The organism is Micromonospora sp. C28ISP2-4, assembly GCF_030519385.1.
GTDB classification, from domain to species: Bacteria; Actinomycetota; Actinomycetes; order Mycobacteriales; family Micromonosporaceae; genus Micromonospora; species Micromonospora tulbaghiae.
This window is the reverse complement of the sequence record NZ_JAUMKG010000005.1, coordinates 339,215-396,885: the sequence shown is the minus strand read 5'-3', so window position 1 is coordinate 396,885 and position 57,671 is coordinate 339,215. Positions and strand designations below refer to the sequence as shown.

The following is a 57,671-nucleotide window of genomic DNA, read 5'->3' as shown; positions in this document are numbered from 1 at the left end:
CCTGGTCGCGGTAGAGCATGGCGGTGGTCAGCGCCGCGCCGGCCCGGGCGGCGAACGCGCGGACCAGGTCCACGTCGGCCTCGTCGTACCAGCGGTCGGCCCGCCGGACCACCAGCAACGCCCCGGCCGGCGCCTCCCGACCGGGCAGCGGCACCACCCGGGCGCTCGCACCGGAGGCGTCGAGGCCGGGCAGCCAGCCCGCCTCGGCGGCCTGTTCGACCAGCCAGTCCAGCTCGTGCGGCTCGGCACCGTCCAGGCCCGCCCCGATGGCCGCCGGGAGTGCTGCGGCGGACAGCACTCCGCTGTCCACCACCGGCGACCGGTCGTCCGCGCGTACCGCCCGCCACCAGCGGGCGCGGCCGGAGCGGGGGGCGAGGACCAGGACCGCCACGTCGGCCGCCGTGGGCACGGCCAGGCGGACCACGGCGGCCGCGGCCCGGTCCGGGTGCAGCGGGTTGCCGAGCTTCTCGCCGGCCACGGCGAGGAACGCCGAGCGGGCCCGCTCGGCGAGCAGCGCGTCGGCCCGGCTGACGCTCTCGGTGACGTCGTCGACGTACCAGCAGCGCCGGCGGTGGGACAACGCGACCGGGCGTACGCGCAGCCGCCGCCCGTGATGGGTGAACTCGGCCGGGCGGTCGCCGCCCAGCGGGGCCGGGCCGGCGGCGGCCAGCAGCTCGCCGGGCGTCACCTCGGGGATCAGCCGCTCCGCGACCGGGCTCACGTGCTGGACGACGCCGTCGGCGTCGCAGACGACCAGGCCCTCGCGGAAGTGCTCGACCACCTCGGACCAGTTCGGCACGGGGAGGTCGCGGTCGGCTGCCAGCGGCGGCAGGGCGGACGGCGCCGGCGCGGCGGCGGACCACGCCCGAGCCCGTGCGGCACTCGGCGTGGAGATCCGTCCGTCGCCCGGGTCGGCACCCCTGACGTCGGCAGCAGTCACCAGCTGAGCCCCACTCTCCTCGTCGGCACCCGGGGGCGCCGGACCTGGCGCCTGTGGTCACGTCTCATCGCCCACCCTACGCCGGTATGCCGGGACCGCCACCTCACGGCGCTCCCGGCCCGCTCACGCGCCCAGCGAGGTGATGCCGCTGTTGTTACGATCCTGTCATCCCGGTTCCCGGCCGGCAGCCCCGCGGAAAGGCGTGACGTGGTTCCTCAACGGAGAAGGCCCGAGGCGAGCCCGCTGAGCATCTCCGTGGATCGATCCGACCCGGCCGTTCCGGTGGTCGTCGTCGGCGGCGACCTGGCGTACGCCACGGCCGCCCCGCTGCGCGCCGCGATCGACCGGCTGCTCACCGCGCGTCCGACGACGCTGGTGTTCGACTTCGGCGACCTGCAGTTCATGGACAGCACCGGCCTGTCCGTGATCGTGCACGCCTGGCGGGAGGGCCAGCAGGCCGGCACCGCCATCGAGTTGCGCGCGGTCCCGCGCTTCCTGGAGACGATCCTCGACCTGACCGGGGTCACCGGCCTGCTCGACCGCTCGCCGGTCGACGACGCGCCCGTCCGCCCGCTACCGGGTACGGCCGCGTCCGCGTGACCCCGGGGGTTTCCCGGCCGTGCCCGGCTGGGAACATGGCTACGTGCCCTCCGAGATGTTGACCATCGAGGTGGACCGGCTCGGCGCCGGCTCCGCCCGGATGCGGCTGGCCGGGGAGCTGGACTTCGACACCGCGCCGGAGCTCGTCGAGGCCGTGGCGGAGCTGCGCCGCGACGGCCACCAGGAGCTGGAACTCGACTTCGCCGGGGTGCACCTCTGCGACTCCTCCGGCCTGAGCGCGCTCGTGGTGATCCACCGGGCCGGCACCGGAGCGATCCGCCTGCTGAACCTGAACCCGCAGGTGCGGCACCTGCTGGACCGCACCGGCCTGGCCGAACTGCTCGCCGCGCCGCCGCGCGACCTGGCCGGCGGGGCCCGCGAGGTGGGCTGACCCGCACCCGCGAGGCGGCTGAGCGGCCGGCGGACAGGGGTGGCCCCCGACCCTGGGACCAGGGGCCGGGGGCCGGGGAGGATGGCTCAGGCGGCGGGCGCGGCCTGCCGGTGCGGCGCCCCGCCGCGCGACTGCCCCGCGGGCGGAGGCTCGACGTCCTCCGGCGCGCCGGAATCGGGCGTCTGGAACAGATAACGGACGAAGTCCCCGCTCATGTCGTCGTCGTCCGCCCCGGGCCACTGCCCGACACAGTCGACGCCGACCACCTCGCGTCCGCTGCCGTCGTGGTGCTCCAGCAGCGCCCAGAGGGTCACCGGGTAGGAACGGGTGTCGTCCGGGCCGATCCGCCAACGGGCGTACCAGCCCGGACGGGCGGGGACGATCTCCACGATCCGCTTCATGTCGACCTGCCCTTCCGCGTGCGTCGGAAGTTGTCCGGTCCGTCCGAGCCTGCCGCCCGCCGGGGTGAGCGCTCCTCACCCGCAGCGAATGAAGCGTCCGCCGGGCGGCCCGCCGTTACCTTCCCGGCAGCGCCGGGAACGCGGTCGGCGCAAGCGCAACCGACCCAGGAACGAGGTGCGACGATGCGCAAGCAGATGGAGGGCGACAACCAGCGCCGCCGGGCCCTGGCCCGCGAGGCCCGCGAGCGAGGGCTGCGGCCGAGCCAGATCGGCGCCAGCCTGAGCGCGTCCAAGCAGGTCACCTCGCTGGACCAGCACGACCGGTCCGGCCCGCCGCCGGCCGGACAACGCAAGCCGGACAGCACCCGGGGTGGGCCCGCGCCGCCGCCGGTCGCCGTCGCGGAGCGTCCGCGTCCGCTGCCGGACCCGGCGCCGTCCCCCGGGGTCTCGATGGGCTATCGGGATCTCGTCGACGACGTGAGCCGGCGTGCCGGGGTGGACTTCTCCGCGGCCAAGGTCGCGGCGGAGGCCACCGTGCTGGCCCTGGCCCGGGCGCTGGACGAGGCGGAACGGGAGCGGCTGCTGGAGGCGGTGCCGCTGACCCTGCACGACGTGGTGCCGGTGCACGGCCTGGAACGCCGCCGCGACCTGCCCGGCTTCCTGGCCGAGGTCGGCCGGTACAGCCGCCTCACCCCGGAGCAGGCGCGCTACCAGGCCGAGGCGACGCTCGCCGCGCTCGCCGCGGCCGACGCGGATCTGGTCGAGTCGCTGCGCGTACCGGACGAGTTGCGTGACCTGCTCGGACCGGCCGACTTCGGCGGCGGCCTGGTGGGCGCGTCCTCGGCCACCGCGCCGCTGACCGAGGCGGAGCTGCGCGACGCGCTCGCGACGCTGCCCTACTGGTCCAGCGACAGGCGGTCGCTCGTGCGCACGATCGAGCTGCCCGGCGGCAACCTGGACCGGGTCCTCGACCGGCTGGACCGGCTCAAGTCCGACGTCGGACGGTCGCCGCAGATCGGGCGGCCGGACCCGGACAACGCCGTGCTGACGGTCCGGACCCAGCAGGCCGACGGCGTGACGGCGGCGGACGTGGACCTCGCGCACCGGGTGGACGCGGCAGTCGACGAGGCCGGCGCCGGAATGGCGGCCGGCTGAGCCAGCGGCGGGACGGCTCCGGTCCCCCGCGGGCCGGGGCCACCCGTGGCCGCGCGGTACCGTGTGCCGCCGTGGATCACGACGACGCCGAGACCCTGGAGATCGTGGTGGACCCGGCCCGCCCGTCCGGGCGCACGCTGCTGGCCGACGGGGTCGAGCAGTCGTACGTGGACGTGGCCGACGCCCGGTACCTGCACTTCGAGTACGTGCGGCGGATCGCCGCCGCGATCGACGTGGCCGCCCCGCGCGGCGCGGCGCTGACCGCGCTGCACCTCGGCGGGGGCGCGCTCACGCTGCCGCGCTGGCTCGCGCGCACCCGGCCCGGTTCGGCGCAGCGGGTGGTGGAGCGCGATCCGGCCGTGGTCGAGCTGGTCCGGCGGAAGCTGCCGCCGCTGCCGCCGGAGGTGGTGGTGGCGCTCGGCGACGCCCGGGAGGCGGTCGCCGGGGAGCCGTCCGGGGCGTACGACGTGGTGGTGGCCGACGTGTACCGGGCGGCCCGGATGCCGCCCCAGGTGGCGGCGCTCGAGTTCGCGGCACAGGCGGCGCGGGTGCTGCGCCCGGACGGCCTCTATCTGATCAACCTCACCGACCTGCCGCCGCTGGCGCACACCCGGGCGCAGGTGGCCACGCTGCGCGCGGTCTTCGCGGACGTGTGCCTGGTCGCCGACCGGCGGATGCTGCGCGGCCGCCGGTACGGCAACGTGGTGCTGGCCGCTTCGCCCGCCGCCGGGCGGCTGCCGGTGGGCCGGCTCGTCACCCGCGTCGCCGCCGACCCGGTGCCCGGCACCCTGCTGCACGCCGCGACGCTCGACGCGTTCGCCGCCGGCGCTCTCCCGGTCACCGACGCCGACCTGGCCTGAGCCGGTTTCCTCGGCGGCGTCGCGGGTAGCCGCGCCGGATGAGCGCCGCCGAGGACCGGTCCACCGCGCGCCGGACGCTGATCGTGATCGGTCTGGTCCTCGCCACTCTGGTCGGACTGGCGTTGGTCTGGGCCACCCGGCGCGTGCTGGTGTGGGGGCTGGTGGCGGTGTTCTTCGCGGTCGCCCTCAAACCGCTCGTGGACCGTCTCGAACGTCGGGTACGCCGCCGCGCGCTCGCCACGCTGCTGGTCTTCCTGGCCGCGTTCGCACTGTTCGCCGCCGTCGGCGCGCTGATCGTGGTGCCGCTTGTGGACGAGGTGGGCCGGTTCGCCGACCGGGCGCCGGAGCTGGTGCGCGAGGCGCAGGCCGGGCAGGGACCGCTCGGGCGGCTGCTGGAGCGCTTCCACCTGCTCCGGTACGCCGAACCCGGCCAGCTCCGCCGGTTCGGCGCCCGGCTCGGTGACCCGACGGTCGGGGTGGTCCGGGGCGTGGCGGAGGCCGTCACCGGCCTGGTCACCGTCGTGGTGCTGGCGTACCTGATGGTCCTGGAGGCGCCGAGGATCGTGGCCGCCACGCTGCGGCTGACCGGCGACGGCCCGGCGGCGCGGCTGCGGCGCATCGGGCGCGACTCGTCCCGGATCGTCACCGGCTACCTGAGCGGCAACCTGCTGATCAGCGTGATCTGCGGCGGCCTGACGTTCGTCGTGCTGTTCCTGCTCGGTGTGCCGTTCGCTGCGGTGATCGCGCTGACGGTCGCCGTGTTCGACCTGATCCCGCTCGTCGGCGCCACGCTCGGTGCGATCGCCGCGACCGGCGCGGGGTTCCTGCACTCCCCCACCGCCGGCATCGTGGTGCTGGTCTTCTTCGTCGTCTACCAGCAGGTGGAGAACCATCTGCTGCAACCGGTCATCATGGCCCGCGCGGTCCGGCTGAACCCGTTGACGGTGCTGGTCAGCGTGCTGCTGTCGGTCGAGCTGGCCGGGCTGGTGGGTGCGCTGCTGGCGATCCCCGCGGCCGGCGTCGTGCAGGTGCTGCTGCGCGAGTTCGTACCGGCCGGCCGGCTGGCCCTGCCGCGGCCCGCCGACGGCGAACCGGCGGAACGGCCGCCGGCCGGCGGGTGAGAGCCGGCCGGCGGGTGCGCGTCGCTCAGCGGCGGCGGGCCAACTCCGGTGACTCGCTCTCCAGCGGCACCGCGTTGGCCGGGACCAGGCCGAGCTGCACGGCGGGCCGGGGCAGCGTCGCGTCCAGTGCCCAGTCCGCCGCGACCCGGGGACGGTTACCGGGCATGGCCAGCAGGTGGTAGCCCCGCGTGACGGCCTTGGCGGGCAGCCCGGCCAGCGGCACCTTCAGCGGGTTCGCCGCCGCGTCCTTGCCGCCCAGGTCCACCACCCAGCCCAGGTCGTGGTGCTTGTACGACTTGCGCACGCCCTGCCTGTACGAGGCGGCGATGTTGTGCGCGGCCAGCTTGCCCTGCCGCTGGGCGTGCTGCGCGGTCATCGCGCACACCTGCCCGGGGCGGGTCGGGTCGGGCACGGCGGCGGCGTCGCCGCAGGCGAAGACCTCGGGGTAGCCGGGGACGTTGAGGAACTCGTCGACCACCAGGCGGCCCTTCTCGGTCCGCAGGCCCAGTTCCGCCACGAACGGGTCGGGACGCACGCCGACGCACCAGACGAGGCTGCACGTCGGGACGTACTCGCCGTCGGTGAGCATCACCCCGTCCGGGGTGGCCTCGGCGACCGACGTGCCCATCCGCACGTCCACGCCGCGTTTGCGCAGCACCCGGTCGGCGGTGACCGACATCCGCCGGTCCAGTTCGGGCAGCACCCGGGGCGCCACGTCCAGCAGCATCCAGCGCGGCCGGACCTTCAGGTGCGGGCGCTGGGCCATCAGCCGGTCGGTGAACAGCTGCCCGTGCGCGGCCACCTCGGTGCCGGTGTAGCCGGCGCCGACCACGACGAACGTGGAGCGGGCGCGCTGCTCGGCCGGGTCCTCGGTCAGCTCGGCCAGCTCGATCTGCCGGACCACGTGGTCGTGCAGGAACAGCGCCTCGGGCAGGCCGCGGAAGCCGTGGGCGTACTCGGTCACGCCGGGGATCGGCAGCAGCTTGTTGACGCTGCCGACGCTGAGCACCAGCCGGTCGTACGCGAGCTGCCCGTGTTCGCCCTCGATGGAGCGGTAGCCGACCCACCGGTTCTGCAGGTCGACCCGGTCGGCCTCACCGACCACCACGCGCACACCGTCGAGCGTGCCGGCGAGCGGCACCGCGATCCGGGTCGGCTCCACCACACCGGCCGCCACCTCGGGCAGCAGCGGCAGATACAGGAAGTAGTCAGTCGTGTTCAGCAGGACGATCTCGGCCCGGCCGCGGGCCAGCCGGCGCAACGTCTTGGCCGCGTGGTACCCGGCGAACCCGGCCCCCACGATCACCACCCGTGGTTTCGTCATGCCTTCTGCCGTTCCCGGGCAGACCTACGACAAACGTGGCCATGATCCATCCATCACCAGCTATATGGACATTCCTCGTGATCGGCGCGAGGATGCCGGGATGGGAAACCACGAGACCGCCGAGGGTCGACCCACGAGGTCCAGCCGGCGTACCTTCCTCACCGCCTCCGCGGCGGCCGTCGCCACCCCGCTCACCGCCGCCCCGGCCGCCGCCGCGACCGGCGCTCCCCCGGGCCCGGGCCGTCCGGCCCGGCCGCAGCGGCCCGACCGGGAGCTGACCGCGCTGCTGCGCGAGATCGACAGCCGCCGGATCGAGGCCGTCGTGCGCCGGCTCGCCGCGTTCGGCACCCGCCACACCCTGTCCAGCCAGACCGATCCGGTACGCGGCATCGGCGCCGCCCGCGACTGGATCCACGCCCAGCTCTCCGGGTACGCGGCCGCGTCCGGCGGCCGGATGAGCGTCGAACTGCAGTCGTACGTGCAGCAGCCCGCCTCCCGCATCCCCGTCCCGACGACCATCACCAACGTGGTGGCGACCCTGCGCGGCGACGTCACGCCCGAGCGGGTGTACGTCATCACCGGCCACTACGACTCCCGGGCGACCGACGTGATGGACGCGGTCAGCGACGCGCCCGGCGCCGACGACGACGCCTCCGGCGTGGCGGTGGTGATGGAGCTGGCCCGGGTGCTGTCCACCCGCCGCACCGAGGCCACCATCGTGCTCGCCGCCGTCGCAGCCGAGGAGCAGGGACTGTACGGCTCGGCGTACCTCGCGGCGCAGTTGAAGGCGGCCGGCGCCGACGTCCAGGCGATGTTCAGCAACGACATCGTCGGGTCCAGCACCGCCGACGACGGCACCCGCGACCCGCGTACGGTGCGGTTGTTCGCCGAGGGCGTGCCGACCGCCGAGACCCCGGCCGAGGCGAGCGTGCGGCAGTCAGTCGGCGGCGAGAACGACTCGCCGTCGCGGCAGCTCGCCCGGTTCGTCACCGACGTGGCCGAGAACTCCGCCACCGGCATGGACGTGCGCGTCATCTACCGGCGGGACCGCTACCTGCGCGGCAGCGACCACATCTCGTTCCTGCGCGAGGGCTGGCCGGCCGGCCGGTTCACCGAGCCCAACGAGGACTTCGCCCACCAGCACCAGGACGTCCGGGTCGTCGACGGGGTGCAGTACGGCGACCTGCCGGAGTTCTGCGACTTCGGCTACATCACCCGGGTGGCGCGGGTGAACGCCGCGACGCTGTGGTCGCTGGCCCAGGCCCCGGGCACGCCCAAGGGCGTCACCGTGGTGACCACGAACCTGACCAACGACACCACGCTGCGATGGCAGCGCGGGCCCGAGCCGGACCTGGCCGGGTACGAGGTGGTGTGGCGGGAGACCACCGCCGACCGGTGGCAGAAGGTGCTGCCGGTCGGCGACGTCACCGAGGTGACGATCGACCTGTCGAAGGACAACGTGTTCTTCGGCGTACGGGCGGTGGACCGGGACGGGCACCGCAGCCCGGTCGCGTTCCCGAAGCCCGGCAGCTGAGGCCGCCCGGTCACCGCTCCGGCACCGGGTCCGCCCGGTCCGGGGCGGTGATCGCCCAGCGTTCGTGGTCGCGCCACGCGCCGTCGATGAACAGGTAGTCCGGGGAGAACCCCTCCAGCCAGAAGCCGAGCCGGCGCGCCAGCCGCTTCGACGGCTCGTTGCCGGGCTGGATGTTCGCCTCCAGCCGGTGCAGACCGAGCGGCCCGAACGCGTACTCGATCACCAGCCGCACCCCGGCCGAGGCGTGCCCGGTGCCCGCGTACGGGCGGAACGCGGCGTATCCGAGGTAACCGCCACGCAGCGCGCCCAGCACGATGCCGCTGATGTTCGCGTATCCGGCGATCTCGCCGGTTTCCCGGTCGCAGAGCAGGAACCCGGAGCTGTCCCGCGCCCGGATCTTGCGCAGGTACGCCGCGTACCGCTGCGCGTCATCGGGCGCGGACAGCCACGGATGGTGCAGGTCGCGGCTGCGGCGGGCGGCGGCGACGAACTCCGCCTCGTCGGCCGGACGGGGACGGCGGATGGCGACGCGTCCGTCACTGCGCAGATATCGCACCGCACCACTCTCGGACACCACCCCCACTCCGCCGCACCCGGGGTGCACTGCCCCGCCGCGAAACGAACGCCCCGCACGCCCGCGGCCGACATCCGACGCTCCCGCGATCTTGCACTTGACGCCCGCGAGATGTCCGTTTTGCGGGGTCTCGTCGGGGCCCAAAGTGCAAGATCGCGCAGTGGTGCAGTCCGCCCGGGCGACGGCGCGACGGTTTGGTGCGCGGTGTCCGGTTCGCTGGTGGGTCGGGGCTGTGGTCGGTGCCATCGTGAGCGCGGAATCGGGGGCGGGCGCGGGGCGTTGTACATGGCTGACCGCCCAGGCACCAGGGCCGAGCGCCCGACCGGGAATGGCCCCGGTGCGCACGTCGTTACATCCCCGAGCCGCGGAGCAGGCCCCCTCGGGTCGCCCGCGCCACAGCCCTTTTCGACGGGCACCCCAAGACTTTCCCCCTCGCGTGGCATCCCCCGCCGCGCTTTTCCCCCACTTCAGGGAGGCAACCATCATGGCTACCACTCTGCTGCGCAAGACCGTTCTGACCGCTGCCGGTATCGCCGCCACCGCCGGAGGTATCGCCGGCCCCGCGATCGCCGCCCACGCCGCCCCCACCACCGGCACCACCACCGCCGTGGCGGATCGTAAGGGTCACGGTGAGCGGGAGCTGGACGTGCGCTACGAGGCCCAGCCCAACTTCTACTTCTGCGGCCCCGCCGCCGCCCGCAACGCCCTGTCCGTGCAGGGCAAGAACATCGACGTGCATGCCATGGCCGCCGAGATGGGCACCACCGAGGCCGGCACCAACAGCATCAACGACATCACCCCCGTGCTGAACAAGGAGACCGGCACCAAGGACGCCTACAAGTCCGTCGAGATCAGCACCCCCAAGGCCGACGACAAGCAGACCGACAAGCTCCGCGCCGACGTGGTGAAGACCGTCGACGCCGGCCGGGCCGTGGTCGCCAACATCGCCGGCACCGCCACCGACACCGACGGCACCACCCACTCCTTCGAAGGCGGCCACTACATCAGCGTCATCGGCTACCGCGACGACGGCCACACCGTCACCATCGCCGACAGCGCCGACCCCAACACCGCCACCTACCGCATGAGCATCGACAACCTCGCCGACTGGATCGCCACCCGCGGCTACAGCACCAGCTAAGACCCACCGCACCCACGGCTGCAGAGCAAGAAAACACCAGCCAAGCGCGAGGCCATGCACCGGAAGGGCCCGACCCCCACCACAGGGGCCGGGCCCTTTCGCGCGTATCCAACGGCTGCCTTCCGGTCACCTCGCCGTCACGCCGGTGTCGTCGCCCCGACGAGTCGCTCCACCACTCTGGGTCGCGCCGGATCGTCCGGGCGACCGCGAAGGAGCAGCTGTGGCAGCCGAGGAGGCGACGCACCGCCCACCGACCGCGCACCGCCCACCGACCGCGCACCGCCCACCCGCGACGAGCCGCCCCGACGTGAGCGTCGTCGTGCCGGTCTACGACACGCTGCGCTACCTGCGGTCCTGCCTCGACTCCGTGCTGCGGCAGACCATCGGGCCGGACCGGATGGAGATCGTGGCGGTGGACGACGGGTCCACCGACGGCAGCGGCCGCCTGCTCGACCGGTACGCCGCGAAGCACCCCGGCACGGTGCGGGTGGTCCACCAGGCCAACTCCGGTGGCCCGGCGGCGCCCTGCAACCGGGGACTGGACCTGGCCACCGGCCGGTACGTCTTCTTCCTCGGCTCGGACGACCGGCTCGGCCCGGAGGCGCTCGAACGTCTGGTCGCCGCCGCCGACCGGTACGGCTCGGACGTGGTGCTCGGCCGGGCGGTCGGTGTCAACGGTCGGCACGTCTTCTCCGACGTGTTCGCCGGCGGCAACGCGGTGGACGTGAGCCTGTTCGACTCGGCGCTGCCGTGGTCGCTGGCGAACACGAAACTGTTCCGGCGCGACCTGGTGGACCGGCTCGGGCTGCGGTTCCCGGAGGACATGCCGGTGCTCAGCGACCAGCCGTTCACGCTCGCCGCCTGCTACCACGCCCGGCGGATCTCGGTGCTCGCCGACTACGACTACTACCACGCGGTACGCCGGTTGGACGCCCGCAACATCACGTACCACAGCCGGATCGAGCAGCGCCTGGTCAGCGTGGAGCGGCTGTTCGCGTACGTGGCCGACCTGATCCCCGCCGGGGAGCGCCGGGACGCGGTGCTGCGCCGCCACGTCGCGCTGGAGCTGGCCAACCTGGTCGGCGACGACTTCCGGCACCTGGACCGGGCCGCGCAGGAGCGGGTGCACGCGACGGTCGGCCGGCTGGTGCGGCGGCACGTCACCGACGGCTTGCGGGACGGGCTCGGCATCGAGGCCCGGCTGCGCCTGGGCGCGGTGACCGCGGGCGGCGTCGACGACCTGCTGGCGGTCATCGAGCAGGACAGCGGCCGGGGCGTACCGGCGACGCTGTTCGCCGGTGGCCGGTGGCACGCGGGCTATCCCGGCGCCCCGGCGCGGTGGACCGACGTCACCGACGTGCGTGCCGACTGGCTGGCGCGGCTGGACGCCGTCGACGTGAGCTGGGCCGACGGGCACACGCTGACGGTGACCACGCGCAGCCCGTACCCCCGGTTCGCCACGGAGGCCGGGCCGGTGCGGATGCTGGCCGGTCCGGTCGTGGGCGCCACCCGGATGGACGCCGGCGATCCGGCCGGGCGCACGCTCCGCACGGACTTCGCGCTCGACCGGCTCCTGGCCGCCGGCGGGCAGCGCCACCCGGTGCGCGCCGAGGTGGACGGCGGGCACGGGCGCGGCGGGGCCGCGGTGCGCGCGCCACGGCTCGCCGCCGGGCGGCCCCGGCTGCTGCGGCACGGCGCCCGGCTGTACGGGGTGGCGGCGACCGTCGACCCCCGCAACGGTCAGCTCGTGCTCTCCGTGGTGCCGGTGACTGTGCGGCAGCTGGTCGGGCGGCTGCGCCGGCGCGGTTCAGCCGCGGCGCCGACGCCGGGGCGCGGCCCGGCCGGGGTGCAGGTGTCAGGGGGCGGCGCGGAAGCCCTGCTCGGCCGCCATGGGCACCTGGAGGTACGTGGTGCCGCGCAGGTCCAGCCAGGCCCGCTGCGGCGCGCGGACCAGCCGCACCATCACCCCGGAGCAGGCAGGGCAGCGCCCGACCAGGCCCGGGGCGTGCGAGTAGACGTGTAGCCCGGCCATCGGGCCGGTCGTCCCGCAGGTGTCGCAGCGCCCGGTGGTGGCGCTCAGGTCGACGGCGAGCAACTCGCGCAGCGGCCCGTCGAGCATGTTGCCGTCCAGGTACGACAGGTCGGTCATACGCCCTCCTCGGGTCTCAGCCGGTCGGGCCGAACCGTTCGGTCCGCACGCGCCGGGTCGGGTGACCCAGCCCCACCAGCAGGTCGGCCACGGTCTCCACGAACCCGGTGGGGCCGCACACGTAACACAGCGGCTCGAGGTCGGGCGGCCAGCCGTGGCTGTTCACGTCGGCCAGGCCGATCCGGTGCGGCTCGCCGCGCCAGCCCTCGGGCGCGGACCGGGTGTAGACGTACGCGACGTCGAGGCCCTGGTCGTCGCGGGCGCGGCGGCGCAGCTCGTCGGCGTAGATGACGTCGTCGGGGGTGCGCACCGAGTAGACGAGCCGGAACGGTGTGCGGCTGCCCGCGGCCCGGCGTGCGCGGATCATCGCCATCAGCGGCACCACGCCGGATCCGCCGCCGACCAGCAGCACCGGCGCGGTGTCGTCGGTACGCCAGACGAACCAGCCGCCGACCGGTCCGCGTACCTCCAGCGGGTCGCCCTCGGCGTAGGTGTCGGTCAGGTACGGCGACACCTCCCCGTCGGGCACCCGCTGCACCGTCACCTCGATCCGCTCGCCGTCGGCGGGGCCGGCCAGCGAGTACGACCGGGCGGCCTGGTAGCCGTCCTCGGCGGTCAGGCGCAGGTCGACGTGCTGCCCGGGCAGGTGCCCGGGCCAGCCGGGCACGTCCAGCACCAGCGTCTGCGCGGTGGGCGTCTCGATCCGCCGTTCGACCAGCCGGGCGACCCGCCACATCAGCGGCGCGACGCGGCGGCCCTCGGTCTGCGCCGTCACCTCAGTCGCCCTGGTAGCGCTGCTCGCGCCACGGGTCGCCGTAGTCGTGGTAGCCGGCGGTCTCCCAGAAGCCGGGCCGGTCGTCGACGAGCAGCCGGATGCCGTGCACCCACTTCGCCGACTTCCACAGGTACAGGTGCGGTACGAGCAGCCGCGCCGGGCCGCCGTGCTCGGCCGGCAGCGGCCCCCCGTCGTACGTGTGCACCACCCAGGCCCGCCCGCCGCGCAGGTCGTCCAGCGGCAGGTTCGTGGTGTAGCCGCCGTACGAGTGGGCCAGCGCGTACCGGGCGCCGGTGTCGACGCCGTCGAGCAGCGTGTCCAGGGAGACGCCCTGCCAGGTGGTGCCGAGCTTGGACCAGCGGGTGACGCAGTGCAGGTCCACCGTCGGGGTGTCCTGCGGCAGGCCCATCAGCTCGTCCCAGGACCAGCGGTACTCCGCGCCGGTCTCGCTGGTCAGCACGAACTCCCAGGTGTCGAGGGAGACGCGCGGCGTCGGGCCGGCGGAGAGCACCGGGAAGTCCTCGGTGAGGTACTGCCCCGGCGGCAGGTCGGGCGCTGACGAACGGGGCCGGCCCTGGAAGCCCGGCGAGACGATTCCCACCCGTCAGTCGTACCACCGCCGGTCGCGCCGGGGCAGGGGTTCCCACCGAGTCAGGCGGAGCCTCCGCCCTGCACCTCGTGCACGACGGTGCGCTTGCCGTCGCCGCTGTTGCGGGTGGCCCGCAGGCTGGTGATGGTCACGATCACCAGGACGCCGATGATCACGCCGAGCGAGGCGAGCGTCGGGATCTCCGGTACGCCCTTCCAGATGCCGTGCGCCCAGTGCAGGCCGAGCTTGACGCCGATGAACGCCAGGATGGCGGCCAGGCCGTAGCTGAGGTGCACGAGGCGGCTCAGCGCGGCGTGCAGCACGAAGTAGAGCGCCCGCAGTCCCAGCAGCGCGAAGGCGTTGGTGGCGAAGACCAGGTACGGGTCCTCGGTGATGCCGTAGACGGCGGGCACCGAGTCGACGGCGAACACGATGTCCGTGGCCAGCACGGCGACCACGACCAGCGCGAACGGGGTGAGCGCGCGGCGGCCGCCCTGCCGGATCGTCATCCGGGTGCCGTGGTAGTCGTCGACCACCGGCATGATCTTGCGGAGCAGCCGTACCGACCGCATCTTGTTGATGTCGACCTCCTGCTCGTGCCCGGACAGGGCGTCACGCAGCAGCTTGACCGCGGTGGCGATCAGGATGAGCGCGAACAGCAGGAAGGCGAAGTCGAGCGTCTGGAGCGCGGCGGCGCCGAGCGCGATGAACACACCGCGCAGCACCAGGGCGCCCGCGATGCCGTAGAGCAGCACTCGCTGGGCGAGCACGGCGGGTACCGCGAACGCGGCCAGCAGCAGCATGAAGACGAACAGGTTGTCGACCGAGAGGGACTTCTCGACCAGGTAACCGGTGAGGTACTCGATGCCCTGCTGGCTGCCGTACCGGGACCAGATCCAGGCACCGAACGCCAGCGGCAGGGCGATGTAGAAGGCCGACCAGCCCAGCGCCTCACGGATCGATACCTCGTGCGGCTTTCTGGTCACCAGGAAGTCGAGCACCAGCAGGACGAGCACGCCGACGATCGTCACGGCCCACAGCGTGGGCGTGCCGACAGACGACAACCCGGCCGCGGCCAGGGGCGACAATTCGGGCATGGAGCCTCCTCGAACACCGTGTCATGTTCGAGGTCTCCTTCACCCACGTTTCCGTGGGCAACCACCCGGGGCTCGCCTCGGCGGCTTGCCGTACTGACCGGAATGATTCGTGGGAAGTACTCCCCTCGCCCGGACAAGGCTAGGTCACGGCCGGACCGGACGCCAAGTCGGGACACGGTTGATTGCCCTGGTCAACCGCTGTGCGGCGGCGGAGGGCATGGCGCCGGTCACCCCGGGCCCCTATGGTGACGCGGGTGACAAACCAGGGACCACTGACCGGCGTACGGGTGATCGAGCTGGCCGGCATCGGCCCCGGTCCGTTCGCGGCGATGATGCTGGCCGACCTCGGCGCCGACGTGGTGCGCGTCGACCGGCCCAGCGGCGGTGGATTCGGCGCCTTCCCCGGCGACCTGCTGAACCGCAACCGCCGCTCGATCGCGGTGGACCTGAAGCAGCCCGAGGGGCGGGACCTGGTGCTCGCCCTGATCGCCGGCGCGGACGTGCTGGTCGAGGGCTTCCGGCCCGGGGTGACCGAACGACTCGGCCTCGGCCCGGACGACTGCCTCGCCGCCAACCCCCGACTGGTGTACGGGCGGATGACCGGCTGGGGACAGGACGGTCCACTGGCACACAGCGCCGGGCACGACATCGACTACCTGGCGCTGACCGGCGCGCTGCACGGCGTGGGCCGGGCCGGGGAACGCCCGGTGCCGCCGATGAACCTGCTCGGCGACTACGGCGGCGGGGGCATGATGCTGGCGCTCGGCGTGGTCGCGGCGCTGTACGCGGTGCGCGGCGGCGCGCCCGGCCAGGTGGTCGACGCGGCCATCGTGGACGGCGTGTCGGTGCTGGCCACCCAGATCCACGCGCTGCGCGGCATCGGCCTGTGGCAGGACCCGCGCGGGGTGAACCTGCTCGACGGCGGCGCGCCGTTCTACGACACGTACGAGTGCGCCGACGGGCGGTACGTCGCGGTGGGCGCGCTGGAGCCGCAGTTCTACGCCGAACTGGTCCGCCTCACCGGCTTCCCGCTCGACGGCGGCGACGGCCCGGCGGACGGCGGCGCCGCGGACGACGCGCTGGACCGGGACGACCCGGCGAACTGGCCGGCGCTGCGGGCGGCCTGGGCGCGGCTGTTCCGCACCCGGACCCGGGACGAGTGGACGGAGCTGCTGGCCGGCACCGACGCCTGCGTGGCGCCGGTGCTCGACTGGGCCGAGGCGCCGGAGCACCCGCACCTGCGGGCACGGGAGGTCTTCGTGGCGCCGGACGGCGTCACCCAGCCCGCTCCCGCGCCGCGCTTCTCGGCCACTCCGACGTCGGTCCGGCGCCCGCCGCCGTCGCCGGGCGAGCACACCGACGAGGTGCTGGCCGGCGCCGGGATCGACGCCGGCCGGATCGCCGCGCTGCGCGCCGCCGGTGTGATCGGCTGACCGCCCGCGACCGGCTCAGCGGCGGTTCGCGGCGGCCGGGGCCAGCGCCGGTTCGACCATGTCCCGGTAGTCGCGCGGGAACTGGACCACGACCTCCTGGAACTCCCCGCCCCGGATCGCCTCGCGCATCGTGACGAACACGGCGCGTACCGCGTCCCGGGCGGTGTTCTCGTCGCAGTCCGCCCGGCGGGCGACCCGGGCGACGAACTCCGCCGCGCCGAAGCGTTCGGCCGCCTCGTCCCGCGGATACGGGCTGAGCAGTCCCTGCAGTGGCTTCGGCAGCTGCGCGGCGAGGTCCAGCACCTCGCCGCCGGTCAGCCGCTCGGCGAACGTCTCCAGCGTGGCCCCGGTGAGCGTGGCGGCCCGGTCCTCGCTGGTGCCGGTGAGCCGGGCGACCCGGCTCACGAAGGTCAGGTAGTGCATCGGTGGTACCCCCTTCGGTGCGCCCACCGCGCCTACCCGCGGCAGCGCGCCGGAAACGGCGCCGGTCACCGCCGCGATCACGGCGGCGGGATTTGCGCGCCTCCGGGCGTGAGCGCCGGCACGACGGGTAACCGCCGCCCGGTCACGACCGCGACTACTGCCACGAGGAGCCCGACCCATGGCGAGTTACACGGATGTCCTTGAGTACCTGTCCGCGCTGGACTACCCGGCCGGCAAGGACGACGTCATCCGCGAGGCGGAACGGGAGGGCGCGCCGCCGGACGTGTTGCGGGCGCTGCGCGCGCTGCCCCCGGTGGACTACGCCAACGGCACGGAGGTGGCCCGCTCGGCCGGCATCGACGCGGCCCCCGAGGTGAGCCGGTCGCAGCGCGCGGCGCAGGCCCGGGTCGACCACCCGCGCGTGTCGCAGCATCTGCGCGGCATCTGAGCACGACGGCGGGCCGGCGGGCGACACAGCCGCCGGCCTCTACGCGTGCCCGGATGGCGGCACCTCCACAACGGTGGCCGGCCGCCGCTCCGCTGTGGATGGTCGGCACGCCCTGGACAGGCGAGCGCCCCGGGTCACGAACCGCGACCTGGGGCGCCACGCAGCACCTGTCCTGCGCGGTTCACGCCCGAACCGGGTCGCGACCGCGCAGCGGTGAGATGTTCGCCCGAACCGGGCGGGCATCGCTGCCACGATCATCATACGACGCGACATCAGCCGAACGGGTGAGAATCGCGGAAGTGTGTCCGGGCGCACGCGTGCGCTCAGGCGGTCACCTCGGCGTACCGCCGCTCCAGGTCCACTCGCGCCAGCGCTCCGACCAGCCACGACAGTTGCTCCGACTCACCGCTGCCGGTCAGTCCGGCGAGGTCGCGCGCGGTGCGGCCCAGCCCGAGCCGCCGGGCCGCCGCGAGCGCCCGCCGGTCGGCCACCGGCGCCGCCTCGCGCCACAACGCCTGCGCCTCGCGCAGGAACAGGTCGCACACCTCGTCGTCCACTCCGGGCAGCGCGGTCAGGAGCCGCCGTTCCTCGCCCGGGTCCTGGTGCGCGGCGGTCCGCAGCCGGCGCAGGTCGCCCCGGTACGTCTCGACGACGGTGCGGGCCAGGTCGCCAAGGGTGTCGGCGATCCCGGCCAGATCACCGCGCAGGCCGGCGGCACGCAGCACGCGTACCCGGTCCTCGTGCCGGGATCGGGCCATCCGGGCGGCGGTGTCCCAGCCGGCGTCGCGCAGCGCGGTGGCCGCGTCGACGGCCCGGTGGAAGTCACTCCGGCGGGCCAGCAGGACGGCCAGGTACAGCACCTGGAACAACTGGGCCGGGTTGTTCGTCACCCGGAACCCGAAGCACTCGGCGAACCCGCGGCCGTCTCCGGCGAGCCGGCGGGCGAGCCGCTTCCTGTCCGCGGCGTCGCGCGGGGCGGTGGTTGTCGGCATGCCGCCGACTACCCCGGCGACGGCGCGGCATTCGGGTACGGCGGTCAGCCGCGTACGTCGCCGCCGCGGTCGCGGGCCTTGAGCCGGGTGGTGGGCAGCGCGGGCGCGGGCAGCGGCGGCGCCGCGTCGTCGGCGACCACGCCGAAGCGGCGGCCGGCCATCCAGTCCTCCCGGGCGGCCACCACCTCCTCGTGCGAGCGCCCGACGAAGTTCCACCACATCACCAGCGGCTCCTCGAACGGCGTGCCGCCGAGCAGCAGCAGCCGGGTGCCCGGCTCGGCGCGCAGGGTCAGCGCGTTCCGCCCGAGGCCCAGGTAGAGCAGCGCGCCGGGAGCCAGCGCCGTGCCGTCGCACTCGGCGGCGCCGGACATGGCCAGCAGCCCGTACTCGAAGTCCGGACGCAGCGGCAGCGTGGCCGGCGCCGGGCCGCGGACCTCGATCTGCGCGCCGACCAGCGGGGTGTGCACGACCGCGGGCGAGCGTTCCCCGCCGAGGTCGCCGACGAGCAGCGTGACGTCCAGGTCGCCGTCGCGGAGACGGGGCAGGTCGGCGTGGTGGGCGAAGTCGGGATCACCGGCTCGGGCCGGGTCGGGCAGCGCCACCCACAGCTGCACGCCGTGCATCAGCGGCGGGTGCACCAGCGGGGAGCGCTCGGAGTGGGCGATGCCGCGCCCGGACGTCATCACGTTGAGCTGGCCCGGGCGGATGGGCTGCACGTTGCCGAGGCTGTCGCGGTGCAGGATCTCCCCGTCGAGCAGCCAGGTGACGGTCTGGAGCCCGGTGTGCGGGTGCGGCGGCACCTCCATGCCGGGCCGGTCGGCCACGTCGTCGGGCCCGAAGTGGTCGACGAAGCACCATGCGCCGACCATCCGCCGCTGCCGCTGCGGCAGCAGCCGGCGCACAGTGGTGTAGCGGCCGAGCGGGACGTCGTGGCCGGGCAGCAGCACGCTGCCCGGGTCGGTCGGGCCGACGCCCGGCGGGAGCGTCTGCGCGGGCAGGGATTCGGTGCGGTCCACCGCCCGACTGTACGCTCAGCCCGCCGTGACGCTCACCGCGTTCGCGCCCCCGACCAGGTCGAGGTAGAGCCGGTCGGCGGCCCGGTCCCAGCCCGGCGAGCTGACCAGGTCACCGGCGGCGATCCCGGCGCGACGCTCGTCGTACAGGGTCAGGGAGCCGGCGCCGGAGGCCACCCGCACCCGGGCCGGCGGCCCGCCGGGCACCGTGACTGTGAGTTCGCTGACCCCGCCGGTCATCCGGACGATGAGCGAGCCGTCGAGCCGCGGCAGCAGCAACCGGGTACGCGACGCGCCGCCGACCAGGTCGATCCCGGCGAGCCGGGCCTCGCCCAGGTCGAGGCGCTGCTCGCTGACGCCGCCGGTCAGCCGCAGCCGCCAGGTGACCCGGGAGGTGAGCACCACCTCGACGGCGGCCGGGCCGGGGCGGCCGTTCTCCTCGATCCGCAGCCGGACCCGATCGCCCACGAGCTGCGGACGCGGTGTCACACCCGAGCCGTCCGGCGCGCCGATCCGGTAGAGGTCGTCGCCGAGGTCGGCGGCCCGAAGCGTGAACCGGGTCAGCCCGTCGACCAGCTCGAACTGGGCGCGCTGCCGGTCGCCGCGGGGCGCGGCGAACGTCTCGGCGCCGGCCGCCTCGGCGGCGCCCGTCCCACCGGAGCCGCCGTTCCCGGTGAGCGGTGACGCCGGCGCGCCGCCGGAGAAGACCACGCCGAGACGGGCCGGGTTGGACAGCGTCACCGCCACCGCCACGGCGCCGAGCACCACCACCAGCACCGCGGCGGCGGCGAGCAGCCGGGCCGCGCCGGACCAGCGGGGCCGGGCCAGGTCGGGGTCGTCCTCGGATGCGGTCATGGTCGTCCCCTCTCGCCGGTCCCCACCGGGTCATACGTCCGCGTCGGCGTCCCGGTTCATTCCCCCTCCGGTACGCGAGCGCACCTTGCCGGCGCACGCGGTCAGCACGGCGTGCGCGTCCAGGCCGAGGCTCTCGATGGCGACGAGCGCGGTGAACGCCACGTCGGCCAGTTCGGCGGCGACCTCCTCGCGGGTGTGCGTCACCCCCTTGCGCGGGTTCTGCCCGAGCAGGCCGATCCAGGCCGCGGCGACCTCGCCGGCCTCCTCGCCGATCTTGAGGATGCGGCAGGTCAGCTCGGTGTCGCCGCGGCCGTTCGCGGCGTCGAGCCAGGCGCGCGCGTCCCGCGCCGTCGTCCAGATGGTGGCGTCCACGCCGACCAGTGAACCCCACCCCGCAGGCCGTTCGTATCCTGGGTCGACGCAGGCCAGAGGGCCTGCGTCCCAGGCGAGAGGAGGTGCCCGTGATGCCGGAGACCGTCGAGTCGGTGTTCGCCGGCGTGGTCGCCCGGAACCCGGGAGAGCCCGAGTTCCACCAGGCGGTCCGCGAGGTGCTGGAGAGCATCGGTCCGGCCCTGGCCCGGCATCCGGAGTACGCCGAGGTGGTCGAGCGGATCTGCGAGCCGGAGCGGCAGGTCATCTTCCGCGTGCCGTGGGAGGACGACCAGGGCCGGGTACGGGTCAACCGCGGCTTCCGGGTCGAGTTCAACAGCGCGCTCGGCCCGTTCAAGGGCGGCCTGCGCTTCCACCCGTCGGTCTACCTGGGCATCGTGAAGTTCCTCGGGTTCGAGCAGATCTTCAAGAACGCGCTGACCGGGCTGTCCATCGGCGGCGGCAAGGGCGGCGCCGACTTCGACCCGAAGGGCCGCTCCGACCGCGAGGTGATGCGGTTCTGCCAGAGCTTCATGACCGAGCTGTACCGGCACATCGGCCCGCAGACCGACGTGCCCGCCGGTGACATCGGGGTGGGCGGCCGGGAGATCGGCTACCTGTTCGGGCAGTACAAGCGCATCACCAACCGGTACGACGCGGGCGTACTCACCGGCAAGGGCCTGGCGTACGGCGGCGCGCAGGTGCGCCGGGAGGCGACCGGGTACGGGGCGGTGTTCTTCGCCGACGAGATGCTCCGGCAGGCGGGTGACAGCCTGGAGGGCAAGCGGGTGGTGGTGTCCGGCTCGGGCAACGTGGCCATCTACGCGATCGAGAAGGTGCACCAGCTCGGCGGCACGGTGGTGGCGTGCTCGGATTCCGGCGGCTACGTGGTCGACGAGAAGGGCATCGACCTGCCGCTGCTGCGCGAGCTGAAGGAGCAGCGCCGGGGCCGGCTGGCCGAGTACGCGGAGCACGCGCGCAACGCGGTGGCGGTCCCGGACCGCACCGTGTGGGAGGTGCCCTGCGACCTGGCGCTGCCCTGCGCCACCCAGAACGAGATCGGCGGCGCGGAGGCGGCCGCGCTGGTGGCCGGCGGCTGCGTCGCGGTGGTGGAGGGGGCGAACATGCCCACCACGCCGGAGGCGGTGCGGATCCTCGGCCGGGCCGGGGTGCGGTTCGCCCCGGGCAAGGCCGCCAACGCCGGCGGGGTGGCGGTGAGCGGACTGGAGATGCAGCAGAACGCCAGCCGCGACACGTGGACGTTCGGCGAGTCGGAGCAGCGGCTGCGCGAGATCATGCGGGACGTGCACGACAGGTGCTGGGCGACAGCTGAGGAGTTCGGTCTGCCCGGCGACTACGTGGCCGGGGCGAACATCCAGGGGTTCCGGCGGGTGGCCGAGGCGATGCTGGCACACGGGCTGGTGTGAGCGGCCGGCGGGACGGACGCCGACGGAGCGGTCGGTCAGCGATTGACAGCTCTCGACGCCCGGCCTAGGTTCAGGACGCTACCGGCCGGTAGGCATCCGTCCCGCGTCGTCACCCCCGTCCCGGGGTGGCACCCGTCCCCCGGGGAGCAGCGATGCAGCCCTCACCCGTCCGCCGCCGGCTGCTCGCCGTCGGCGCGGCCCTCGCGCTGGCGCTCGGCCTCACCGGCGCGGCTCCCGCCGCCGCCACCGGCCGTGACGACGGCAGCGGCCCGCTGCCCGGTTACACCATCGTCAACCCGCCGCTCCCGCCGCTCGTCGTCGGCGGGGCCGCCACCACCGTGCGGCAGGGCGTACACGCGAACGCCGGGTACGTCATCGAGATCCCGGCACGCTGGAACGGCGACCTGGTGATGTGGGCGCACGGCTACCGCGGCCAGGGCACCGAGCTGTCGCCCGAGCCGCCCGCCTTCGAGCTGCGGCAGCGCCTGGTGGCCCAGGGGTACGCGTGGGCGTCGTCGTCGTACGACCGCAACGGCTACGACGTGCGCTCCGGCGTACGCGGCACCCGCGCTCTGGCCGACTTCTTCACCCGCACCGTCCGGCGCCCGCACCGGGTAATGATCGCCGGGGTCTCGATGGGCGGCCACGTCATCGGCCGGTCGCTGGAGCAGTACCCGGGCTACTACGCCGGGGCGCTGCCGATGTGCGGGGTGCTCGGCGACCAGGAGCTGTTCGACTTCTTCCTGGACTACAACCTGGTCGCGCAGGCCCTCGCCGGGGTGCGCGCGTATCCGACGCCGGCCGACTACCTGACCTCGGCGGTGCCCCGGATCCAGGTCACGCTCGGCCTGGCCGGGCTGACCCCGGGCGGCCCGGACACCACAAACGCGCTCGGCAAGCAGCTGCGGGCGGTCACAGTGGAGCGCTCCGGCGGGCCGCGGCCGGGCGCCGACGCCGCGTTCGCGGTGTGGAAGGACTTCCTGTTCGGCATCGCCGTCAGCGAGGCGGACGGCTCCCCCGCCCGGCGTCCCGGTCAGCTCGCCACGAACCTGTTCACCAGGTACGCGCCGAACGAGCCGGTGAACCTCAACGCCACAGTGCAGCGGGTCGCGCCGGAGAACCTGCGCCAGCGGCTCTCGCCCGGCCTGACCGAGGTGCCCCGGATCGCCGGGCGGCCCACCGCGCCGGTGCTCAGCCTGCACGGGCTCGGGGACCTCTTCGTGCCGTTCGGGATGGAGCAGGCGTACGCCCGGGACGTGGCCCGGCACGGCCGGTCGCGGCTGCTGGTGCAGCGGGCGGTGCGCACCGCGCAGCACTGCGAGTTCAGCCCGGCCGAGGCCGGCGCCGCCTGGGACGACCTGACCCGCTGGGTCCGCACCGGGAAGCGCCCGGCCGGTGACGCGGTCACCGACCGGCGCTCGGTGGCGGCGCCGGACTTCGGCTGCCGGTTCAGCGACCACGCCGCCCGGGCCGCCGGCGCCGGCACCCGCCCGCTCTACCCGCCCTGCTGAACCTGCCTCAGTCCTCCGCCCGGCCGTACCAGCCACCCCGGTAGACGGTGCCCTGCGGGGCCGCCTGCGGCTCCGGTTGCGGCTCCGGCTGCTGCGGCACGCCGGCGGCGGTGCGACGGGAGCGGCGGACCCGGCTGACCACGAACCAGCAGACCCCTGCCACCACGGCCACGATGACGACCTTCTGGAACGTGCCCGCGTACGCCTCGACCACGTGCCACTGCTCGCCCAGCAGGTAGCCGGCGAGCACGAACGTGGTGTTCCAGATCAGGCTGCCCAGCGCGGTGTAGAGCAGGAAGACCGGGACCGGCATCCGTTCCACACCGGCCGGGATGGAGATGAGACTGCGGAAGATCGGAATCATCCGGCCGAAGAACACCGCCTTGACGCCGTGGCGCAGGAACCACGCCTCGGTGCGGTCCACATCTTCCAGCTTGATCAGCGGCAGCCGCCCGGCCAGGGCACGCATCCGGTCCCGCCCGAGGGCCGCGCCGATGTAGTAGAGCGCCAGGGCGCCCACGATCGACCCGAGCGTGGTCCAGAAGATGGCGCCCACCAGGCTCATCTTGCCCTGGCTCGCGGTGAAACCGGCCAGCGGCAGGATCACCTCGCTGGGAATTGGCGGGAACAGGTTCTCCAGGGCCACCGCGAGGCCGGCGCCCGGACCACCGAGCCGTTCCATCAGGCCGGTGACCCAGCCGGCCACTCCGTCGCCGGTCGGTTCCGCGGCCCGCGAGGTGCTCACCCGGGGGACGGCGAGCAGCTGTGCGTTTCCGATCATCGGACCAACGTTACGGGGCGAAGCCGCGGACGACCACGCGTCATGGAAACCATTATCGTGTACGCCATGCGTACGCCGTTGCGGATCGCCGTCGCCCAGCCGCTGACCCGCTCCCACGACGTCGAGGGCAACGCCGCGCGGCACGCCGACGCGGTACGCGCCGCCGCGGCCCGCGTGGTGGTGTTCCCGGAGATGTCGCTGACCGGGTACGAGCTGATCGCCGCGCCGCTGGACCCGGCCGACCCGAGGCTCGCGCCGCTGCGGGCGGCCTGCGCCGAGACCGGCACGCTGGCGCTGGCCGGGGCACCGGTGCCCGGGCCGCACATCGGGGTGCTCGCGGTCGACGCCGACGGCGCGCGGGTCGCGTACCGGAAGATGTGCCTGGGCGGCGCGGAGCCGCAGCACATGCGACCGGGCCGGGAGCCGGCGGTGCTCGATGTGGACGGCTGGCGGCTGGGCCTGGCCGTGTGCAAGGACACCGGCACGCCGGAGCACGCGGCGGCGACCGTGGCGCTCGGCGCGGACGCCTACCTGGCGGGAGTGCTGGAGTCGGCCGAGGACGCGGCGGTGCCGGACGAACGCGCCCGACGGGTCGCCGCCGCGCACGGCGTGTGGGTGGTGACTGCGAGTTTCGCCGGCTCGACCGGGGGCGGGTACGCGCGGGCCGCGGGCGGTTCGGGGATCTGGTCACCGGCGGGTGAGCCGGTGGTCCGCGCCGGCACGGACGTCGGCGCGGTGGTCACCGCGACCCTGCACTGACGGATCACCTACGCTGGGCGGAATGGCATCGTCGGAAGGCGCCGGCCCGGAACCGGCAACCCCGCTCGCGAGCGGTCGCACCGCTGACGTGTGGCTCCTGTCCGGCAGGCGGGTGCTGCGCCGCTACCGCGACGGTGGCGACGTGCGGGCCGAGGCCGAGGTGATGCGGTACCTGCACCGGGCCGGATATCCCGTCCCCCGGGTCCACCGCGCCGACGGCGCCGACCTGGTGCTCGACCGGGTCAGCGGCCCGACCCTGGTGGAGGCGTTCCACGCGGGAACGCTCGCCGCGCCCGAGGCGGCCCGCATGCTGGCCGACCTGCACGACCACCTGCACGCGCTCCCCGCACTCCGGTCGGCCGATCCGGCCGTCCGCATCCTGCACCTCGACCTGCATCCGGCCAACGTGCTGCTGACCGCTACCGGTCCGGTGGTCATCGACTGGACCGACAGCGCCGAGGGTCCGCCCGCGCTGGACCGGACGACGACCGCGGTGATCCTCGCGGAGGTCGCGGTCGCTCCGGGACACCCGCTGGCGGCGGCGGCAGGTGAGTTGCTGTCCGCGTACGTCGCCGTGTCCGGGCCGCTCGACCGGCTGGCGGAGGCGGTGCGGCGCCGCGCCGCCGGTCACGCGCCCGATCCGCAGCGGCTGCCCCAGGCGGCGGAGCTGGTGACGGAGAGGATTCGCGCTGTCGCGACGACGGCGGCTCAGCCCTCGTCGGCGCCGCCGCGCAGCCGCTCGTAGCCGTCGATCAGCTTGCGCAGCGCGGCGGCGGTGACCGGGTCGATCTTGTCGTCCTCGGCGGCGTCCTCAATCTTCTCGCGCAGGTCCTCGACCCGCTTGTCCCGGTCCTTCGGCTTGCCCCGGTCCAGCTCGGCGGCCTTCTTGCGCAGGTCGTCGGCGGTCTTGCGGTCGATCAACCCGATCGCCTCGGCCCGGTCGAGCAGCTCACCGAACCGGTCGCCGAGCTGACGCAGCGTCACCGGTTCGGATGCCGTCGACGGCGGCGCGGCGCTGGTGGGCTTCGGGGCGGGCGGTTCGGCGGCACCGGTCGACGGACCGGCGGTCGGCGCGGCGGCCGGTGGCGTGCCGGAGCCGTCGCTCCACAGCAGCGAGCCGACGACCGCGAGCAGCAGCACCACCGCACCGGCCACCAGCAGGCCGAACAGCCGGTTCGACGAGACCGCCGGGCGCGGCGGCGCGACGGGACGCCCCACCGGGCGGGACGCGACGGCCGGGGACCGCTCGACCAGGGTGGGCGGGTGCGCCACCGGCGCCACGGTGGGCAGGATCGCGGTCGGCGGGTCCACCGGGCGGCCCGCGCCGAGCCGGTCGGCGAGCCGGGCCGCCGCGGGCCGCCGTGCCGGGTCCACGTCCAGGCAGGCCAGGACCAGATCGGCGGCCTCCGGCGGCAGGCCGGGCACCCGCGGCGGCGGCACCGGCGGGCGGTTGCGCCGCACGTCGAGCACGTCGTCCCAGCTGCGCACCGGCAGTGGCGCCCGGCCGGTGAGGCTGCGGTACAGCAGTACGCCGAGCGCGTACACGTCGCCGGCCGGGTTCGCCGGACCCGGGTCGAGGCGTTCCGGGGCGAAGTACGCGGGGGTGCCCATCAGCAGCGCACCGGTCTGCCCGGTGACCGGGTGCGGGCCGGCGGGCGCGGCGATGCCGAAGTCGAGCACCTTCGCGCCGGTCTCGGTGAGCATCACGTTGGCCGGCTTGACGTCGCGGTGCACCACGCCGATGCGGTGCGCCGCGGCCAGCGCCCCGGCGACCTGCCCGGCCGTGCGGACCGCGTCCGGCCAGGCCAGCGGCCCGCCGTTCAGCCGGTCGGCGAGCGTCTGCCCCTCCACCAGCTCCATCACCAGGTACGGGACCAGGACGCCGCTGTCCAGCGTCGCCTCGCCGTAGTCGTACACCTGGGTCACGTGCGGGTGGGTGAGCCGCGCCGCCGCGCGGGCCTCGCGCTGGATGACCGCCCGCAGTTGCGGGTCGGCGGCGAGCTGCCCGGCGAGGGCCTTGACCGCGACGGGCCGGTGCAGCACCTCGTCGTCGGCGCGCCACACCTCGGACATCCCGCCGAGGCCGATGCGTTCGCGCAGGACGTACCGGTCGTGCAGGCGCAGGGCGGGCGTGAACGGCGACATAATTCACCAGGCTGCCATGCGCGGCACCGGCCGCACCAACCCGCGGCCCCGTTTCGTCCCGATCAGGCGTTCTTCCGCCCGCCGCTTTCCCCCGGTCAGGCCGGGTACAGCTCGTCGCGCATGCGGGCCAGCAGCTCCGGAGTGCGCTCCGGCGGCGCGGCCTCCACGCACAGCCGTTCCATCGCCTCGGCGTAGAAGTCGAGGTCGTCGCGCTTGTCCAGGTAGATCGCGCTGGTGAGCTGCTCGATGTAGACGATGTCGGGCAGGTCGGCGTCGCCGAAGCGCAGGATGCTGAACGCGCCGCTGGCCGCGGCGTGCCCGCCGGCGGCGAACGGGACGATCTGCAACCGCACGTGCCGGCCCGACGTCGCCTCGATCAGCGCGTCCATCTGCTCCCGCATCACCGCGGCGCCGCCGATCGGGCGGCGCAGCACCGCCTCGTCGAGCACCGCCCACAGCTGCGGCGGGTTGGCGCGCCGCAGCAGCTCCTTGCGCTGCATCCGCAGCTCCACCCGCCGGTCCAGCTCCGCCGCCGACGCGCCGCGGTGGCCGAGCAGGATGACCTCCCGGGCGTACGCGGCGGTCTGCAACAGACCGGGTACGAACTGCACCTCGTACGTGCGGATCAGCGCGGCCGCCGCCTCCAGGCCCAGGTACGACTGGAACCAGGCGGGGAGCACGTCGCCGTAGCGGTGCCACCAGCCCGGGCTGTTCGCGTCGCGGGCCAGCTTGAGCAGCGCGTCGCGGTCCTCCGGCGCGGTGACGCCGTAGAGCGTGAGCAGGTCGGCGACGTCACGCTCCTTGAAGCCGACCCGGCCCAGCTCCATCCGGCTGATCTTCGACTCGGAGGAGCGGATCTCCCAGCCGGCGGTCTCGCGGCTGACGCCGGCGCTCTCCCGCAGCCGGCGCAGCTGCCCGCCGAGCAGCATGCGCAGCACTGTCGGACCGCTTGTCGGACCACCCTCGACGGGCACCGTCGCCACCTGACCGCCCTCGCATCCCGACCACCCCGGCCGGGCACCCTCCCGGACCGACGAGTAAGCATGCCATGAACCGACAGTGAGGTGAACTCCTCCGGACGGACGGAGTCAGTCCCGTGTACGGGACGGCGGGATCAGGTGGTCGAAGTCGCCGTCCCGGGCGCCGAGCACGAACGCGGCGATTTCGTCCACTGTGTAGATAAGTGCCGGGCCCTCCGGGTGCCGGGAGTTGCGGACCGCGATGCCGCCACCGCCGGGCAACTCGGCCAGTTCGACGCAGTTGCCGCTGGGGTTGCTGCGGCGGCTCTTCAGCCAGCGCATCGGCGGCAACTCGGTCGCGGGCACGCCGTTCGGGGGTTGCTGCATGGGCGTCCTTCGGGATGAGCCAGCCGAGGCCGCGGGGAGGAGCGGTGGGTGGCGACGTCTGTCGACTGAGGAGTGAGATGCACGTGCATCTGCTATTGCATCTGCAATGGACAGAGAGCATGATAGCGGAAATACGGTGTGCCGGTTCGTTCACGCACGGTGACCCGAGCCCGGCCCCGGGGACGCCGCTCCGCGCGGCTTCGGGACTGCGGTGAGGAGGACGCGTTGGCGGATCCGATGACCATCGCCTCCGGCATCTCCGCGGCGGGCGCGCTCGTCTCCGCCTGGCAGTTACGCCGCCGCGCGCTGCGCGCCGAAGCCGAGATCGAGCTGCTCCAGGCCGAGCTGGCCGCCGAGCGGCACGCCGCCAGCCACGACCCGCTCACCGGGCTGCCGAACCGCCGCGCGTTCTTCCGGCTCGCCGCCGCCCTGCTCACCGACCCCGCCGGCCAGCCGCTCGTCGCGGTCGTACTCGACCTGGACAACTTCAAGCAGGTGAACGACCGCTACGGGCACGCCGCCGGCGACCAGGTGCTGGTCTGCGTGGCGCAGCGACTGGCCGCGTTCGCCGGCCCCAACCTGGTCGCCCGGCTCGGCGGCGACGAGTTCGCCGGCCTGCTGGCCAGCCCGACGCCGGACCGCCGATGGATCGAGCACGCCACGCGGCGGCTCTGCGAGGCGCTCGCCGCGCCGATCCCCCTCGGTGCGCGCAGCATCCAGGTCACCGCATCGGTCGGGCTCGCGCCGGTGCACTGCCCCACCCAGCTCACCGACGCGCTGTGCCGCGCCGACGCGGCCATGTACGAGGCGAAGACGCTCGGCCCCGCCCGCCCGGCTCGCCAGCTCGTCGCGGAGTACTGAGCGGCTCTACCTTCTGATCCGCCCCACCCCGCCCGGCGGCGCCGGGTGCTGAGCCCGGTCCGCCCTGCCCCGGCCGGCCGGTCGCGGGGTGCCGGCCGGGCTGCCTCCGGCTGGTCAGCGCCAGCCGTAGCCGTCGCGCAGCGCCTGCCCGACCCGGTCGAACCGGGACCGGTCCAGCACCGCGCCCTCGCGGCGGATGCTGTCCTCGCGCATGGTGAGCACCCGGTCCAGGCGTACCCAGCTCGGCCGGTTGTCCCGGTCCCACTCCCCCGGGCCGAGCGCCAGCCAGTGCCGCTGGCCGTCCCGGTCGCTCTGGCTGGACAGCATCAGCCCGAACAGCGTGCGGCTGTGCCGGCCCACCACCAGCACCGGGCGGTCCTTGCCCTGGCGCGGGTCGTCCTCGTACGGCACCCAGGTCCAGACGATCTCGCCCGGGTCGGCCTGGCCGTCCGGCTCCGGGGCGTACGACAGCTCGCGGCGCTGCAACGCGCTGACCTGGCGGCGGCGCGCGACCTGCGCCGGGATCGGCCCGGCCGTGCGGGTGGGGGCGGGCACGCCCCGGGTGATCCGGCCGAGCCGCGACGCCACGTTCCTCAACAGACCTGCCACGGCGGGCAGCCTAGCGGCCGGGGTACGCGGCCGATGGAATCGGGTCGCCGGGCCGGGTCCGCGGTGCCATCCTGCCCCGGTGACAGTGCCCCGCCATCAGATCCGCGCCACGTTCACCGAAACTTCGATCACCGTCTACCAGGCGTACCCGCCGGAGATCGCCGACGCGGCGCTGCGCGCGGGCCGGTTCGTGCCGCCGTTCAAGCGGGAGCGGATGACGTGGATCAAGCCCTCGTTCCGCTGGATGATGTACCGCTGCGGCTGGGCACTCAAGCCGGGCCAGGAACGGGTGCTGGCGGTCGGCATCAGCAGGGCCGGCTTCGAGTGGGCCCTGCGGCACGCCTGCCTCAGCAGCTACAACCCCCGCCTGCACCCGGACCGGGAGGCGTGGCGGCGCAGCCTGCGGGTCAGCCCGGTGCGCGTGCAGTGGGATCCGGAACGCTCGCTGCGGCTGGCGCCGCTGCCGTACCGCTCGTTGCAGCTCGGGCTGACCGGCGAGGCGGTACGCCGCTACGTCGACGAGTGGGTGGTCGGGCTCACCGACGTCACCGCGCTGGCCCGGTCGGTGCACCGCCGTCTTCTCGACGGCGACGAGGCCGGGGCGTCGGCGCTGCTGCCGGTGGAGCGACCGTACCCGTTGCCGCCGGAGGTAGCAGGCGTCGTCGATGCGGGCTGAGCGGCCCGGTGCCGCGCCGCGAGGCGGGATGTTAATAGGGGGCCCTTCTACTACCGGAGGCGTTAAGAAGGGGCCCTTCCTTACGCTGGGGGCGTGGAGTTGCCCGATGATCTGCCGCTGTTCGAGCGCAGCGCGGTGCGGCTGGTGGTGCTCGACACCGCCGACCGCCTGCTGCTGTTCCACACCCGCGACCCGGACCACCCGGACCTCGGCGTGTGGTGGGAGCTACCCGGCGGCGGGCTGGACCCCGGCGAGACGTACCGGGAGGCGGCGGTACGCGAGCTGCGCGAGGAGACCGGCATCGCCATCGGCCCGGACGAGGTGGGCGCACCGACGTGGCGGCGGCGGGCCAGCTTCCGGCACCGGCAGCGCCGGCACCTCCAGGACGAGGTGATCGTGGCGGTACGGCTGCCCGGCCCCGGGCCGGACGTGGACGAGGCGCTGCGGCTGGACTACGAGGTCGAGGACTACTTCGGGTTCCGGTGGTGGCCGCTGGCCGAGGTGCTCGCCGAGCGGCCACGCTGCTACCCCGGTCGGCTGCCGGAGCTGCTGCCCGTCTTCCTGGCCGGCGAGGAGATCGACGAGCCGTTCGAGCTGTGGTCCTGACCGGGCGTGCCGGTGGGCGCGCCACCGGGCAGAGTGGAGCCGTGACTCCTCTGCGCGCTCCCCTGGCCCGTTACGCCGAGCGGCTGCACCGCGCCGCCGGTGACACCCACCACGTCGCCTCGCCACTGGGCGCCTGGCTGCTGCTGGCGCTGACCGGTCCGGCCGCCACCGGCGATGAGCGCGCGGCGCTGGCCGAGGCGCTCGGCACCGACCCGGACGACGCCGCGGCCGAGGCCCGGGCGCTGCTCGCCACGCCGCACCCGATGGTCGCCGCGGCCACCGCGCTGTGGGAACGCACCCCGGCGGCGGAGCTGGCCGCCTGGCGGGCCACCCTGCCGGAGGCCACCGAACGCGGCGCGCTGCCCGACCAGGCGGCACTCGACGCCTGGGCCCGGGAGCGTACCGGCGGGCTGATCGACCGCTTCCCGGTCGACGTCGCGCCGGACACGCTGCTGGTCCTGGCGAACGCGCTCGCGACCCGGGTGTCGTGGGCCGATCCGTTCGACACGGCCCCCGGCGCGGAGCTGGGCGCGGGCAGCGCCTGGTCCGGTCGGCTGAGCCGGGTGCTGCGCACGCCGCCGTTCGGGCACCGCTGCTGGATTGCGGCCACCGACCGGGCCGGCGACGTGGCGGTGCACGCGGTCCCGGCCGCCGACGACGGCGCCGGCATGCTCGTGGTGTCGGTGGCCGCCGCGCCCGAGGTGCCGGCCGCCGACGTGCTGGCCGCCGCGCAGGAGCTGGCGAGCGCCGCCGCGTTCGCCCCGGACGCCGTACCGGGTCACCGGTCGCTGTTCGACCTGCCGCTGGGCGAGACGCCGCTGTGGGCACTGCGGGAGGAGCCGACCCGCACGTTCGCGGCCGACGGCCGGGAGGAACACGCCACGGCGGTGCTGCCCTGCTGGTCGGCGCGCAGCCGGCACGACCTGACCGCACCCGGGTTCGGCTTCGACGCGGCGGCCCGGGCACTCGGCGGGCTGCTGGGCCTGACCGGGCCGGGGTTCGACGCCGCGCAGTCGGCGGTGGCCCGCTTCGGCCGCTACGGCTTCGAGGCCGCCGCGGTGACCGCGTTCGGCATGGTGGCCGGCCTGCCGCCGGAGGGTGTCGCCCGCGTCGCCGAGCTGCGGTTCGGTCACCCGTACGCGGTGGTCGCGGTGACCACGGACGCGGCCGGCGGCCCGTGGCACGCGCTTCCGGTCTACTCCGCCTGGGTAGCCGACCCGGAGGAGTTGCCCGCCGACGAGGCCGGATAGGCGGCCAGCGCGCTCGTGAGCTGGTCCAGTCCCAGCGAGCCGAGTTCCAGTGCCCGGTTGTGGAACGCGCGCCGGTCACCGGGGAACGCCGCCCGGCCGTCCCGCCACACCCGCTCCCCCACCTTGTACGTGAGCGCCTGCCCGGGCCGGCCCAGGTACCGGGCCAGTTCCAGAGGCGCGTACGGCCCCTGGTGGCAGCGGTCGCGCAGCAGGTCCAGCGCCGCGTCCGGCGTCCACGGCGCGCCGCTGCCGGAGGGCATCGGCAGTCGCAGGTGCAGGCCGATGTCGAGCACCACCCGGGCCGCGCGCAGCAGCTGCATGAACAGGTGTCCCAGCCGGGCGCCCGGCTGCTCGTAGAGTCCGAGTTCGTCCATGAACCCCTCGGCGTACAGGGCCCAGCCCTCCTGGGCGCCGGAGAGGCCGCCGAGCAGGTTCAGCCGCTGCCCGGGGCCGCCCCGGCACGCCTCCGCGCCGAGGTGCAGGTGGTGGCCGGGGACGCCCTCGTGGTAAGCGGTGCTGTACGCCCACCAGGTGGAGAAGCGCTCCTGTCCCTCGGGCAGCAGCCAGGAAACCCGGCCCGGCCGGGTCAGATCCCGTGACGGTCCGATGTAGGCGGTGCCGCCCGACGTGGTGACCCGTGACTCGATGCGCCGCAGCGGCGCCGGGATGTCGAAGTGCGTGCCGTGCAGCCGCTCGGTGGTGGCCTCCAGCAGCTCCTGGAGCCAGGCGCCGAACGCGTCCCGGCCCTGCACGACGCCGGGCGCGTCGGGGCGGTCGAGCCGGTCCCGCACCTCCGGCACGGTGCCGCCCAGGGTTCTCGCCTCGGCGACGAGGTCCGCCTCGATCGTGGTGAACTCGTCCCAGCCCCACTCGTACAGCTCGCGCAGGTCCGGCTGCGCGCCGAGGAAGGCCCGCACCCAGAGCGCGTACCGCGCCGGGCCGAACGCCTCGTCGTCGTGCGCACGCGGCGCGAGGTCCGCGGTGAGCGTCGCGGCGAACCTCCGGTAGGCCGCCTGGGCGTCCCGGGCCGCTGCCTGCAACGAGCGGCGCTGCGGACCGTCGCCGTACCGCTGGATCAGGGCCGTGTCGTCGTCGATCCAGGCGCGGCAGCGCTGCGTCACCAGCTCCACCTGCGCCGGGCCGGCAGGTGACCGCGCCCGGCGGCGAGCAGGAGGCTGCGGGCGTACCCGTCGAGTGCGGCCGGGATCGCGGCCTGGCGCGCGCCGACGCGGGCCCAGCCGTCCTCGGAGGCCGCGCCCTCGGCGTCGCGGCCCGGCACCGCCGACTCGACGCACTGGCGGATGAGCTGGAGCGGGCCGGTGGCCGCGGCGTGCAGTTCCCGCAGGTCCTCCCCGGCGTCGTGGAAGGCGAGCCGGGCGCGCAGCCGTTCGGCGAGGTGCGCGTGCAGCGGGGTGGCGGGGAGCGCCTCGATCCGGCGCAGGGCGCGGGCGGCGAGGTCGGCGCGGGCCTGGTGGCCGTCCGGGCTGTAGTCGGTGAGCCCGTCGACGTCCAGCTCACCGGCCTCGACCACTGCCGCACACGGATCGAGGCGTCCCATCTCCCGCAGCAACGCGTCGGTGACGTCCTCGCTCATCGCACCGATGCTAGCCCGGTGATCAAGGAGTTCGTGCCGGCCGGGAGGCCCGGAACGGACATGAACTCCTTGATCAACCGGGTGGGAGGCGGGTTCAGACCGAGACGAGTTCCTTCTTCTCGGCCTTGGCGGCCAGGCGCTTCTCGCGCTCCTGGGCGCCGATCAGGTCGTCCGGCAGGGAGTCCTCGACCTCCAGGTCGAACCGGCGCAGCAGCCGGATCGCGAAACCGCCGAGCGTGATGAGGATCAGCGCCACACCGAAGCAGATGTACGCGAAGCCGATGCCCCGGCCCGGTCCGGTGCCGATCACCGCGCCCACCGAGCCGGCCAGCGCCCCGCCCGGTGCGAGCATCGGCTCGAACAGCGCGGTGGCGCCCGGCGCGAGCAGCGCGAACCCGATCGGCAGCGTCGACCAGGAGATGGTCTGGTTGAGGCTGAACACCCGGCCGTGGAAGCGCTGCGGCACCTTTACCTGGACGATCGTCGCGTAGATCGACTGCGCGGTGGTCATCGACATGGCCAGCCAGCAGAAGCCGACACAGATCATCGCCACCGACGCGTCCAGGCCGATCAGCACGCAGCCGATCGCGGTGCCCAGGTTGCCGACCAGCACGCCGATCATGCGGCGCTTGCGCGGACCGCCCCACAACGACATGAGCACGCCGCCGAGCACCGCGCCGACCGCTTCGGCCAGCGCCACCTGCGCCACCTGCGTCGGGCTGCCGAACGACAGCACCAGTGGGGTGATGAGCACCAGCGCGGGCGCCAGGAAGATGTTGCCCAGCGCGAAGTAGCCGAGCATCAGCCGGAACCCCCGGTGCCGCCACGAGTAGCGCATGCCGTTGGCGATGGCCACCAGCAGCCGTTCCCGGGGCCGCCAGCCCAGCGCGTCCGGGAAGCGGACCACGGCGAGGGTGAGCACCGCGAACACGTAGCTGGCCACGTCGACCAGCAGGATGCCCTTCAGCTCGATGGTGGCGAGCAGGCCGGCCGCGAACGCCGGCATGAGCAGCGTGGCCACACCGGTGGACAGCTGGGTGATGCCCATGGCGTGCCCGAGGTAGCGCTTGGGCACCAGCTGCGGCACCGCCGACTGGAACGCGATCCGCTGGAACGAACCGGCCACCGAACTCAGCGCCACCAGCATGTAGATGTGCCAGAGCACGAGGTTGTCGGTCCACAACAGGGTGGCCAGCACGAGCTGGACGGAACCGGCGAAGCAGCTCGCGGTCATCATGATCCGCCGCCGGCTGACCCGGTCGACCAGCGCGCCGGCCACCGGCAGCATGAGCACGCCGCAGATCAGCGCGAGCGCCCACAGCAGGCCGAGGTTCGCCACCGAGCCGGTGCGGTTGAACAGCCAGATCGGCAGTGCGAACGCGGTCAGCGCGGAACCGGTGCTGGAGATGAGCTGACCGGTCGTGACGGCCATGAACCGACCCATGCTCGGCTTGACCGTCGTGGTGGGCTTGCGGTCCTCGCCCACCCGCAGAGTGTCGGCCACCACCCAGCCGGCGTCCTCACCCCGGGTCTCCGCGGTCAGCGCGCCGACGTCACCGTCGACCACCGCCGGGTGCACCCGAGTGACGATCTCGGCCAGTTCCTCCGCCCGGTACTTGAGGAAGAAGTGCCCGGCCTGGTCGAGGACGACGAGGCCGAGCCTGTCGCTGAGGAACTGCCACTCGGCGTACCGCTCGCGGTAGTAGTCGGTCACCGGGTCCTCGGAGCCGACCACCGAGATGATCGGCGCGCGGAGCTTCGTCGCCTGCTGGTCGAGCAGCCGGGTGAAGTACTCCTCGGAGGCCCGGGAGTCGGCCCGCATGTTGCTGATGATCCGGTCGGCCTGCTCCGGGTCCAGCTCGTCGGTGTCCACACCCATCGACTTGAGCCAGCTCGCGGAGTGCCTGTTGCTGCTGAGCCGTTCGAGGCGGTCGCGCAGCGCCGCGATCACGCCCTTCGGGCGGGCGAACGGGAACATGGCGCCGATGTAGACGGCCTCCAGGTCCCGGCCGGCCGCCTCGACCTTGCGGGCCACGTCGGCGAGGATGGCGCTGCCGACGCCGCAGTGGCCGTACAGGGCGATCGGCCCCTCGACCCGCTCCAGGATCTCGTCGGCGACGCGGCTGGTCAGCTCGTCGAACGGCAACGCGTTCTCGCTGAGGCCCACGTCGTGGCCGGGGATCGCCAGCGACCACAGCCCGTACCCGGCCGGCAGCGCGTCGGCCAGCGGCTGGTAGACGATCGCGCTGCCGCCGCCGTACGGGACGCAGACGTACGTCAGCACCCGCTTGCCCGCCGGGATCGGCTTGGTCAGCTCGTAGAGCAGCCGGCGTGGCCCTTCCTGCGCGGCGTCGCCGGAGACGAACGCGGCGAGGTCGCGGATGGTGCGCTGCTGGAACAGGTCCATCACCCCGACCGCCCGGCCGCCCAGCTCCGCCTTGCGGATCTTGGCGACCACCTGGGTGGCGAGCATGGAGTGCCCGCCCAGGTCGAAGAAGTCGTCGTCGATGCCGAGCGTGTCCACGCCGAGCACCTCGGACCAGATCGCGGCGAGCGCCCGCTCGGCGTCGTCGCGCGGCTCCACGAGCGCCACCGACGCCTCGCGGGTGACCACCGGCGCTGGCAGCGCCTTGCGGTCCAGCTTCCCGTTCGGGGTCAGCGGCAGCGCGTCGAGCGTGACGAACGCGGCCGGCACCATGTACTCGGGCAGCGTGGCCTTCAGCGCCGCCTTCAGCGCGGCGTGCTCGGCCGCCCCCACCAGGTATGCGGTGAGCCGCTTGTCGCCCGGGCTGTCCTCGCGGACGATCACAGTGGCCTCGGTGACGCCCGGCTGTTCGCGCAGCGCGCTCTCGATCTCGCCCAGCTCGATGCGCAGGCCGCGCAGCTTGACCTGGTGGTCGATGCGGCCCAGGAACTCGATCACCCCGGTGCCGTCCGGGCCGACGACCCAGCGGGCCAGGTCACCGGTGCGGTAGAGGCGGGCGCCGGGCTCGATGGAGAACGGGTCGGGGACGAACTTCTCCGCGGTCAGCGCCGGCCGGCGGTGGTAGCCGCGGGCCAGCCCGACACCGCCGATGTGCAGCTCACCGGCCACCCCGACCGGGCACTGCGCGCCGGACGGGTCGAGCACGTGCAGCCGCAGGTTGGCGATCGGCGCGCCGATCGGCACGCTCGTCACCTGCGCGAGCCGGTCCGGGTCGCACGCCCAGGCGGTCACGTCGATCGCCGCCTCGGTCGGGCCGTACAGGTTGTGCAGGCCGCACCAGGGCAGCCGGGCGGTGAAGTCGGCCGCCGAGGCCGGCGGCAGCTCCTCGCCGGAGCAGATCACCCGGCGCAGCGCGGTGGCCGCCTCCACACCGTCCTCGGCGAGGAAGACGGTGAGCATCGACGGGACGAAGTGGGCGGTGGTGATCCGCTCGGACACCAGCAGGTCGCGCAGGTAGCCGGCGTCCTTGTGGCCGCCCGGTTTCGCCAGCACCAGGCGGGCGCCGGTGCGCAGCGGCCAGAAGAACTCCCACACCGACACGTCGAAGCTCGCCGGGGTCTTCTGGAGCACCGCGTCGTCGGCGCCGAGGCCGTACGTCTTCTGCATCCAGTCGAGCCGGTTGACGATGCCCCGGTGCGTGTTCGGCACGCCCTTCGGGCGGCCGGTGGACCCGGAGGTGTAGATGACGTACGCCAGGTGCTCCGGCCCGGCGGCCGGTGCCGGGTCGGTGTCGGGCTGACCGGCCCACACCGTTGCGTCGTCGAGTTCGAGCACCGTGGCGCCGGTGTCGGGCAGCACGTCGCGCAGGTGCGACTGGACCAGCACCACCGGCGCGTCCGCGTCGCCGACCATGAACGCGAGCCGGTCGGCCGGGTACTCCGGGTCCAGCGGCAGGTACGCGCCGCCGGCCTTGAGCACGCCGAGCAGCCCGGCGACCAGTTCCACCGAGCGTTCCGCGCACACCCCGACGAGCGTCTCCGGGCCGACGCCGGCCGCGCGCAGCCGGTGCGCGACGCGGTTGGCCTGCGCGTTCAGCTGCGCGTACGTGCGGCTGTGCCCATCGATGGTGACCGCCACGGCGTCCGGGGTCGCCGCCGCGCGCTCCTCGATCGGGCCGTGCAGCGTCTGCGCGCGCGGGAAGTCGGCCGCGGTGTCGTTCCAGGCGGCCAGCAGCTCCCGCTCGGCGGCGGGCAGCAGCGGCAGCCGGGACACCGGGGTGTCCGGCGCCGCGACGACCGCGTCCAGCAGCGCGGTCCACCGCTGCGCCATGCGCTCGACAGTGGCCCGGTCGAACAGGTCGGTGTTGAAGACCAGCTTGCCCCACAGCCCGTCGACGGTCTCCACCGCGTGCAGCTCGAAGTCGAACCGGGTGGCCCGCAACTCCATCGGGGTCCAGGAGAACGTGACCTCGTCGGTGCGGGACACGCCGGAGAACCGGCCCATCTCGTAGTTCTGCAGCACGAACATGGCCTGGAACACCGGGGAGCGGCTGACGTCGCGCGGCAGGCCCAGCTCGTGGACCACCTTGGCGAACGGCACCTCGGCGTGCTCGAACCCGTCGAGCACGGTGCGGCGGGTGCGTTCCAGCAGCTCGGCGAACGTCGGGTCGCCGGCCAGGTCGGCGCGCAGCGGCAGCATGTTGATGAACATGCCGACGAGGTTCTCCAGCTCCGGTGCGGACCGGCCGGCCACCGACGCGCCGATCGCGAAGTCGTCCTGGCCGGCGTGCCGGGCCAGGAGCACCTGGTACGCGGCGAGCAGCGTCATGAACAGCGTGCCGCCGCTGTCGCGGGTGAGCGCGTTGAGCGCCTCGGTGGCGGCCGGGTCGAGCTGGAACTCGACGAAGTCACCCCGGTAGGTCTGGGTGGCCGGGCGGGGGCGGTCCAGCGGCAGTTCCAGCGGAGTGATGCCGGCCAGCCGCTGCTTCCAGTAGTCGACGTGCGCCCGCGCCTGCGGCCCGTCCAGCTCATGGGCCTCCCAGACGGCGAAGTCGCCGTACTGGATCGGCAGGGCGGGCGGCTCGCCGCCCCGGTAGAGCGTGATCAGGTCGCGCAGCAGCACGTCCACCGACCAGCCGTCGCCGACGATGTGGTGCTGGGCGAGGAACAGCACGTGGTCGTCGGCGGTCAGCCGGATCAGCAGCGCCCGCAGCAGCGGACCGTTCGCCAGGTCGAACGGCTCGGCCGCCGCCGCGTCGACGAGCGCCTGCGCGGCGGCCTCGTCCGGCGCGTCCACCACTGTGAGCGGCACGTCGGCGGTGTCCGCGACGACGACTGTGGGACGGCCGTCCGCGTCGGCCGGGAAGCGGGTGCGCTGCGACTCGTGCCGGTCCGCGAGGCCGGTCAGGGCGGCGCGCAGCGCGTCCACGTCGAGGGGTCCGCGCACCCGCAGCGGCACCGCGATGTGGTACGCCGCCTCGCCCGGGGCGAGCTGGTCCATGAACCAGACCCGCTCCTGGGCGTAGGACAGCGGCACCTCCGCGCCGGACGGGCGGGGCGTGATCCGGGCCGCGGGGGCGGCCTGGCGGGCGCGTAGCCGTCGGGCGATCAGCGCCTGCCGGGCCGCCTCGCGGGCCGGATCCTTCAGGTCGGTCATCAGTCGGTTCCCTCTTCCGCCGCGAGCAGCGCGGCGACCTCGGTGTCGGAGAGCCCGTCGAGTTCGGCGGCGATCCGCTGCTCGATCTGGGCGGCCAGGTCCGCCACCACGGGGCTGCTGAACAGCGCCCGCATGGGCAGGTCGACGTCCACCTCGGCGCGGATCCGGGCCATCGCCCGCATGCCGCGCAGCGAGTTGCCGCCGAGGGCGAAGAAGTCGTCCAGGGCGCCGACCTTCTCCACCTGGAGGATCTCGGCGTACACCTCGGCGACCAGGCCCTCGGCCTCGGTGCGGGGCGCGACGTAGCTGTCCTGGGCGTTCTCGGCCGCCGCGGGGGCGGGCAGCGCGGCGCGGTCCAGCTTGCCGTTGGGCGTCAGCGGCAGCGCGTCCAGCCGGACCAGGGCGGCCGGCACCAGGTGCGCGGGCAGCTCGCGGGCCAGTTCGGCGCGGACCGAGTCCTCGTGGGCCGGGCCCACCAGGTAGCCGACGAGCGTCGGCTCGCCGCCGTCGGTGCGTACCGCCGCGGCGGCGGCGCGCACGTCCGGGTGGGCCAGCAGCGCGGCCTCGACCTCGCCCAGCTCGATGCGCATGCCGCGCACCTTGACCTGGTCGTCGCGGCGGCCCAGGTAGTCCAGCGTGCCGTCGGCACGCCAGCGGGCCAGATCGCCGGTGGCGTACATCCGGGCGCCGGGCGGGCCGTACGGGCAGGGCAGGAACCGCTCGGCGGTCAGCCCGGGCCGGTCGTGGTAGCCGCGCGCGAGCTGGGTGCCGGTGACGTACAGCTCCCCCACCACGCCCGGCGGCACCGGCCGCAGCGCGGCGTCGAGCAGCAGCGCCCGGGTGTTCCAGGTGGGCGTGCCGATCGGCACCGGACCGGCCGGTACCGGCTCGCCCGGGGCGATCCGGGCCGCGACACAGCCCACAGTGGCCTCCGTCGGGCCGTACTCGTTGATCACCGCCACGTCGGGGTGCGCGGCCCGCCAGGCGGCGAGCTGCTCCCCGGTCAGCGCCTCGCCGCCGATCACCAGGTCGGCCGTCGGCGACAGCTCTCCGTCGAGCAACGGCAGGTGACTCGGCGTGACCTTGAGGAACGCGGGCCGGCCACCGGCGCGGGCGGCCGGCTCGTCGATCGCGGCGAGCCGGACCGTTCCGCCTGCGGCCAGCGTGCCGAGCAGGCCGGTGACGGTGAGGTCGAACGACACCGGCGAGTGCAGCAGCGCCACCCCGGTCAGCCCCGGGTAGGTGGCGCAGGCCCAGGCCAGGTACGCGGTCACCGCCCGGTGCTCGACCACCACGCCCTTCGGGCGGCCGGTGGAGCCGGAGGTGTAGAGAACGTACGCCGGGTGCTCGGGGCGCAGCGGCGCGACCCGGTCGGCGTCGGTGAGATCGTCGCCGGACTGGTCGGAGCCGACCTCGCCGTCGAGCACCAGCGCGTCGCCGGGCACCAGCGCGGCCGTGTCCGGCGTGGCCACCACCAGCGCGGGCGCGGCGTCGGCCAGCAGGTACGCGATCCGGCCGGCCGGGTACGCGGTGTCCACCGGCACGTACGCGGCACCGGCCTTGAGCACCGCCAGCATCGCCACGACCAGGTCGCAGGAGCGGGGCAGCGCCAGCGCGACCCGGGTCTCCGGGCCGGCGCCGCGCGCCACCAGCAGCCGGGCCAGCCGGTTCGCTGCGGTGTTCAGCTCGCCGTAGCCGAGCGTCACGCCGTCGCAGACCAGCGCCGCCGCGTCCGGGGTGGCGGCGGCCTGCCGCTGCACCTCGTCGACCACAGTGGTCACCGGCACGTCGTGGGCGGTGTCGTTCCAGGCGCCGAGCACCCGGTCCCGCTCGGTGTCGGTGAGCAGCGGCATCGCGCCGACCGTGCGCTGCGGCTCGGCGACGGCGGCGGCGAGCAGCCGTACGTAGCGGTCGACCACCGTCTCGGCCGTGGAACGGTCGAACAGGTCGGTGCGGTAGACCAGACGGCAGTCGCCGGTGGTGATGTCGAAGGCCAGGTCGTCCTTCGTGGTGCCCAGCTCCACCGGGTCGAGGCCGGAGTCCGGGATCCAGTTCAGCGCGGTCTGGAAGATCGGCTGGACCGACGGGTCACGCTGCGGGTCGACCGCCTCGACGATCTTCTGGAACGGCGTCTGCCCGTGTTCCATGGCGTCGATCAGGCCGTTGCGGACGCGGCCGAGCAGCGCCGCGAACGTCGGGTCGCCGGAGACGTCGCAGCGCAGCGCCACCGGGTTGACGAACATGCCGATCAGCGGCGTCAGCTCCGGGTTGTCCCGGCCCGCGGTGGAGACGCCGACCACCACGTCGGTGTCGCCGGAGATCCGCGACAGCAGCGCCGCGAAACCGGCGAGCAGCACCATGTACGGGGTGGCCTGCGCGCCGCCGGCCAGCGCGCCGACGCGGTCCAGCAGCCCGTCGGGCAGCGTGAAACGCACCTCGTCACCGGCGAAGCCGAGCTGCGCCGGGCGGGGCCGGTCCAGCGGCAGGCCGGTGACCGGCGGCGCGCCGGCCAGGTGACCGGTCCAGAACGCGAGCTGCCGGTCCAGTTCCTCGCCGGTGAGCTGCTGGCGCTGCCAGACCGCGAAGTCGGCGTACTGGATGGGCAGCTCCGGCACGGCGGGCTCGGCGCCGGTGCGGGCGGCCTCGCAGAACGCGAGCAGCTCGGCGTGGAACAGCACCGCCGAGTGGCTGTCGAAGACGGCGTGGTGCACCACGAACGCCAGCGCCAGCCCTTCGGTCATGCGGATCAGCCGGGCCCGCCACAGCGGCGCCGCGTCCAGCGGGATCGGCAGGCGCGCCATCTCGCCGCGGATGCGCTCGAACTCGCCCCGCTGCTCACCGGCGGGCAGGCGCGTGACGTCGGTGACGGGCAGCGGCGCCGGCTCGTGGGCGCGTACGACCTGCACCAGCGCGCCGTCGTCGGCTCGCAGGTGGGTACGCAGCGCCTCGTGCCGGGCGATCACCCGGTTGACCGCGTCACTGGCCGTGCCGGCGTCCACGCCGGCCGGGAACAGCCACGGGAAGGACACGTTGAACACCGGCGAGCCGGCGTCGAGCTGGTTGGCCATCCACACCCGCTCCTGGGCGTAGGAGGCCGGGAAGGTCCACTCCTTGCTCGTGCTCATGAGAGGGCCTCGCGCACCGAGCGGGGACGCATGTCGGTCCAGACCTCGTCCACGTGGGCCAGGCACTCCTCGCGGGTGCCGGCGAAGCCGGTGTCGTGCCAGCCGGCGGGCAGGTCCCGGTCGGCCGACCAGATCGAGTACTGCTCCTCGTCGTTGCGGACGACCAGGAATCGGGGTTCGGCCATGTCAGTTCGCTCCTGCGTTCTCGGGGGTGTGCGGCTCGGCCATCGCGACGGCGATCTTGCGGGGACCGGTGAACGGCTCCCGGCCGTGCGCGGCGGTCATGTTGTCCACCACCAGCACGTCGTCGCGCTGGTAGTCGAAGCGGACGGTGGCGGCCCGGTAGGCGGCGCGCAGGTGGTCCATGACGTCGGCGGGGATCTCGCCGCCGTCGCCGTAGTAGGTGTTCGACGGCAGCCCGTCGGCGCCGAACATGGCCAGCAGCCCCTCCTGGTAGTCAGCCGGCAGGGTGCTGAGGTGGAAGAAGGTGGCGTGGTTGAACCAGCGCGGGGTGTCCGATCCGGGCCGGTGGTGCACCACGTCGCGGACCGCGCGGGTACGCAGGCCGTCCTTGCCGACCCACTCCACAGTGATCCCGTTGTCCGCCGCGTACGCCTCGACCGCCGCGCGGCTCTCGGTGTTGAACACCTCCTGCCAGCGGGTGCCGAAGTCGCCGTGGAAGTTGCGCACCAGCATCCACCGGCGCCTGACGAACTCCTCGCGGACCGCCGGGTCGATCAGCTCGTACACCCGGCGCACGTCGGCCAGCGGCGTGGCACCCCGGGACTGCGGCGGCGTCACGCAGTAGAAGAACAGCGTCAACGGCCAGCGCGCCTGGTACGAGTTCTCGTTGTGCAGGAAGATCTCCTCGTCCGGCGGGTAGTCGGTCGAGGTGTAGACCCGGCCCTTGATGGAGTGCCGGGGCGAGGAGCGTTCGGTGTAGGTCAGCGGCTCGCCGGCCAGTGCGCGTACGGCCTGGTCGAAGCCGTCCACGCCGCCCACGTCGAAGCCGCGGAACAGCAGCCCTCCGCTGGCGACGAGGGTGTCCCGCAGCTCGGCGCGGCGGGCTGTGATCAGGTCGGTCAGCGGCCGGCCGTCGCTCTCGACGACCACCGGCAGCGTCGCGGTTGTCTCGCTCATGGTGCGGTGTCTCCTGGTTCTGCGTCGGGGATGTCAGCCGCGGGGCAGCCGCGGGATGGCCGGGATCGCCGCCGGGGCGGCCGGTGCCTCGGCGGGCGCCTCGGCGCGCAGCTCCTCGATCCGGGCGGCCAGTCCGGCCACCGTGGGGGTCTCGAAGAGGCTGCGCATCGGCAGCCGTACGCCGGTCGCCTTGCGCATGGCGGCGATGAGCTGCACCGCGACCAGCGAGTTGCCGCCGAGGGCGAAGAAGTCGTCGTCCACGCCGACGTCGGTGACGCCGAGGCCGTCGCGCCACACCTGGGCGATCGTCTTCTCCAGTTCGGTGCCGGGCGCCGCCGAGCCGCCGCCGGTGGCCCCAGTCGTGCCGGCCGGCGCGTCGGGCTCCTCGGCGAGGGTGTCGGTGGTGACCCGGGCCGCCCGGCGCCGGATGTCGGCGACCGTGCGGGTGGCGATCACCACCTGGGCGCCGAGGCCGGCGGCGAGGCTGCGGCGGAACGCCTCCGCGCCGTCGACCGGGCGGATGTCCTCGGTGACCGGCGCCGGGGCGTCGGCGGTCGCCGGGGACTCGGCCAGGTTGCCGGTGACCGCGTCCTGGTCGACCCGGCGCAGCACGAAGTCGCTGATCGCGACCAGCTCCCGCCCGTCCGGGTCGCGCAGCGACAGGTCGGCGGCGACCACCTCGTCGTTGGCGGCGGGCCGGTGCAGCAGGTGACTGTGGAACGTCGCCGGCAGCGGCCCGCGCACCACAATCCGGCCGTACGACAGCGGCAGGTAGGTGCCCGAGCCCTGCCCGCGGCCGAACGCGGTGGCCACGTCCAGCAGCGCCGGGTGCAGCCCCCAGGAGGGCAGGTCACCGAGCGCGGCGGCCGGTGCCTGCACCCGGGCCAGCTCCTCGCCGTCGGCGAGCCGGTGCTCGGCCAGCGCCGCCCAGCGCGGCCCGAACGTGAGCATGCTGGTGCGTCCCCGGCCGAACGACGCGTCGTCGTCGACCCGCCGCCCGGCCACCGCCGGCACGGCGGCCGGCGGGGCCGCGTCGGTGGTCCACCCGGCGGTGCCGCGTACGTGGGTGCGCGCCTGGCCGGCGGCGAGGCTGGCGACTGTGAAGTCCGTGCCGTCCTCGGCCGGGGTCAGCTCGACCCGGTACTGGGCCACGGTGCCGTCCGGCACCGGGAACGGCTCCAGGAACACCATGTCACGCAGTTCCACCGCGGCATCCGGCCCCGGCGCGGGCAGCGCGGCCACCACCGCGGCGCGCACCGATTCCAGGTGGGCGGTGCCCGGCACCACGGGCACCCCGCCGATCCGGTGCTCGTCGAGCAGCCAGTGGGTGTCCGCCGAGACCAGTCCGTGCAGCACCGTGCCGTCCGGCCCGGCGACCATCGTGGTGAGCACCGGGTGCGTGACCGCCGTGGTCACCGTGTCCCGCCCGGCGGCTCGGAACGCGGCCGGCGCGGCGGTCTCCACCGCCATGCCGACCTCGGCCCAGCCGCCCCAGTTCTGCGACACGACAGGCGCGCGGAACCCGGTGCCGGAGCGCGCGAACGCGTCCAGGAAGGCGTTCGCGGCGCAGTAGTCGACCTGGCCGAACCCGCCGATCACCGCGGTGATCGAGGAGCAGAGCACGACGAAGTCCAGCGGCAGGTCACCGAAGACCCGGGCCAGCGCCAGGGTGCCGGCCAGCTTCGGGGCCAGCACGCGCCGTGCCTCGTCGCGCTCCTTGACCTCCGCCATACCGCCGCCGGGCAGACCGGCGGCGTGCACGATGCCGTCCAGCCCGCCGAAGCGGCGCTCCGCCTCGTCGCGGACCCGGCGCAGGTCGTCCGCGTCGGTGACGTCGGCGGCGAAGACCAGCACCTCGGCGCCCGCGGCCTCCATCCGGCGGATCGCCGCGATGGCCCGCCCGGCCCGGTCGGCGCCGCCGTGCACCGCGAGGTGCGCGTCCCACTCGTCCCGCTCGGGCAGCCCGGAACGGGCCAGCAGCACCAGCTTGGCGCGGGCCCGGCGGGCGAAGTCCTCGGCGAGGGTGACGCCGATGCCGCCGAGACCGCCGGTGATCAGGTAGCGGCCCTCCTCGCGCAGCACGCCCGGCTCGTCCTCGGCCGCCACCGTGACCTGCTCGTAGCCGGCCAGCCAGCGGCGGTCGCCGCGCAGCGCCACCTCCGGGTGCTCGGCGTCGAGCGGGCTGCGCAGCTCGGCCACCAGGGCGGCGACGCCACGCGCGGCCGGGTCCGTGTCGAGCAGCCGCACGGTCAGGCCGGGCAGCTCGGCCGGGAGCACCCGGGCCAGGCCGGCCAGCGTGGCGTGCTCGGGGCGGGTCAGGTCGTCGCCGCGTACGTCACCGATGCCGGCGGTGACCAGGTCCAGGCGTACGCCCGCCTCGTCGGCCGTCACACCGGCGCCGGCGAGGGCCTGCACCAGGTGCAGCGCGCCGAAGAAACCCCGCTCCTGCGCCGCCCAGGCGGCCCCCGGGTCGATGCCGGCCGCCTCGCCGTCGAGCGCGAACGCGTGCACGATCCGCCGGGGCAGATCGGCGCCGAGCGCGGCGACCAGTTCCTCGGCGTCGGCGCGTACGCCGGGGCGCAGCCGGAAGCCGTTCGCGGTGGCGGTGAACGCCCCGCCGGCGCGTACCTCGACCGGGTCGTCGCCGGCGGCGCGCAACGCGGCCACGAGCGCCTCGCCGCGCGGGCCGTCGGCCAGCACCAGGCAGCGGCCCAGCGGCTCGGCCGTGCGGACCGGCGGGGCCTGCCGCCACGCCGGCACCGCGAACCACTCCGGCAGCGGGCGGGGGCCGGTCTCGGCGGGCGCCGCGGCGGCCTCCTGCTCCGGGTCCGGGTCGATCCAGTAGCGGCGCCGCTCGAACGGGTACGTGGGCAGCGGCACCCGCCGCGCGTGCGGGTCGGCCGGGAGGTCCACCGGCACCCCGGCGCACCAGAGCGCGCCGGCCGTGCCGAGCAGCGCGGCCACGTCACCGGTCTGCTCACCGGGGCCGGGCAGGCTGCCCAGCGGGGTCAGCGCGCGCTGCGCCTCGCCGGCCTTGGCGACCTGCATCCGGGCCAGGTTGGCCAGCTGCCGGCCGGGGCCGCACTCGACGAGCGCCCAGGTGCCCTCGGCGAGCAGCGTGGCCACGCACGCGCCGAAGCGGACCGGACGGCGCAGGTGCGCGGCCCAGTACGCCGGGTCGGTGGCCTGCGCCTCGGTGATCCAGGTGCCTGTCACGTTGGACACGAACGGCACCGCCGGGGCGCGCAACGGCACGGTGGCCATCAGCGCGGTGAACTCGTCCAGGATCGGGTCCGTCATCGGCGAGTGGAACGCGTGCGAGGTGCGCAGCAGCTTCGACTTGTTCTTGCCGCCGAGGCTCGCCGCGAACTCCTCCACCAGCGCGGTCTCGCCGGCGACCACGCAGGTGCCGGGGCCGTTGACGGTGGCCACCGACAGGCCCTCGGGCAGCCGGCCGGTCACCTCCGACTCGTCCAGCGTGACCGCCAGCATCGAACCGGCCGGCAGCGAGTGCATGAGCCGGCCGCGGGCGGCCACCACGCGCAGCGCGTCGGCGAGGTCGAGCACCCCGGCCACCGTCGCGGCGACGTACTCGCCGATGGAGTGGCCGATCATCGCGGCCGGGGTGACCCCGGCGGCCCGCCAGGCGGCGGCGAGCGCGTACTCGACCGTGAACAGCGCGGGCTGGGTCCAGCGGGTCTGCGTGAGCTTGTCCGCCGCCTCCGGGTCGCGGCCCAGGATCAGGTCGCGGATGTCCAGGCCCAGCTCGGGGCGGAGCAGCTCGGCGCACTCGTCGACGGCGGCGGCGTACGCGGTGTCCTGCGCGTACAGTTCGGCACCCATCCCGGCGTACTGCGAGCCCTGGCCGCTGAACAGGAACGCCACCCGGGGCGCGGATCCGTCGGCGACGCCCCGGTGACCCTTGCGCCGCTCGCGCAGCGCGGCAGCGGCGGACGCCGGGTCGCCGGCGACCACGGCGGCGCGGTGGGCGTACACCTGGCGGCCGACGCGCAGCGTGTGCGCCACGTCGGCCAGCGCGACGTCGCTGCCGCTCTCCAGGTGGTCGGCGAGCCGCCGCACGGCGGTGTCCAGCGCGGTCGGCGTCTTCGCCGACACCTGGAGCAGGTGCGCCGGGCGGGCGGACGGCGCGTGCCGGCCGGCGGCCGGGGCCTCCTCCAGCACCACGTGCGCGTTGGTGCCGCCGATGCCGAAGGAGCTGACGCCGGCCCGGCGCGGTCCGCCGTCGGTGTCCCACTTGGTCAGCGTGTTCGCCACGTAGAACGGGGTGTCGGCGAAGTCGATGGCCGGGTTCGGCGTCTCGTAGTTGATCGTCGGCGGGATCAGGCCGTGTTCCATCGCCAGCACCGTCTTGATCACGCTGACGATGCCGGAGGGCTGGCTGAGGTGGCCGATGTTCGACTTCACCGAGCCGATGCCGCACCAGCCGCGCTCGTCGGTGTCCTTCGTGTAGACGGCGGACAGCGCGGCGACCTCGATCGGGTCGCCGAGCGCGGTGCCGGTGCCGTGCGCCTCGACGTAGCTGATGCTGCGCGGGTCGACACCGGCCAGCGCGACGGCCTGGGCGACGGCCTCCATCTGCCCGTCGATGCTGGGGGCGGTGAAGCCGACCTTCCCGGCGCCGTCGTTGTTGATGGCGTTGCCGAGCACGACCGCGCGGATGGTGTCGCCGTCGGCGATCGCGTCGGAGAGCCGCTTGAGCAGTGTCACGCCGACGCCGCTGCCCCACACCGTGCCGTTCGCTCCGGCGTCGAACGGCCGGCACCGCCCGTCCGGCGAGGTGAAGCCGTCCATGCCGAGGTAGCCGACGTGCGGCAGCTCGATGTTGACGCCGCCGGCCAGGGCCATGTCGCACTCGCCGTTGCGCAGCGCCTCGCAGGCCAGGTGGAACGCCACAAGCGAGGTCGAGCAGGCGGTGTGCACGGTCATGCTGGGCCCGCGCAGGTCCAGCCGGTACGACACGTTGGTGGCCACGTAGTTCGGCGAGTTGCCGGTGGCCAGCGAGACGGCGCCGTGCGGATTGCCGCCGACCCGCTTGTTGCGCAGCACGTTGCGGTGCAGATACGTGTTGCCGCCGGTGCCGGCGTACACGCCCACCGCGCCGTCGTAGCGGCCCGGGTCGTAGCCGGCGTTCTGCAACGCGGTGTAGCAGGTCTCCAGGAACAGCCGGTGCTGCGGGTCGGTGACCTCGGCCTCGCGGATGGTCATCCCGAACAGTCCCGCGTCGAACTCGTCGTAGCCGTCCACGAGCGGGGCGCGGTTGACCCAGCCCGGGTCGTCGACCTCCTGGGGCTGGGCGCCGCGGGCGAGCTGCTCCTCGCGGGTCAGCTCGGTCGTCGACTCCACGCCGTCGACCAGGTTGCGCCAGAACTCGTCGACGTCGGCCGCGCCGGGCAGGCGGGCGGCGAGCCCGACGATGGCGATGGGCTCGACGCCGTCGTCGGCCGGAATGTCGTTCTGCATGGGGGTTCCTTCATTCACAAGGGATCGCGTCACGGGTGAGGTCGGCGAGGTGGCGGGGTACGGCGGGCGCGGCCCCGCCGGGCGGCGGCGCGCATCGCGGCGCGGGCCAGTTCCGGCCGGTCGGCGGCCCCGTCGAGGCTCGCGGCGAGCGCCCGCACGGTCGGGTGGCGGAACAGGTCGAGCATGGTGATCGAGCGGCCGGTGGCCTCGGTGAGCCGGGCGTGCACGGCGGCCAGGGCCATCGAGTGGCCGCCGATGTCGAAGAAGTTGTCGCTCACGCCCACCGCGTCGCGGCCGAGCACGTCCCGCCAGATCCCGGCGATCAGCTCCTCGGTCGCGGTGAGCGCGTCCGAGCCGGCGGGCAGCGGCGCGCGGGCCGGTTCGGCCGTGGCGACGGTCATCGCGCCGAGCGCCGCGACCCGTACCGCCGGGCGGGGCAGCTCGGGCGCGACCTCGGCGGCCGGGGTGTCCGGGTCGGCGGCGAGCGCGCCGACCAGGGCGGCCAGGTCGGCCAGGAGCGCGGCGATCCGCTCGCCGGTGTACAGGTCCGGGTTGTGCACCACCTCGACGCCGGCCCGCCCGTCGCGCTCCACCACGTAGACGGTCAGGTCGAACGGCGACCCGGGCTTGGGCACCGGCACCGGCTCGGCGGTCAGGCCGGTGAGCGTCAGCCGGGGCGCGACGAAGTTGAGCACGTTGAACAGCACCTGCACCAGCGGGGCGCGGGAGGTGTCCCGGCCCACGCCGAGCGCCTCGACGACGCGTTCCAGTGGCGCGCCCGGGTGGGCGGTGACCTCGTGCAGCTCGGCGGCGGCCCGGTCGACCTGCTCGGCGAAGCTCGCGCCGCCGGAGCGGACCCGCACCGGCACGGTGTCGATGAAGAACCCGATCACCTCGTCGAACGCGGCCAGCCGCCGGTCGGCGACGATCGCCCCGAGTACGTGCTCGTCGCCGCCGGTGACCCGGCGCAGCAGCTCGCCGAACGCGGCCAGCAGCACCGCCGCGACAGTGGTGCCGCGCCGGGCGGCCAGGTCGCGTACGGCCCGGTCGGCGGTCTCGTCCAGCCGCACCGCTGCCTCGGCGCCGGCGTACGTCTGCACGGCCGGGCGGGGGCGGTCGCGGGGCAGGTCCAGCACGGTGGGCGCACCGGCCAGGTGCGCGGTCCACCAGGCCAGGTCGGTCTCGCCCCGGCGCCGGTCCCGGTCGGCGCGCCACACCGCGTAGTCGGCGTACGTGGCGGGCAGCGGCGGGCGGCCCGGCACGGACCGGCCGAGCGCGCGGGCGTACGCGAGCGCCAGCTCGTCGTAGAGCAGCGCCTCGGACCAGCCGTCGAAGACCGCGTGGTGCACGGTCACCGCGAGCACGTGCTCCTGCGCGGCGAGCCGGTACACGGTCACCTGCCAGGGCGGGCCGGTGGCCAGGTCGAACGCGTGCCCGGCGCCGGCCGCGAGCATGCCGGCCAGCTCGGCGTCCGGGTCGGCGGCGCCGGTCAGGTCGACCACCGGCACCGCCACGTCGGTGGGTTCCTCGCGGACCGCGTACGGCACGCCGCCGTTCTGCGGGATGCGCCAGCGCAGCACGTCGTGCCGTTCGGCGACGGCCCGCAGCGCGGCGCCGAGCGCGGTGACGTCCAGCGGGCCGCGCAGCCGGTGCGCGACGGCGATGTTGTACGGCGCGCTGGACGGGGCGAGCTGGTCCATGAACCACAGCCGCCGCTGCGGCGGGGACAGCGTCGGCGGGTTGCCGGTGGTCAGCCCGTCGGCGTCGGCGGGGTCGGCGGCGCGGACCCGGTCCACGAGCGCGGCGAACGTGCGGTCGGCGAACAGCACCCGCGTGTCCACCTGCCGGCCCAGCTCGGCGCGCAGCGCGGCGACCAGCCGCATCGCGGCGATCGAGTTGCCGCCCGCGGCGAGGAAGTCGCTGTCCGGGGCGGGCGCGACGCCGAGCAGCCGGGTCCAGACGCGCCGGACCGCGGCCGTCACCGGATCGTCGTCGGCGGGGGCGTCGGCCACGCCGGCCGGGGTGGCCGCGGCCAGCTCGCGCAGCGCCGGCCGGTCCAGCTTGCCGGTGGTGGCGCTGACCGGCAGCGTGTCCAGCCGCACCGTCCGGGCCGGCAGCATCGCGGTGGTCAGCCGCGTCGCCGCGTACGCCCGCAGCTCGTCGTCGTCCGGCGCGCCGGACGGGGTGAGGAACGCGACCAGCTCGGCGCCGGCCGGGCCGGGTACCACCTCCACCGCGACGCGCTCGACGCCCGGGTGGGCGGCCAGCACGGCTTCGATCTCGCCCAGCTCGATGCGCTGACCCCGGACCTTCACCTGCCGGTCGGTGCGGCCGAGGTAGACGATCCGGCCGTCCGGGCCCTGCCGGACCAGGTCACCGGTGCGGTAGAGCCGCCCGCCGGGGACGTCGCCGAACGGGTCGGGCACGAACCGCTCGGCGGTCAGGCCGGGCCGGTTCAGGTAGCCGTCGGCCAGGCCGGGGCCGCCGATCAGCAGCTCACCGGTCTGGCCCGCCGGCACCGGACGCAGGTCGGCGCCGACCACGTACGCCCGGTGGTTGGGCAGCGGCCGGCCGATCGGCATCGGGTCGGTGTCGGCCGGGGTGAGGTCGCAGGTGACCGCCAGCACCGTGGTCTCGGTCGGGCCGTAGCCGTTGAGGAACCGCCGGCCCGGCGCCCAGCGGGCGACCAGCTCGGCCGGGACTGCCTCGCCGCCGCAGAGCAGCACCCGCCACGACGGGAAGGCGGCCGGATCCAGCAGCGACAGCACGGTCGGGGTGATGAAGCCCCACGTCACCTCGTGCTCGGCGACGAACCGGGCCAGCCGTACCGGGTCGGCCCGGTCGTCGGCGCCGAGCAGCTGCACCGCGCCGCCGAGCGTGAGCGGCACGAACAGGTCCATGGTGGCCGCGTCGAAGCCGAGCGAGGCGATGCCGAGACTGCGGACCGAGCCGTCGGCGCCGGTCAGCACGGTCACGCCGGTGACGAACTCGACGGCGTTGCGGTGCGTGGTCAGCACGCCCTTCGGGCGGCCGGTGGAGCCGGAGGTGAACAGCACGTACGCCGGGTCGCCGGGGCGGGCCGGGCAGGGCGCGAGCGGTGCCGGGCCGGGCAGGCCGAGCGCCGTCACGCCGGGCTCGTCGCCGAACTCGGCGGCCGCCGCGTCACCGACCACCACCCGTACGCCCGCGTCGCGGGCGATGCCGCGCAGCCGGGTCCGGGGGCCGCCCGGCTCCAGCGGCACGTACGCGGCGCCGGCGAGCAGCACGCCGACCACAGTTACCACCAGGTCGGGGGTACGCGCGCCGCACACGCCGACCCGGTCGCCCCGGCCGACGCCGTGCTCGCGCAGGGCGGCGGCCACCCCGGCGGCCCGGTCGACGAGCTGCCGGTAGGTGAGCCGGGTGTCCCACTGGCGCACCGCCACCGCGTCCGGGGTGCGGGCCGCCTGCGCGGTGATCAGGTCGGCGAGGGTGGCGTCCGGCCAGGGCAGGTCCGGGCCGTGTACGGCGCTGACGGTCACTGTGTCGGTCACCGGAGTGCTCCAAGGTGCTCGGCCGGGTCGGTGATCTGGAGGCGCAGTCCGCTGACGTAGCCGCGGTGGGTGGTGTCGCCGGCGAGCAGCGCGTCCGCGGCGGCGCAGTCCGGCGCGGCGAACCGGTCCAGCCCGGCGGCCGGGAAACCGGCGCTACGCCGGACCACGTCCCGCCGCACCGACCAGCCGGTGTCGTCCGGGGGCAGCGGCTGGCTCACCGGTGGTCCTCCCGCCGGGCGTCGGTGATGTGCAGGCGCAGCTCGCTGAAGTAGCGGCGGCCCGCGCCGTCGGGCACCCACGCCTGCTGCGGCGTGGGCAGCATCTCGCTGACGGTGAGCGAGACGTCGTCGCCGTGGACCCGGGCGGCGCGCACCATCGCGCAGAGCATGACCGCGAATCCGGGCGCGGACAGGTCCACGAAGCACGGCTTGGTCTCGGTGCCGAGCTTGATGTACACCTGCTCGGGCAGGCCGAGGCGGCGGCGCCAGTCCCGGACGGCGAGGAACCGGTTCCGCTCACCGGTGGCGGTGGCCAGGCCGCTCTCGCCGACAGTGGTCCGCCACGTCTGCCGGGCCAGCACCAGCCGGTCCACAGTGATCCGGGGCGTGTACGGCGCGGCGGCGACCAGCTTGAAGCCGTCCACGGCGTGCGCGCTGAGCGGCTGGGCGAAGACCTCGACGAGCGGCCAGCGCTGCCCGTCCGGGGCGGTGGCGACCAGCTCGCCGTCGACCTCGTCGACGACCAGGTCGACCGTGGGCAGCACGCGGGCCGGGTCGGCGCCCGGGGCGTCGAGGAACGCCAGGTGCCGGTCGGTCGGGCCGGTCAGCGACTCGGCGGTACGGCTGGTCCGCCGCGGCCAGTCGGCCGGGAACAGCAGCCGGACCCGCCGCTGGCCGAGGTCCGCGGCGAGCGCGTCGCGCAGCCGTTCCACGTCCGGGTGCGCCAGGGTGAACACGGCGCAGTCGAACGACGACCAGGCGGCGTGCAGCTCACCGAGCACCACCGTGTAGTCGCCGCGCCGCAGCGCGTCCGCGTCGGTGGCGCAGATCTGCAGGTCGGGGCTGTGCACGGCGGCGTTGGACCACTCCGGGCCGTCGCCGGGGAACACCGCGTCGATCCGGCCGGCGAGATCGGCCGCGCGCAGCCGTACGTCGGTGGTGCCGGCGGGCAGCGTGTCCAGGCCGAACAGCCCGGCCCAGCGGGCCGCGAAGTCCGCCGCGACGGCGTCGACCGGCCGTTCCCCGTCGCCCCAGAACATGCCCTGGGCGAGGAACCACAGGTCGGCCAGCGGCACCGGGGCGCCGGACTCGGTGCGCAGCTCCTCGTACAGGCCGCGCAGCACGTCCAGGTAGGCACGGGCGAGCGCGTTGGCCAGCCAGCGCGCGGCGCGCAGCAGCACGTCCAGCGGGGCGGCCAGTTCGGCCAGCAGCGGCGCGCCGAACACCACGTCCAGGTCCCGGGCGCTGTCCTCGTAGCAGACCGTCCGCCCGGCGTACATCTGTCCGGCCCGGCGTACCGCCGGCACGCCGGTCAGCTCGGTGAACGTGACGTCCAGGGTGTCCAGCGCGGCGCGCAGCCGGTCCGCGTCCCCGGCCGCCGCGGCGACGTCGTCGCGGGCGGCGCACAGCCGGTCGAACCCGGCGCGGGCGGCGGCGCGGGCCGGCTCGTCGCCGATCGCGTCGATCCGGTCGGCGAGCACCCGCTCGGCGTCCGGGCTCACCGGCAGGCCGGCGTCCCAGGTGATCAGTTCCCGCTCGACCAGCCGGTCGAGCAGCGCGTAGCCGTCCTCGGGGCGGCGCAGCCCGATCGCCGGGTCGGCGACCAGGTCGGCGGCGGGACGCCGGCCGTCGGCCGCGCGCAGCAGCGCCGCCTCGACCGGGGTCAGCGTCAGCGGCGGGCGGCCGGGCCGCAGCACGTCCCGGCCCCGGACGGCCAGGTGGGCCCGGAGCATCGGCGGCCACCACCGTCGCACCGCCAGGTCCGCGCCGATCCGTTCGGCGTACGCGGCCAGCGCCCACGACTCGAACCACACCCGGCGCCGCCGGGTCAGTTTCCCGCCGGGGTTGACCCGGGCAACCTCCGGCTGCGCCGGATCGACCGTGACCCAGCAGCCGGGGCCGAAGAAGCCGACAGTCTCGTTCTTTCCGCAGTAGCGCTGCCAGTACTTCAGCAGCGCCCGTTCCCGGTCGCGGCGGCGCACGTTGCGGGCCGCGTCGGCGCCGCCGCGCACCAGCCCGTCGAACGCGACGAGCGCGCCCCGGTTCTGCCAGGTGACCGCCTCGCGCAACAGCGGGTCGGCGGCCAGGTCGGTGAGCCGCCGCGCCCCGGCGCGCAGCGCCTCCTCGAGCTCCTTGTCGAACCGGTCCTCACCGGCGCCGGTGGCGAGCAGCTCGTCGGCCGCCGCAGCGGCCCGGGGCGCGGTGAACAGCTCCAGTCCGTCGGCCGGGAAGCCGGTGGTCCGCAGCACCGCGTCGCGCCACACCGACCAGCCGGTGTCGCCCAGGGGGACCCGGTGCGCGGCGCCGGCGGTCCCGCGACCGGCGGCGCGCACCGGGTCCGGACCCGCGTCCGGCGTGCCGGGGCGGGTGTTCGTGGACGCGGCGGTCAGGTCGGCCCGGATCAGCGCGGCCAGCTCGGGCAGCCGGTCGTGCAGGAAGAAGTGCCCGCCGTCCAGTTCGTGCAGGGTGAACCCGGCGGCGGTGTGCTCGGCCCAGGCCGCGCTCTGCTCCCGGCTGACCGCCCGGTCGCCACGGCCGGCGAACACGACGATCGGCACCGGCAGCGGCTCGCCCGGCACGTGGCGGTAGCTGTCGACCCGGTCGAAGTCGGCACGCAGCAACGGCAGCAGCAGTTCCACCAGCTCGGGGTGGTCGAGCAGTTCGGCGGGAAGGCCGCCGCCGTCGCCGAGGCGGCGCAGCAGCTCCTCGTCGCTCGCCCGGGACAGCCCGTCGAACGGGCCGGGCCCGTCGACGTGCGGGGCGCGGGCGCCGCCGACGTAGAGCCGCAGCGGCAGCGGGCGGCCGGTACGCCGCAGCTCGCGGACCACGTCGAAGCCGAGCCGTCCGCCCATCGAGTGGCCGTAGATCGCGTACGGGCGGTCGGCGCGGGAGGCGATGGCGTCGGCCACCTCGGCGACGCTGAAGCGCGGGTCCTCGGTGATCCGGTTCTCCCGGCCGGGCAGTTGCACTGGCACCACGTCGACGCCGGCACCGAACTCGGCCGCCCAGCGCCGGAACGCGCTGGCGCCCGCTCCGGCGTAGGGCAGGCAGAACAACCGCACCGGCGCCTCGGGTCGGCTTCCGGCGGAGACGAACCAGTTCACCGCGGACCTTTCTGCACGGGGTCGATCCAGTGCCGGCGGCGCTGGAACGGGTAGGTGGGCAGTCCGGTGCGCCGGACCGTGCCCTCGGGGTGCAGCGCGTGCCAGTCGACGTCGCGCCCGGCGACCCAGTCGGCGGCCGTCTCGCGCAGCGGGCCACCGTCACCGGCGATGCGGACGTCGGTGTCGAGCAGCACGTCCAGCGCGGACAGCGCGCCCGGCAGGTCGGCGGCGACCACCGCCGCCCGGTGAGCGAACGCCCGCCTGCCCAGCGCCAGCGTGGCGGCCACGTCGGACAGTGCCGGTGCGGCCCCGGCGAGGTGGCTCCGCAGGCGGGCCAGCGCGGCCCGCAGCGCCGCCGGGGTACGCGCGGAGACCGGCAGCAGCCACGGTCCTTCGCCGGGCGGGTCGGCCGGTTCGGCCGGCGGCGGCTGTTCCACCACGACGTGCGCGTTGGTGCCGCCCAGGCCGAACGCGCTCACCCCGGCGACCCGGCGGCCGTCGTCCGGCCAGTCCCGCGCCTTGGTGGGCACGTAGAACGGTCCGGCGGTCAGGTCGATCTCCGGGTGCGGGCGGGTGAAGTGCAGGTTCGGCGGGATCACCCCGTGCCGGACGGCGAGCACCGTCTTGATCAGCCCGGCGATGCCGGCGGCGGCGTCGAGGTGGCCGATGTTCGTCTTCACCGAGCCGAGCGCCGTGGACTCGGCGGGCGCGGCGCCCGCGTACACCTCGTGCAGCGCGGCCACCTCGATGGCGTCGCCCAGCGGCGTGCCGCTGCCGTGGCCCTCCACGAAGCGGACCTCGCCGGGTGCGACCTCGGCGGTGGCGAGCGCGTTCGCGACGGCGGCGGCCTGTCCGGCCGGGCCGGGCACGGCGAAGCCGGCGCGGTCCGGGCCGTCGTTTGTGACCGCCCAGCCCGGCAGGATCGCGTAGATGCGGTCGCCGTCGGCCTGCGCGTCGGCGAGCCGGCGCAACGCCACCACGCCCGCGCCGGAGCCGAAGCCGGAGCCGGCGGCGGCCTCGTCGAAGGCGCGGCACCGGCCGTCGGGCGAGGCGAGCCCGCCCGCCCGGTGCCGGGGCCACATCACCGTGGACCCGCCGGCCAGCGCCAGGTCGCACTGGTAGTCGGCGAGGCTCTGCGCGGCGACGCACACCGCGACGAGCGAGCTGGAGCAGGCGCTCTGCACGGCCATCGCCGGGCCGGTCAGGCCGAGCCGGTAGGCCACCTGGCCGGGCAGGTGGTCGGTGAACTGGCGGCCGACGAGCCGGGCCTCCCAGTCGTCCGGGTCGACGTCGCCGACCGCCGCCGGGTTGTCCATGAGGTGGAACAGGAAGTAGCGGTTGGCCGAGGTGGCGGCGTAGACGCCGACGAGCCCGGGGAAGCGCGCCGGGTCGTGCCCGGCGTCCTCGAGCGCCTCCCAGGCGGTCTCCAGGAACAGCCGGTGCTGCGGGTCGGTGCGGGCGGCCTCGTCGGCGCCGAAGCCGAAGAACTCGGCGTCGAAGTCGGCCACCCCGTCGAGGCGACCGGTGGCGCGGACGTGCCGGGGGTCGGCGCGCAGGGCGGGACCGACGCCGAGCGCGGCCAGCTCCTCGTCGGTGTGGTCGTGCACCGAGTCGACGCCGGTGCACAGGTTCCACCAGAACGTGGCCACGTCGGGCGCGCCGGGGAACCGCCCGGCGACGCCGACCACGGCGATCTCGTCGCCGGTGTAGTCGCGGGCGGCGCGCACCGGCGCGGCGGGC

General features: G+C 74.9%; 44 protein-coding genes and 2 pseudogenes (2 of these 46 running past the window's edge). 18 read left to right on the top strand and 28 right to left on the bottom strand.

What is annotated here, in order from left to right; translation table 11 throughout:
• A protein-coding gene (locus Q3W68_RS20695) for a PP2C family protein-serine/threonine phosphatase (protein WP_302907017.1) crosses the window boundary here: on the bottom strand, positions 1 to 940 show its 5' portion. The gene continues 821 nt to the left of window position 1, outside the view; only the first 940 of its 1,761 coding nucleotides appear in the window; it begins with the start codon at positions 938 to 940; its stop codon lies off the left edge, out of view.
• Positions 941 to 1,195: 255 nt separating this feature from the next.
• On the opposite strand from Q3W68_RS20695, the gene Q3W68_RS20690 reads away from it, so the two are divergent.
• Positions 1,196 to 1,540, top strand: coding sequence for an STAS domain-containing protein (locus tag Q3W68_RS20690; RefSeq protein WP_302907016.1), 345 nt, complete (start codon positions 1,196 to 1,198; stop codon positions 1,538 to 1,540).
• Between the two features lie 43 nt (positions 1,541 to 1,583).
• The gene (locus tag Q3W68_RS20685; RefSeq protein WP_302907015.1) at positions 1,584 to 1,931 is read left to right on the top strand and encodes an STAS domain-containing protein; all 348 of its coding nucleotides are present in this window, start codon (positions 1,584 to 1,586) and stop codon (positions 1,929 to 1,931) included.
• Positions 1,932 to 2,017: 86 nt separating this feature from the next.
• Here Q3W68_RS20685 and Q3W68_RS20680 read toward each other — a convergent pair whose 3' ends face one another.
• On the bottom strand, positions 2,018 to 2,332 hold the full coding sequence (locus Q3W68_RS20680) for a hypothetical protein (RefSeq protein ID WP_302907014.1): 315 nt from the start codon (positions 2,330 to 2,332) through the stop codon (positions 2,018 to 2,020).
• A 183-nt stretch (positions 2,333 to 2,515) separates the two neighbouring features.
• Here Q3W68_RS20680 and Q3W68_RS20675 point away from each other — a divergent pair, with 183 nt between their 5' ends.
• The 3 genes from Q3W68_RS20675 to Q3W68_RS20665 all read left to right on the top strand — a co-directional run bounded on the left by Q3W68_RS20675 (position 2,516) and on the right by Q3W68_RS20665 (position 5,468).
• Positions 2,516 to 3,487 carry a DUF2267 domain-containing protein gene (locus tag Q3W68_RS20675; RefSeq protein ID WP_302907013.1) on the top strand — a complete coding sequence of 324 codons (972 nt, stop codon included), beginning with the start codon at positions 2,516 to 2,518 and terminating at the stop codon, positions 3,485 to 3,487.
• 71 nt (positions 3,488 to 3,558) lie between these two features.
• Complete coding sequence (locus tag Q3W68_RS20670) at positions 3,559 to 4,347, top strand: spermidine synthase (protein ID WP_302907012.1); 789 nt, start codon at positions 3,559 to 3,561, stop codon at positions 4,345 to 4,347.
• 38 nt (positions 4,348 to 4,385) lie between these two features.
• Positions 4,386 to 5,468 carry an AI-2E family transporter gene (locus tag Q3W68_RS20665; RefSeq protein ID WP_302907011.1) on the top strand — a complete coding sequence of 361 codons (1,083 nt, stop codon included), beginning with the start codon at positions 4,386 to 4,388 and terminating at the stop codon, positions 5,466 to 5,468.
• A 25-nt stretch (positions 5,469 to 5,493) separates the two neighbouring features.
• Here the strand turns inward: Q3W68_RS20665 and Q3W68_RS20660 are convergent, their stop codons facing one another.
• On the bottom strand, positions 5,494 to 6,792 hold the full coding sequence (locus Q3W68_RS20660; RefSeq protein WP_302907010.1) for an NAD(P)/FAD-dependent oxidoreductase: 1,299 nt from the start codon (positions 6,790 to 6,792) through the stop codon (positions 5,494 to 5,496).
• Between the two features lie 100 nt (positions 6,793 to 6,892).
• On the opposite strand from Q3W68_RS20660, the gene Q3W68_RS20655 reads away from it, so the two are divergent.
• Entirely contained in the window at positions 6,893 to 8,326 is a 1,434-nt protein-coding gene (locus tag Q3W68_RS20655) for a M20/M25/M40 family metallo-hydrolase (protein WP_302907009.1), read from the top strand.
• Positions 8,327 to 8,336: 10 nt separating this feature from the next.
• Here the strand turns inward: Q3W68_RS20655 and Q3W68_RS20650 are convergent, their stop codons facing one another.
• Positions 8,337 to 8,882: a GNAT family N-acetyltransferase gene (locus Q3W68_RS20650; protein WP_302907008.1), complete on the bottom strand. Its 546-nt coding sequence runs from the start codon at positions 8,880 to 8,882 to the stop codon at positions 8,337 to 8,339.
• Between the two features lie 502 nt (positions 8,883 to 9,384).
• On the opposite strand from Q3W68_RS20650, the gene Q3W68_RS20645 reads away from it, so the two are divergent.
• Positions 9,385 to 10,041 (top strand): C39 family peptidase, encoded by a 657-nt coding sequence (locus tag Q3W68_RS20645; RefSeq protein WP_302907007.1) that lies wholly within the window; start codon positions 9,385 to 9,387, stop codon positions 10,039 to 10,041.
• A 220-nt stretch (positions 10,042 to 10,261) separates the two neighbouring features.
• Entirely contained in the window at positions 10,262 to 12,064 is a 1,803-nt protein-coding gene (locus Q3W68_RS20640) for a glycosyltransferase (RefSeq protein ID WP_302907006.1), read from the top strand.
• On the opposite strand, the pseudogene Q3W68_RS20635 reads toward Q3W68_RS20640, so the two are convergent.
• From Q3W68_RS20635 to Q3W68_RS20620, 4 genes and pseudogenes are all read right to left on the bottom strand, one after another.
• Positions 11,990 to 12,160, bottom strand: a pseudogene (locus Q3W68_RS20635) (DUF6510 family protein); the annotation flags it as partial. The gene Q3W68_RS20640 and the pseudogene Q3W68_RS20635 sit on opposite strands and share 75 nt — an antisense overlap.
• Positions 12,161 to 12,206: 46 nt before the next feature.
• Positions 12,207 to 12,926: a ferredoxin reductase gene (locus tag Q3W68_RS20630; RefSeq protein WP_176739820.1), complete on the bottom strand. Its 720-nt coding sequence runs from the start codon at positions 12,924 to 12,926 to the stop codon at positions 12,207 to 12,209.
• A 40-nt stretch (positions 12,927 to 12,966) separates the two neighbouring features.
• Complete coding sequence (locus Q3W68_RS20625; RefSeq protein WP_302907005.1) at positions 12,967 to 13,566, bottom strand: sulfite oxidase-like oxidoreductase; 600 nt, start codon at positions 13,564 to 13,566, stop codon at positions 12,967 to 12,969.
• Positions 13,567 to 13,616: 50 nt separating this feature from the next.
• A complete protein-coding gene (locus tag Q3W68_RS20620; protein ID WP_302907004.1) occupies positions 13,617 to 14,651 on the bottom strand; it encodes a TerC/Alx family metal homeostasis membrane protein in 1,035 nt (344 codons plus the stop codon).
• Positions 14,652 to 14,893: 242 nt separating this feature from the next.
• On the opposite strand from Q3W68_RS20620, the gene Q3W68_RS20615 reads away from it, so the two are divergent.
• Positions 14,894 to 16,084 carry a CaiB/BaiF CoA-transferase family protein gene (locus tag Q3W68_RS20615; protein ID WP_302907003.1) on the top strand — a complete coding sequence of 397 codons (1,191 nt, stop codon included), beginning with the start codon at positions 14,894 to 14,896 and terminating at the stop codon, positions 16,082 to 16,084.
• 15 nt (positions 16,085 to 16,099) lie between these two features.
• On the opposite strand, the gene Q3W68_RS20610 is transcribed toward Q3W68_RS20615, so the two are convergent.
• Positions 16,100 to 16,507, bottom strand: a complete 408-nt coding sequence (locus tag Q3W68_RS20610; protein ID WP_120570183.1) for a DUF2267 domain-containing protein — start codon at positions 16,505 to 16,507, stop codon at positions 16,100 to 16,102.
• A 178-nt stretch (positions 16,508 to 16,685) separates the two neighbouring features.
• Here Q3W68_RS20610 and Q3W68_RS20605 point away from each other — a divergent pair, with 178 nt between their 5' ends.
• Positions 16,686 to 16,955, top strand: a complete 270-nt coding sequence (locus Q3W68_RS20605) for a DUF2795 domain-containing protein (protein WP_128138454.1) — start codon at positions 16,686 to 16,688, stop codon at positions 16,953 to 16,955.
• A gap of 323 nt (positions 16,956 to 17,278) precedes the next feature.
• On the opposite strand, the gene Q3W68_RS20600 is transcribed toward Q3W68_RS20605, so the two are convergent.
• Genes Q3W68_RS20600 through Q3W68_RS20585 form a run of 4 tightly spaced genes read right to left on the bottom strand, consistent with a single transcriptional unit; the run spans position 17,279 to position 20,187 of the window.
• Positions 17,279 to 17,947 (bottom strand): hypothetical protein, encoded by a 669-nt coding sequence (locus Q3W68_RS20600; RefSeq protein WP_302907002.1) that lies wholly within the window; start codon positions 17,945 to 17,947, stop codon positions 17,279 to 17,281.
• A 44-nt stretch (positions 17,948 to 17,991) separates the two neighbouring features.
• On the bottom strand, positions 17,992 to 18,963 hold the full coding sequence (locus Q3W68_RS20595) for a pirin family protein (protein ID WP_302907001.1): 972 nt from the start codon (positions 18,961 to 18,963) through the stop codon (positions 17,992 to 17,994).
• Positions 18,964 to 18,978: 15 nt separating this feature from the next.
• Complete coding sequence (locus Q3W68_RS20590) at positions 18,979 to 19,815, bottom strand: hypothetical protein (protein WP_302907000.1); 837 nt, start codon at positions 19,813 to 19,815, stop codon at positions 18,979 to 18,981.
• A gap of 30 nt (positions 19,816 to 19,845) precedes the next feature.
• On the bottom strand, positions 19,846 to 20,187 hold the full coding sequence (locus Q3W68_RS20585) for a MazG-like family protein (RefSeq protein ID WP_302906999.1): 342 nt from the start codon (positions 20,185 to 20,187) through the stop codon (positions 19,846 to 19,848).
• A gap of 92 nt (positions 20,188 to 20,279) precedes the next feature.
• Between Q3W68_RS20585 and gdhA the strand changes: the two genes are divergently transcribed.
• A complete protein-coding gene (gene gdhA, locus Q3W68_RS20580; protein WP_302906998.1) occupies positions 20,280 to 21,611 on the top strand; it encodes an NADP-specific glutamate dehydrogenase in 1,332 nt (443 codons plus the stop codon).
• A 152-nt stretch (positions 21,612 to 21,763) separates the two neighbouring features.
• A complete protein-coding gene (locus Q3W68_RS20575) occupies positions 21,764 to 23,122 on the top strand; it encodes a hypothetical protein (protein WP_302906997.1) in 1,359 nt (452 codons plus the stop codon).
• A 7-nt stretch (positions 23,123 to 23,129) separates the two neighbouring features.
• On the opposite strand, the gene Q3W68_RS20570 is transcribed toward Q3W68_RS20575, so the two are convergent.
• Positions 23,130 to 23,903, bottom strand: a complete 774-nt coding sequence (locus Q3W68_RS20570) for a DedA family protein (protein WP_302906996.1) — start codon at positions 23,901 to 23,903, stop codon at positions 23,130 to 23,132.
• Between the two features lie 66 nt (positions 23,904 to 23,969).
• Here Q3W68_RS20570 and Q3W68_RS20565 point away from each other — a divergent pair, with 66 nt between their 5' ends.
• Together Q3W68_RS20565 and Q3W68_RS20560 are read left to right on the top strand one after the other, a co-directional pair.
• Complete coding sequence (locus Q3W68_RS20565) at positions 23,970 to 24,662, top strand: carbon-nitrogen hydrolase family protein (RefSeq protein WP_302906995.1); 693 nt, start codon at positions 23,970 to 23,972, stop codon at positions 24,660 to 24,662.
• 22 nt (positions 24,663 to 24,684) lie between these two features.
• Positions 24,685 to 25,407 (top strand): phosphotransferase, encoded by a 723-nt coding sequence (locus Q3W68_RS20560; protein ID WP_302906994.1) that lies wholly within the window; start codon positions 24,685 to 24,687, stop codon positions 25,405 to 25,407.
• Here Q3W68_RS20560 and Q3W68_RS20555 read toward each other — a convergent pair.
• The 3 genes from Q3W68_RS20555 to Q3W68_RS20545 form a co-directional block, all read right to left on the bottom strand.
• Positions 25,371 to 26,807, bottom strand: a complete 1,437-nt coding sequence (locus tag Q3W68_RS20555; RefSeq protein WP_302906993.1) for a serine/threonine-protein kinase — start codon at positions 26,805 to 26,807, stop codon at positions 25,371 to 25,373. The genes Q3W68_RS20560 and Q3W68_RS20555 overlap by 37 nt on opposite strands.
• A gap of 95 nt (positions 26,808 to 26,902) precedes the next feature.
• Positions 26,903 to 27,790 carry a helix-turn-helix transcriptional regulator gene (locus tag Q3W68_RS20550; protein ID WP_302906992.1) on the bottom strand — a complete coding sequence of 296 codons (888 nt, stop codon included), beginning with the start codon at positions 27,788 to 27,790 and terminating at the stop codon, positions 26,903 to 26,905.
• Between the two features lie 105 nt (positions 27,791 to 27,895).
• A complete protein-coding gene (locus Q3W68_RS20545; RefSeq protein ID WP_120570193.1) occupies positions 27,896 to 28,153 on the bottom strand; it encodes a DUF397 domain-containing protein in 258 nt (85 codons plus the stop codon).
• A gap of 225 nt (positions 28,154 to 28,378) precedes the next feature.
• Between Q3W68_RS20545 and Q3W68_RS20540 the strand changes: the two genes are divergently transcribed.
• The gene (locus tag Q3W68_RS20540; RefSeq protein ID WP_302906991.1) at positions 28,379 to 29,014 is read left to right on the top strand and encodes a GGDEF domain-containing protein; all 636 of its coding nucleotides are present in this window, start codon (positions 28,379 to 28,381) and stop codon (positions 29,012 to 29,014) included.
• 114 nt (positions 29,015 to 29,128) lie between these two features.
• Here Q3W68_RS20540 and Q3W68_RS20535 read toward each other — a convergent pair whose 3' ends face one another.
• Positions 29,129 to 29,623 (bottom strand): type II toxin-antitoxin system PemK/MazF family toxin, encoded by a 495-nt coding sequence (locus tag Q3W68_RS20535; RefSeq protein WP_302906990.1) that lies wholly within the window; start codon positions 29,621 to 29,623, stop codon positions 29,129 to 29,131.
• 79 nt (positions 29,624 to 29,702) lie between these two features.
• Between Q3W68_RS20535 and Q3W68_RS20530 the strand changes: the two genes are divergently transcribed.
• From Q3W68_RS20530 to Q3W68_RS20520, 3 genes are all read left to right on the top strand, one after another.
• Positions 29,703 to 30,299, top strand: a complete 597-nt coding sequence (locus tag Q3W68_RS20530) for a DUF4291 domain-containing protein (RefSeq protein WP_302906989.1) — start codon at positions 29,703 to 29,705, stop codon at positions 30,297 to 30,299.
• A 93-nt stretch (positions 30,300 to 30,392) separates the two neighbouring features.
• Positions 30,393 to 30,905, top strand: coding sequence for an NUDIX hydrolase (locus Q3W68_RS20525; RefSeq protein ID WP_302906988.1), 513 nt, complete (start codon positions 30,393 to 30,395; stop codon positions 30,903 to 30,905).
• A 41-nt stretch (positions 30,906 to 30,946) separates the two neighbouring features.
• Positions 30,947 to 32,155, top strand: a complete 1,209-nt coding sequence (locus Q3W68_RS20520; protein ID WP_302906987.1) for a serpin family protein — start codon at positions 30,947 to 30,949, stop codon at positions 32,153 to 32,155.
• On the opposite strand, the pseudogene Q3W68_RS20515 reads toward Q3W68_RS20520, so the two are convergent.
• The 10 genes and pseudogenes from Q3W68_RS20515 to Q3W68_RS20470 form a co-directional block, all read right to left on the bottom strand.
• Positions 32,101 to 33,713 (bottom strand): annotated as a pseudogene (locus Q3W68_RS20515) (DUF885 domain-containing protein). The gene Q3W68_RS20520 and the pseudogene Q3W68_RS20515 sit on opposite strands and share 55 nt — an antisense overlap.
• A 130-nt stretch (positions 33,714 to 33,843) precedes the next feature.
• Positions 33,844 to 39,330 (bottom strand): non-ribosomal peptide synthetase/MFS transporter, encoded by a 5,487-nt coding sequence (locus Q3W68_RS20510; RefSeq protein WP_302906986.1) that lies wholly within the window; start codon positions 39,328 to 39,330, stop codon positions 33,844 to 33,846.
• Positions 39,330 to 42,455: an amino acid adenylation domain-containing protein gene (locus Q3W68_RS20505; RefSeq protein ID WP_302906985.1), complete on the bottom strand. Its 3,126-nt coding sequence runs from the start codon at positions 42,453 to 42,455 to the stop codon at positions 39,330 to 39,332. Before Q3W68_RS20505 ends, Q3W68_RS20510 begins: the two co-directional genes overlap by 1 nt.
• Positions 42,452 to 42,640, bottom strand: a complete 189-nt coding sequence (locus tag Q3W68_RS20500; RefSeq protein WP_135239827.1) for an MbtH family protein — start codon at positions 42,638 to 42,640, stop codon at positions 42,452 to 42,454. Before Q3W68_RS20500 ends, Q3W68_RS20505 begins: the two co-directional genes overlap by 4 nt.
• Position 42,641: 1 nt before the next feature.
• Positions 42,642 to 43,595 (bottom strand): TauD/TfdA family dioxygenase, encoded by a 954-nt coding sequence (locus Q3W68_RS20495; RefSeq protein ID WP_302906984.1) that lies wholly within the window; start codon positions 43,593 to 43,595, stop codon positions 42,642 to 42,644.
• Positions 43,596 to 43,628: 33 nt separating this feature from the next.
• A complete protein-coding gene (locus Q3W68_RS20490) occupies positions 43,629 to 49,076 on the bottom strand; it encodes a type I polyketide synthase (RefSeq protein WP_302906983.1) in 5,448 nt (1,815 codons plus the stop codon).
• Between the two features lie 29 nt (positions 49,077 to 49,105).
• Entirely contained in the window at positions 49,106 to 52,609 is a 3,504-nt protein-coding gene (locus tag Q3W68_RS20485) for an amino acid adenylation domain-containing protein (RefSeq protein ID WP_302906982.1), read from the bottom strand.
• Complete coding sequence (locus tag Q3W68_RS20480; RefSeq protein ID WP_302906981.1) at positions 52,606 to 52,827, bottom strand: hypothetical protein; 222 nt, start codon at positions 52,825 to 52,827, stop codon at positions 52,606 to 52,608. Before Q3W68_RS20480 ends, Q3W68_RS20485 begins: the two co-directional genes overlap by 4 nt.
• Positions 52,824 to 55,931 carry a thioesterase domain-containing protein gene (locus tag Q3W68_RS20475; RefSeq protein ID WP_302906979.1) on the bottom strand — a complete coding sequence of 1,036 codons (3,108 nt, stop codon included), beginning with the start codon at positions 55,929 to 55,931 and terminating at the stop codon, positions 52,824 to 52,826. Before Q3W68_RS20475 ends, Q3W68_RS20480 begins: the two co-directional genes overlap by 4 nt.
• On the bottom strand, positions 55,928 to 57,671 hold the 3' portion of the coding sequence (locus Q3W68_RS20470; protein WP_302906978.1) for an AMP-binding protein. It continues 1,706 nt past the right edge of the window; 1,744 of the gene's 3,450 nt are visible here — the last part of the coding sequence; its start codon lies off the right edge, out of view; the stop codon is at positions 55,928 to 55,930. Before Q3W68_RS20470 ends, Q3W68_RS20475 begins: the two co-directional genes overlap by 4 nt.

Coding starts and splice junctions, on each gene's coding strand:
- Q3W68_RS20545 (WP_120570193.1), bottom strand. CDS start 28,153: ATGCAGCAACCCCCGAACGGCGTGCCCGCGACCGAGTTGCCGCCGATG.
- gdhA (WP_302906998.1), top strand. CDS start 20,280: ATGCCGGAGACCGTCGAGTCGGTGTTCGCCGGCGTGGTCGCCCGGAAC.
- Q3W68_RS20500 (WP_135239827.1), bottom strand. CDS start 42,640: ATGGCCGAACCCCGATTCCTGGTCGTCCGCAACGACGAGGAGCAGTAC.
- Q3W68_RS20675 (WP_302907013.1), top strand. CDS start 2,516: ATGCGCAAGCAGATGGAGGGCGACAACCAGCGCCGCCGGGCCCTGGCC.
- Q3W68_RS20620 (WP_302907004.1), bottom strand. CDS start 14,651: ATGCCCGAATTGTCGCCCCTGGCCGCGGCCGGGTTGTCGTCTGTCGGC.
- Q3W68_RS20490 (WP_302906983.1), bottom strand. CDS start 49,076: ATGCAGAACGACATTCCGGCCGACGACGGCGTCGAGCCCATCGCCATC.
- Q3W68_RS20510 (WP_302906986.1), bottom strand. CDS start 39,330: ATGACCGACCTGAAGGATCCGGCCCGCGAGGCGGCCCGGCAGGCGCTG.
- Q3W68_RS20660 (WP_302907010.1), bottom strand. CDS start 6,792: ATGACGAAACCACGGGTGGTGATCGTGGGGGCCGGGTTCGCCGGGTAC.
- Q3W68_RS20615 (WP_302907003.1), top strand. CDS start 14,894: ATGGTGACGCGGGTGACAAACCAGGGACCACTGACCGGCGTACGGGTG.
- Q3W68_RS20600 (WP_302907002.1), bottom strand. CDS start 17,947: ATGCCGACAACCACCGCCCCGCGCGACGCCGCGGACAGGAAGCGGCTC.
- Q3W68_RS20655 (WP_302907009.1), top strand. CDS start 6,893: ATGGGAAACCACGAGACCGCCGAGGGTCGACCCACGAGGTCCAGCCGG.
- Q3W68_RS20610 (WP_120570183.1), bottom strand. CDS start 16,507: ATGCACTACCTGACCTTCGTGAGCCGGGTCGCCCGGCTCACCGGCACC.
- Q3W68_RS20665 (WP_302907011.1), top strand. CDS start 4,386: ATGAGCGCCGCCGAGGACCGGTCCACCGCGCGCCGGACGCTGATCGTG.
- Q3W68_RS20560 (WP_302906994.1), top strand. CDS start 24,685: ATGGCATCGTCGGAAGGCGCCGGCCCGGAACCGGCAACCCCGCTCGCG.
- Q3W68_RS20555 (WP_302906993.1), bottom strand. CDS start 26,807: ATGTCGCCGTTCACGCCCGCCCTGCGCCTGCACGACCGGTACGTCCTG.
- Q3W68_RS20680 (WP_302907014.1), bottom strand. CDS start 2,332: ATGAAGCGGATCGTGGAGATCGTCCCCGCCCGTCCGGGCTGGTACGCC.
- Q3W68_RS20495 (WP_302906984.1), bottom strand. CDS start 43,595: ATGAGCGAGACAACCGCGACGCTGCCGGTGGTCGTCGAGAGCGACGGC.
- Q3W68_RS20565 (WP_302906995.1), top strand. CDS start 23,970: ATGCGTACGCCGTTGCGGATCGCCGTCGCCCAGCCGCTGACCCGCTCC.
- Q3W68_RS20590 (WP_302907000.1), bottom strand. CDS start 19,815: ATGACCGCATCCGAGGACGACCCCGACCTGGCCCGGCCCCGCTGGTCC.
- Q3W68_RS20575 (WP_302906997.1), top strand. CDS start 21,764: ATGCAGCCCTCACCCGTCCGCCGCCGGCTGCTCGCCGTCGGCGCGGCC.
- Q3W68_RS20605 (WP_128138454.1), top strand. CDS start 16,686: ATGGCGAGTTACACGGATGTCCTTGAGTACCTGTCCGCGCTGGACTAC.
- Q3W68_RS20645 (WP_302907007.1), top strand. CDS start 9,385: ATGGCTACCACTCTGCTGCGCAAGACCGTTCTGACCGCTGCCGGTATC.
- Q3W68_RS20630 (WP_176739820.1), bottom strand. CDS start 12,926: ATGTGGCGGGTCGCCCGGCTGGTCGAACGGCGGATCGAGACGCCCACC.
- Q3W68_RS20570 (WP_302906996.1), bottom strand. CDS start 23,903: ATGATCGGAAACGCACAGCTGCTCGCCGTCCCCCGGGTGAGCACCTCG.
- Q3W68_RS20505 (WP_302906985.1), bottom strand. CDS start 42,455: ATGAGCACGAGCAAGGAGTGGACCTTCCCGGCCTCCTACGCCCAGGAG.